Below are 53,686 nucleotides of genomic sequence, written 5' to 3'. Positions count from 1 at the left end.
CGTCCGGTAATTGATTGGAATGCTGTCCGGCTTCAGATCGGAACGCTGTCCGGATTTTGATCGGAATCCCGTCCGGTTAATTCCTGGAATCCGCAGGTTGCCGCGTTCGCCCAGTTTTTCGGCCATTGGATCCACTCGATTCTGACTGAATGAAACACCCTTCACGCAGACATCTACGCTTTAGGGAGAGCACGAAAAACGGGCGGCGAACGCTGCAACAGCCTTTGCTCGCGTCCCAGGTTTGAAAGGTCCGTCGGCGCTTTGCTTGTCGCCGACGACGTCGGCAACAAGGTGTGGCGTGTTTCACCTATGAAGTGAGGCGGTCCGGCCGCGCGCTGGTTCAGGCGAGCTGGCGGATCGTCGGCTCGCGCTCGAAATAGCGCTTCGCAGCCGCCGTCGGAAAACTGCCGTCGAGAGGGACCACGCCTGCATCGACGCCGATGCCGGCTCTTTCCAGCAACAGCAGCCCTTCCTCGCTGTATCCGATGGCTTTGAGATGACCGAAGGCGTCCATCACCCACTGAATTGCTGCGGTCTCCCGGCTAAGGCTTTGGGCCCCTTCGTTTGAAACCAGCACGGCCACGGCGTCGAATATTTGCGAGGGCGATCCCGCAAGCTGTCCGTCAGCCCGGATGGTCTTGCCGTCGGAAAGTTGGACCTTTCCGACCTTTAGTGCAACCACGAACGCTGTAGCGCCCGCTTTGGCGATCGCATCCTTCAGTTTCTTCAGCGCGCCCGCGTCCGAACCATCAGCAATCAGGATCCCGACCTTCCGGCCATCGATCGTGTCCAGCATGTTGTCGTGGATCGACAAGGCGGGCGAAGGGGGCAGGTCAACCGGCTCGCGCGCCGTCGGATTGATCTTCGGGAGCTCGATCCCAAGGCCATCGGCGACACGCTTCGCCAGAGTTTCGTCGACGTTCAAGAGGTTGCCGATCATCCTAGGCGGGACATGCGCGAGACCGACCTTTGACAGCTCGAACACGAAGGATGACGCGATGTGGGCCTGCTCGGACTGCGTCTGCGACCTCCAGAATAGCCGCGCCTGGCTATAGTGATCTGCGAAGAGTTCGGCACGCACGCGAAGTTTGTCACCTTGCTCCTGCTTCCCCGTTGCTCCTTGCACCGTCTTGAAGCCGGTGACGGGGCATTCGCGTGGGCCGCCATCCTCGCCCGCAACGGAAAGGCTGTTTGGCTCGTAGTTCGCCCGTCCTTTGGGGACCGTCATTTGCATCATGCCGTCGCGCTGAAAATTCATCATCGGACATTTTGGCGCGTTGATCGGCAACTGATGGAAGTTCGCCGTTCCAAGCCGAGATTTCTGCGTGTCGAGATAGGAGAACAAGCGACCCTGAAGCAACGGGTCGTTGGTGAAATCGATGCCCGGAACGATATTGGCCGGACAGTAGGCGACCTGCTCGGTCTCGGCGAAGAAATTGTCCGGGTTTCGGTCAAGGACGAGCCGCCCGACGATTTCGACCGGCAGGATCTCCTCGGGAATGAGCTTGGTCGCATCAAGCACATCGTACGGAAGCTTGCTGGCGAATTCCTCGTCAAACAGCTGCACGCCCAATTCCCATTCCGGGAAGTTGCCGCTCTCGATCGCCTCCCAAAGATCACGCCGGTGATAGTCGTTGTCAGCCGCCTGCAACTTCAGCGCTTCATCCCAAAGCGTCGATTGAACGCCCAGCTTGGGCTTCCAGTGGAATTTGACGAAGGTTGACTCACCCGCATCGTTGACGAAACGGAACGAATGGATGCCGAACCCCTGCATCATCCGATAGGACCGTGGGATCGCTCGATCGGACATCGCCCACATCAACATGTGCGTGCTCTCGGGCATCAGCGAAGCGAAATCCCAGAAGGTGTCGTGGGCACTGCCGGCTTGGGGAAAAGCGCGGTCTGCTTCCATCTTCACCGAATGAATGAGGTCCGGAAACTTGATCGCGTCCTGGATGAAGAACACCGGAATGTTGTTGCCGACCAGGTCCCAGTTGCCTTCCTTGGTATAGAATTTCACCGCGAAGCCGCGGACATCGCGTGGCGTGTCGACGGATCCAGCACCTCCGGCAACTGTGGAGAAGCGCACGAATACAGGCACCTTCTCGCCGACCCGCTGAAACAGGTCGGCCGTCGTCACGTCGCTCAAGCTCGCCGTCAACTCGAAGTAGCCGTGCGCTCCCGAGCCGCGGGCATGCACAATTCGTTCTGGGATGCGCTCGTGATCGAAATGAAAGATCTTCTCGCGCAGAACGAAGTCTTCGAGAAGCGCCGGTCCCCGGTTTCCGGATTTCAGGCTGTTTTGATTGTCAGAAATGTGGGCGCCCTGATTTGTCGTCAGGTGGGCCTCGGCAGCGTGACGCCCCTTTTCAGGCACGCGTTGGTGGGTTTCACCGCCAAGTCCCCGATCGGTGTCGAATGCCTTCTTGTCGGCCATACTGTAAACCTCCTCGTAATGACGCAACCACCTGCCAGGCACCGTTGCGATGCCGCTCAAGATCGATGAGGGTCCGGTAAGGTGGGCGAGCTCAAGCTGGTAGAACCGTTTTGGCGTGCGCTGGGTTCCGTGATCGAGACCTGTTTGTGCACCTCGACGGGTTTTGGGCTCTCGGCTTCGGTGCGGGAAAGGGGGCAGATCGCTTGGAGGGGCAGCGGAAGGCGAAGAGCTCACCGTCCGGGTCCTGGTGGCCGAGAATTTCCGCAGACAGGATCTCTGCGGCAATCTGGCTGAAGGTGATGCCGTTTCCGCCATAGCCCATAGCCGCATAGACCTGGTTGAAGCCCGGAACGGCTCCGATCATCGGCAGTCCGTCCGCAGTCGTGCCGAAGGCTGCGGCCCATTGGTAGTCTGGCTCCTCGATCGGAATATTCAGGAGCGCCGACAGTTTTTTCCTAAGCGTCCGGGATTTCGCGCCGAGCTTGACCGGATCCTGAAAAGACGTGGCATTGTCTTCGTCCTCGCCCCCGACAATGATGCGGCCATCCGGCGTCGATCGAAAATAGAGATAGGGATCCGAGCCTTCCCACACGAGATAGTCGGTCAGCCATTTCGGCCGGGGATGATGGGGGCGCGTTGCGAACGCCCAGGTGGAGACGTTCCGATGACCCGGATTGGCCACGGCATCGAGGAACTCATAGCCGGTGCAAAAGACCACATGCGTCGCCTGAATGATCCCGCCCTTGGGCTCTGATGCATCGCAACGGCGGGGGCCGGAAGTGATGCCTGGTTCGACCACCACGGCTTCGGCGCCGCTGGCTCCGCTGGAAATGCGCGGCAACGTTCACAGGCATATCTCCCGTCGAAGTCCCGCTACGCACGTTCTGTGGTGGCGGAGCCCGCGCCAGAGAGTTCCTCCCGATCGACGCTCCGGGGGAGACGCCGCCCGCTTGATGATCACGAGATTGGCGGTGTATTGATGTCGCAAAAAGGACACTGCGACACCACAATCCCTGGAATCGGCTAGGAAAGCGTCACCAGATGCTTCACTATGGTGCTAATTTAGGCGGGACTGCGAATAGCAGTCGTCTGCCGAGCGAAATCGCTTGGGAAAGAGAGGCATGAGGCTAAACAGAAGGAGAAGTTGTTGAACTGGCAGAAACGGTTCAGTGAAGAACGGTCTGAATTGACCCCTGTGTCGTCAATGCGCGGTTTTTGGGGGCTCATGGGTGCGTACTGGCTTTCCGAGCGGTGGAAGGAGGCCTGGGCGCTGGCAGCCATAATTGTCGTACTCACCGCGCTATCGGCCATGGCGAGCGTTTGGTTCGCCGAAGCGTCAGGCGATCTCATCAGCGGGATCGCGTTCCTTCATCACCCGCAAAACCCGTCTACCCTTCGAGCGCTCCTAAACAGCGCCGCAACTCTTGTTGCCATTGTCGTCCTCAAGGAGATTGGCTTTATTGCTGTGCGGCACTACTTCTCGACGACACTGCATCGCAAGTGGCGAGCCTGGCTCGACGAGCGCTTCAACAGCGCGATCCTCGACAGCAATCATACCCATTTCCACCTCCAAAACGGTGCCGCGGAAGCGTCACCTTCGGCAGCGGCGGTGCCCGACAATCTGGACCAGCGTATTCAGGAGTCGATCAAGGGCCTGACCGGAGGCGCCATCGGCCTTGCGATGGGGATCGCCGGCGTAACCCTCTCGCTTTACTTTGTCGGCGGGAAAATCATCGCGAACTCGACGGAAATTACCGGTCTGGAGTTTTTGGGGACCTACGCCAGCGCCTGCCTGACATTTGCGGCGGTTCTGGCCTACGTTCCGCTCAACACCTTTCTTGCAGTCAAACTCGGAGCGATCCTGCAGCGGCTGGATGTCAGGATGCAGTGGGCAGAAGGAAGCTACCGGCGTGAGCTTGCAACGCTCCTGAATAGGAGCTTCCACGTGGCTGCCTCTCAAGGGGAGGGCGTGCAAAAGCGCATCAACAGGCAGCGCTATGATGAAATCGACCAGACCTGGGGCAGCCTGAACGTCGTGACCGCGGGCTATATGGGATTTGAGCTCGTCTACAATTTCTTTTCCTCGCGCATCATCGCCTATGCGCCGGGGCTCCTTCCCTATGCCGAAAGCAGGATCAGTCTCCAGGGATACGTCACGGGAGCCGAACTTGCGAATGCGGTCATCAACGACTGTTCCTGGTTCATTCACGTCATGCCCGACATAGCGCGGCTGCGAGCGAACGCGAAGCGCGTGACAGACCTTGCCGAGGCAATCGAGCAAGCCCAACTTCCAAAGGAGTTCTACGCGCGTTCGGGATGCTCGCAGTTGCGTTACCGACACCAGGAGGCGCGGTTCGGCCTGACCATACAGGACGTCGAGCTCATGCATCCCGGCGCCGCCGAACCTTTTGTTTCGACTGAGCGGCTGCGTGTGGCCCGGGGCGAGTGGGCATTGCTCCTGGGAGAATCGGGAAGCGGCAAGTCGTCGTTGCTGAAAGCGATCAGTGGCCTTTGGCCTCATGGACGAGGAACCATCATTCTGCCCAGGGACGTGCGCACGCTCTATGCTGCACAGGACGTCTATTTACCGTCGACGTCGCTCAAGGAGTTGACCTGTCTGCCTGACCCCACGCAGTCGTACCATGATGTGGACGTCGCGCGGATCATGGAGGAAGTCGGGCTTGCCGATTTTGCAGACGACCTCGCCAAGTTGGGCCGGGCGGGTCAGACTTGGGATCAGCTGTTGTCCGGGGGGCAAAAGCAGAAGCTCATACTCGCGCGCATCCTCCTGCTGCGACCGGAACTTCTCCTCCTCGACGAACCGACGAGCGCGCTGGATCTGCAGGCCAAAAGCTCGTTTCATGCCACCATTCGAACCCGGTGTCCTGGAACGTCGGTGATCAGTGTGATGCACACGTCCTCGACGCCGAAAACGTCGCAAGGCGACGAATTGTTCGACAGCGTGCTTTCGATCACGCAACGAACGGTCATAAAGGGGCCGGTGACCGAACAGACACTGTGGCCGAGGGGCTTGAGCCGCCGGGAGAGGTTGCCGGAAGACTTTCCCGCCGAATAATGGTCCTCGTCCGTGGCGCCCGGGACCGGACAAGCCGGTTGACGGGTTGGCGCTCACCTAAAGGTCCCGGCTCGCAACATTGCCCTTGGCCTTATCGTTCTTGCGATCGCCTGGTGAGGGTGGCGGATGGTGTTTCGCCGAAGTGCCGGCGGTAACTTTGGGCGAACCTGCCGAGTTCGAAGAAGCCCAGCTGGGTCGCGGCGCTCGTCACAGTTTGCGAGCCGGAGGCGGACAACAGCAGTTGCCGGACAGATTCGAGGCGGCGTCGCGTCGCATAGGCGTGCGGCGAGCAGCCGTAAAACCGCTTGAAAGTCTTCTGGAGCGAGCGGACCCCGATGCCCGCGGCAGCGGCAATCTCTTCGACGCCGAATATCTCGGTCAGGTTTGCGTCGATCCAGTCACGTGCCCGTTCGGCCTGAATCTGGCTGCTCTCGCAAACGGGATGACTTTCCATCGGTGCCGTTTCCGCCAGGCACTCGACAAAGAGGCTTAGCAACAGACGCTCAGCATGCAGTCGCGGTTTTCCGGTCCCCGATAGCGGGGAGCCTTCGTTTTCCATTTCCCTTGCGATCCAGGCGGTCAGCGACCTCAGCGTCGCGAGATTATGGGAGGGCTTCAGGCTGCCAAGCCAATCCACGTAATCGGGCAGCTTGCGAAAGCGCTGTGTCATCGCACTCCTGACGCAGTGTCCGTCGAGGCTCAGCAACAGAAGCTGAAACGGACTGATTTGCATGGAGAGGTCCATGCCGGGGCAATGGACCGCAGCCGTTGTCCTGTCCGACACGAAGGTGCGCCCTTTCACAACGTGTTCGATGCGTCCATCTTCGTGAAAGAACATGCGGAAGTGATCGGATAGCGGGCCTTGCGCCTTGAGGTCGACGGCGCAGTCGAGCTCGACATATGAAAGCTTGATCTTATCGCCGGCAGCCTCATTCCAGCGCAACCCATAGCGACCATTGCTGATCGTGCTGTGGTTTTCCTCCCAGATCTGGCTTGCGAACTCTTCGCCTTCGTCCAGATCCGTCGTCGCAAACAGCCGATGTTGATGCAAGGGTTCCAGGTCCAGCCCTCCCTCAGCTTGAATTGCTTTTCGTATCCCTTGAAAGGGCCTAAGCCTCGAACCTTCCCTGTGCAGACAGAGATAGCAGCACAAGCATCGCCCGAAATTCGAAGGATTGGTCAGGAAGCGCTCTGTCCACTATTCTCGCTGACTCCTCGGTTATGGTTCGAAGTTCTTCCTCTCCAGCAACTTGGACCAGCACTTTGACTGCCTCAACTGTAGCGCTGTTCACTTTTTTGTCAGCGAAGTCGGCAAGGACGGCAAGCGTGGCGTCCTGTTCGAGGGCTTTTTCAGACATAAGCAGACACGCCTCGGCGCCAACGTGCGACAGCGCGGCGGCAAGCTCCGCCCAGCTAAGCGATGATCCGGGGCCGACGGCGTCGCGGCAAACGAGCACAACGTTCCGGCGGAGCCGGTCCCAGTCGGCTTCTCCGAAATGGTTCCGAAAATCCGGATGGACCACGTTTTCCTCCATCGGCAATGACGCATTGTCGGCCCCTTAGCTGTCGGGCGCTGTGCAAAATACGAACGCTGCCGCATTCGCAAATCGCATAGCGATGGCTGTGTTCGTTCCCCTACGCTCCGCTCGGACGTTTGCCGGGTTTTGCCTGAAGCGTCCGGTCCAGGAGATCAATCAAGTACAGAGGCAGGGACTAGATATGAAGAAGCACCTTTTCAGAACAGCATCCGTTGTGACGCTCCTGGCGGTAGCGCTGGCGCAGCCGGTCTTCGCACAAGAGGATGTCCGCAAGGACGCAACCGAAGCGACCAAGTCCGCGAACGACCAACTGCTCAAGCAGCTCCCGTTCAGCGACACCAGCGATTTCGACGACGCCAAGCGTGGCCTGATCGCGCCCCTCCCCAACGAACTGATCAAGGGCGAGAGCGGCAACCCGATCTGGAACCCGGAGCAATACGGTTTCATCAAGGAGGGCATGGAGGCCCCCGCCACGGTCAACCCCAGCCTGTGGCGACAATCCCAGCTCATAAACCTCAGCGGCCTGTTTGAGGTGACCGACGGGATCTATCAGGTGCGCAATCTCGACCTCTCGAACATGACGATCATCGAAGGCAAGGAAGGTATCACCGTCGTCGATCCGCTGGTTTCGGCCGAGACAGCGAAAGTGGCAATCGACCTCTATCGCAAGCACCGCGGCGACAAGCCGGTGAAGGCGGTGATCTACACCCATAGCCATGTCGACCACTATGGCGGCGTGCGCGGGGTGGTCTCCGAAGAAGACGTCGCTGCCGGCAAGGTGAAGATCTATGCGCCGGAAGGTTTCCTCGAAGCGGCGGTCGCCGAAAACGTGATGGCCGGTACGGCGATGAGCCGGCGCGCCAGCTACATGTACGGCAATCTGCTCAGCCCCGATCCGAAGGGGCAGGTGGGTGCGGGTCTCGGCACCACGACCTCGGCCGGCACCGTAACCCTGATTGCGCCGACCGACATCATCACCAAGACCGGCCAGAAGGAGACGATCGACGGGCTCACCTACGAGTTCATGATGGCGCCGGGCTCGGAAGCGCCTTCGGAAATGCTCTGGTTCATCGAGGAGAAGAAGGCGATTTCGGCCGCCGAGGACGCCACCCACACGCTGCACAACACATATTCGCTGCGCGGCGCCAAGATCCGCGAGCCGCTGCCCTGGTCGAAATACCTCAACCAGGCGCTCATCATGTGGGGCGACAAGGCGGAGGTGATGTTTGCCCAGCACCACTGGCCGACTTGGACCAATGCCAAGGTGGTCAACCTGCTCGAAAAGCAGCGTGATCTCTATCGCTACATCAACGACGAGACGCTTCGCATGGTCAACCACGGCATGACCATGCGGGAAATCGCCGAGACCTTCAAGCTGCCCCCGAGCCTCGATAATTTCTGGGCGAACCGCGGCTATTACGGCTCGATCTACCACGACGTCGCTGCCACCTATGTGCTCTATCTCGGCTGGTTCGACGGCAACCCCTCGACGCTGCATGAGCTGCCGCCGGTCGAGGCGAGCAAGAAATACGTCGAGTACATGGGCGGCGCCGACGCCGTGCTCGAAAAGGCCAGGAAATCCTTCGCCGACGGCGACTATCGCTGGGTGGCGCAGGTCGCAAATCACGTGGTCTTTGCCGATCCGAACAACCAGCCGGCCAAGGACCTTGTCGCCGATGCACTGGAACAGCTCGGCTATCAGGCCGAATCCGGTCCCTGGCGCAACTTCTATCTCACGGGTGCGAAGGAACTGCGCGAAGGCGTGAAGAAGTTGCCGACGCCGAACACGGCAAGCCCGGATACGGTGAAGGCGATGTCGCTCGACCTGTTCTTCGACTATCTCGGCGTGCGGCTCAATGCGGAAAAGGCGGCTGGTGCGAGCGCCACGTTGAACTTCGATTTCGGCGATACCGGTGGCAAGTATCTCGTGCAGCTTGAAAATGGGGTCTTGAACAACACCAAGGGCGCGCAGGCAGAGAAAGCCGACGCCACGGTAACTTTGAAGCGCGAGGTCCTGGATAATCTGGTGCTCGGGTCGACGACCCTCGACAAGGCAGTCGCTGCCGGCGAGATCAAGGTGGATGGCGACGGCACCAAGCTAACTCAGCTCGTATCAATGCTCGACAACTTCGACTTCTGGTTCAACATCGTCACGCCGTAACCGCAAAGTCGCCGCATGCTCCATGGGCGCGCCATTTGCGAAGTGGCGCGCCTCTTCTGATCAAGAGTACGGATTGGACGCTTGAAGTGATCGGGATCGACCCAAAGCGGGCGTCCGCCGCTGCTGGGCGACACGAAATCGGCCGCGCGTTTCGACCATATCGACAATCTCGCCGACGGGCTTTGCGTTTTCCTGACGGCTGGGACAGCCCCGCAGGAATGGCAGAAACGGCGATCGCAGGGCATCTGTGGGCTTTGCCACCCTATCGGTCCCGGCACATTTTTGCGAGTTTTCCCCGGAGATAGGTCGTGGCTTCGAGGACCACGGTTCCTTCGCAGTCGACCATGGCTTCCCAGACCCTGTTGCCGAGACGGCATTGCACCCGGTTGAGGTCGCGGTGCTCACCACAAGCGTGCTCGACCGCGACGCTGATCAGACCGAGATTGCGATATCGCTCGAAATCGTCGCTGCTAAGACCGAGCTGATCGGCGACATAGCCCGGTTGGACGAAGAGATCCGCCGAAGGAGGCGGGGTGAGGCCTCGCCATATCTTGCGCGTCATGAGGCGCGCTCTCTCAGCGGCACTTTGGCCGGAGGAAGCGTGACGCTGTTGCGTGCCCGAACGGGCCATACCATTGCAGATCGAAAATCCCTGTTGTGGCAACGTCTTTCAACATGCGCCCTCGCTATGACACGATTGAAAAATAACAATCGCGAGCGCGGCCAGTTGTGGCTTCCATCGAAGTCGGTATTTTGGCCGCGCTCGCGAAGCTCCCCCACGGAGTTGGATCGATTATATATCATGTCATGATATAAATAAAGGATGCGTTCGATGCCTTCCAACGTTCGTGCAAAGCCCGCGGTTTCAGTGTCCGGGGCCACTCCAGGTGAGCCGCTCGACCCCGGAGTGTTCAGCGGCCTTGCGGGGGTGAGGTTGGCAATGCGGCGGTTCCTGGCCAGCAGCGAGATCGAATTGTCTCGGGCAGGCATTACCTCTCAGCAATACCAGGCGCTTTTGGTGATCAAGGCCGCGCAAGAGAACAGGATCCGCATGCGAGAGCTTGCCGACGAGATGCTGATGCAGCACAACAGTGCTGTTCAGCTGGTCGACCGGCTTGAGACCGCCGGCCTCGTGGACCGTGCACCATCGCCCACCGACAAGCGAAGCGTGCTTGTCGGTTTGACCGCATTGGGCGAGGTGGTTATTGACGCCTTGGCCAGAAGGCATCTGCTCGCCATGCTCGCCAACGAACCCCTCTTGGCCGAATCGTTGACCCGCCTTCGCGAGCTTGCGCAAAAGCGCTAGGCGCGCGCGACCGCACTTTTTTAAGGTTCACCGGGCGTGTGTTGCTATCCTTGCACCCGGCCCACCAGTCATTTTTCTTCCGGCGTCTGGCTGGCCTTCTGGGAGGCACGCCGCGCCCGGATGGCCGCTGCCAAGAAGACGCGCGACAAGCCGTGATAGAGCGGATCGCGCGACAGCGTTCGCGACGTGATATACCCAATCATCGAAACCGCCATGATCGACATGACCGCCTGGTGAGCGCCCGTCATTTCAAGGATGATGACGAAAGCTGTCATTGGGGCCTGCACGACCCCTGCAAAGTAGCCGGCCATGCCGAGAATCGCTCCAAGACCGATGCTCGTGCCGAGGATCAGGCCGATCGTGCTTCCAAAACCGGCTCCGACCGAGAGCGACGGTGCAAAAATGCCGCCGGGTATCGTCGAGATCATCGAGAGGAAGCTCGCGACGAGTTTCTGAATGAAAAAGAGCGGCGGCGCCGGATTGCCCTCGATCGCATGCGGCGCGTGATCGTACCCCGTCCCGTATGTCGCTCCGCCCGAAGATATGCCGATCACCGCGACGCCCAATCCGCAAAGGCCGGCCAGAACCATCGTCCGCCTCAACTGGTCAGGCTGGGTCCAGCGCCGGATGCGCTGGCCCAGATGGAGAGCAAGACCACTGAAGCCCGCCCCGAGCGCTCCTCCGCCAATGCCGCAAACGATGATCAAAGCCCAATCGCGCACATGCGCTGGAGCAACGCTTGAAACCCCAAAGTAGGTGTAGCTCCCCGAAAGACCGAGTGCGGCCAGCCCTGACAGGATGACGGCACTCAGCACCACTCCATTCGACCGGGATTCGTAAGCGCGGCTCATTTCCTCGATTGCAAACAGGATTCCGGCCAAGGGCGTGTTGAACGCCGCCGCTATTCCAGCCGCCGAGCCCGCAAGTATGAGACCGCGTGCGTGCGGGAGTTCGCCGAAGCGAGCGGCGGCAAGCATGATCGACGCCCCGACCTGAACCGTTGGGCCTTCGCGCCCGATCGAGGCGCCGCAGGAAAGTCCCAGTATGGTGAGAACGATCTTCCCGAATGCGATCCGCAGCGACAGGAGAAAAGGCCGCTCCGTTTCGTCCAGATGGCGCGCGGCGATCGCCTGCGGGATCCCGCTTCCTTGCGCGTTGGGAAAGAACTTTATCGCGAGATAGGCTGACAGGATGAACCCGAAAGGCGTTATTGCGAGCGGCGCCAAGTGCGTCCATCGGCTCGCTGATGTAACACTCGCGAACGCCGCTTTTGCAAGGTCTGCAAGTTTGGCGAAGCCGACACTGACAACGCCGATCGCCACGGCTCCCGACCAAAAGACAAGCCTTGTCCGCCACTGGCCGCGCGAACCCAGTACGACCTTGGAACGGCGCAGGATTTTCGGTTGACGCTTGGGATCGGGCATGGGGCGTTTCCGGCTCGGTTTGCGCGGCAAGCTGTTGAGCTTTGTCGGCAGGGTTTGATGATTGAAAGGGAGAATGGAGGATTGGCCGCGTCACACGCAATCGCTCTCGTTTGCGCGGCTGCGACTCGGTTGCGCTTTGCTCTGCAGCCGTTCAGGACGAACCGCTTCTAGCAAAGCTTCTCAAAGCCTCGTAAAGGATTGTTCCTCGAGCGTTGGTTGTCGCTTCAAACAGCCGGCTTCCCAGGCTGACCTTTATGTGGCGCAGGCCGGGACGCAGGTGCCGGTCCTTGTTCACGCGCACCGAAACCAGACCCAGATGGTGATACCGCTCGAAATCCTCCAGCGATATCCCGAGTTGATCGGCAATGTACGCCCGCGTCACGTTGACATCGTCCGGCAGCGGGGGGGGCAGAGCCTGCAACGCCTCCTGCCTGTCATGGGCGAGCCTTTGAACGTCGGACAGTGCACGAGCCCCGATGGCCAATGGCATCCAATCCACTAAGGGCGAGAAAACGCCTGACCGGTAAGGGCGGGCTCCACTCTATCTGGTTGAAACACGGCAAGCCTCTTCTCACGCCTCGGTTTTCGCCTTCGCGACCGTGATGACCTGCTTGTAAAGGCTGGGCCATCGCGCCGGCGGATCTCTCCTCCCTGTGGTGTGTATGCTCATATGTCATGCCGTGATACAAAGGTCGAGCTGGCGATTCGACCGATTGCGGCCAATCTTGCGGGTGACCGGGACCAAAGGCATGTCGATCGATCGTGAACGGAGTTGATCGAACCCCCCAACACCCCAAGCTCATTGTTGAGATAAGGTCTTGAAGATCGACCGATATGTGGGGTGCGACGGACATCATGAGGCGGTCCTTTTGGGAGGAGCTCACACAAGGGAACCGGTAGGGAGGGGCAATGCAGATCGATGAATTTCACTGGTAGCGAGACCTGATCATCAAGGCACCGTGTCGCGACGGACGATCGGCACTTTTGACAATCGCCGAAGATCTTTCTGAGCGGACCGGCCTCCAGCCCAAGGACTTGCTTCTACCTCTGGAGGCGCGCGAAGCCCTCTGCTCCACCGGTTTTGGGGGAGGATTTGCCCTGCCACATGCGTTGGTGCCGGGTCTGCGCTCGCCAGCGAAGGTGCTCATGACGCTTCGCCATGGCATCGAGTTCGGATCGCCTGATGACGCACTCGTCGACATATTCCTGGCCGTGCTTTGGCCCAAGGGCGAGCACCAGAGTTTCCTGCCCGCACTCGCCAAACTATGCCGGCCGTTCAGGTCGGTGCGCGTTCTGGAAGGGTTGCGAGGCGCTCAATCCAAGACAGAGGCGATGATGGTCCTGCAGGTGTTCGCCAGCTCAGACCGCTTGCCCTCGGCGTCGCGAAGCGTCGTCGGCGAAAAGGCGATGTAGGCAGTGGCATCGCGCCATACGGCACTGCGCTGCGAACGGGTAACCAGTGCCGCCTTAAATGTCGGATTAACCGCATTTCCCGGTTCACAATCCCGTGAGATTTTGGCGATTTGGGGTGGGATTCGTGGTTTTTTTGTGGCTAAAATACGCCTGTGCACGAAATGATATACTGCAGAAGGCGTGTTTTTGAGATGAAAATTTAGAGATTTCCGGATCTTTGGCCCGCCGCGTTCTGCGGCGGGTCATTCTTTCGCCGGCCAGTCTGGGATCAGAGTTGCGGCGATTTGGGCGGCCTGTTCAATTCGGAACAATCAGGGTCGGATCGGGCCCATGGTCATCGTGCAGCCCTGCCGCCGATGACAAGCGCTCGCTACGGCGACCCGTTTGCCCGCCTCTTGTTTCCTCCAACGCGATGGCTCGCTTACCTCATGATCTTTTCCCTCGTACGCGTTTTAGCGCTTTTCATCTCTCTTTTTGCCGCAGGGATGACGCCCGCGCTTGCTCAGCAAACTCAATTGCCCGGGGAAGCGGCGCAGTCGTCAGATCCTTCCAGGCTGCAGGAACTGATCGACGTGCTGCGAGACGATCGCGAGCGAGAGGCTTTCCTCGATGAATTGCAGAAGATTTCCCGCGGGCGTAGCGGCGAAAACGTGGAAGATGTAGCGCCCGATGTCACCGGCAACTCGCTCGGAGCACGGGCAGCGGACGTTACCCGGCGGTTTGCCGAGCACGCTGTCAAAACGGCAGCGGTATTCGCGGCACAGCTGGCTTCGGCCCCCGCGACACTTTCAAACCTGAGTGGCGGCGAAGGAGAGGTGCTCTTGCGCACCTTGCGTGATCTCGCCCTCGTCATCGTCGTGACCTACGGGCTCTTCGCGATCTTGCGCCTTTGCACACGTCGTGTCGATCGATCGTTCGGGCGACGGGCTGCAACAGCCGGTGTTATTGAAAAGTCGATGCTGATCGCAGCGTCCGCCGCCCTCGATGTCGGAATCGTCGTTGCCGCCTGGGGTGGAGGATATCTGGCTGCGCTGACGGTCTTTGGCGAAATCGGGCGGATGGATGTTCAGCAGACCCTCTATCTGAACGCGTTCATGATGGTTCAGCTGGCAAAGGTCGCAGTCAGAACCGTGTTGTCGCCATCGGCCGGCGAGCTGCGGCTCCTTCGTGTGTCCGATGAGGCCGCCCGCCGAGCCAGCCGAATCCTTGCCTGGATCATCAGCATTCTCGGCTACGGCCAGTTGCTTCTCCAGCCTATCCTGTCGCAAACCGTTTCTGCTGCTTCCGGCCAGGCAGCATCGGCGCTGGTGGCTCTCGTCGCCCTCATCACGGCGATTTCGGCAACGGTCGCCAACCGCAGGTCCGTCACGCAATGGCTGTTGTCGACGCCTGACCATTCCGCACGACGTCGTCAGGTCCGTTTTATCGCAGCACGGTGGCATTGGCCCGTTCTTGCCTATCTGACATTCCTGTTTTTCGTCGTTCTGATCGGGCCCGCAGAGCGGCTGTTTCTGGTGCTTTCCGCAAGCGCCCAGGCGATCGTCGCAATCCTTCTCGGCCTCGTCGTTGCCGATTGGCTGGCCCGCGCCGTGACCAAGGGCGTGCGTCTGCCAGAAAATGTCAATGAGCGGCTTCCTCTGCTCGAGCGGCGCGTGAACGGTCTCGTGCCGCGCTTCTTGACGCTTCTTCGCCTGATGATATTGGCCGCGGTCCTGGCGATGGTCGTCAGTGCCGTTGGCTTGTTCGATGTGGTCGGCGCGCTGCAATCGCGCGTTGGCCTGGCGTTCACCGGTTCGCTTGCCTCGGTTCTTGCCATACTGCTCTTTGCCTATTCTGCCTGGCTCGCTCTCACATCATGGGTCGACTATCGTTTGAACCCGGCTTTCGGCTCGATTGCAACCTCGCGGGAAACTACGCTTCTGACGCTCCTTAGAAACGCCGCCACGATCGCGATCGTCGTGGTGGCTCTCATGTTCTCGCTGTCACAGCTTGGGCTCGACATCGCGCCGCTCTTGGCGTCCGCGGGCGTTCTCGGACTTGCGATCGGGTTCGGCGCGCAAAAGCTCGTGCAAGATGTCATAAACGGCGTCTTCATCCAGCTGGAGAACGCAATCAATGTTGGCGACGTGATTGCGATTGGCGGTACGACCGGTACGGTCGAACGCCTGACGATCCGGTCGGTCAGCCTGCGCGACGTGCACGGCGCCTACCACATCATCTCGTTCTCGTCGGTCGATATGGTCACCAACCACATGCGCGACTTCTCGTTCCATGTCGGCGATATCGGCATTGCATACCGTGAGGATGTCGAGGACGCCCGCGCAGCGCTCGTCGATGCATTCCAGGAGCTGCGATCAGATCCGGACTTGAGCGCTTTCATTCTCGCAGACATGGAGTGGTTCGGGGTCCAGAGCCTGGGCGACAGCGCCGTCATCCTTCGTGTGCGCATCAAGACGACGCCGGGCAAGCAGTGGGCGGTTGGACGGGCGCTCAACGGCGCGGTCAAGCGGGTTTTCGACGCCCGTGGCATCGAGTTGCCGTTCCCGCACCAGACGATCTATTTCGGCGCGGATAAGAACGGAGAGGCGCCACCGGCGTTCGTCGCCATGGCAGCCTCGAAGCTGTAACCGGGTGCGTTGACGAGCGATAGACGCTATGTAAGGTCCGCCTCGATCTCGCCGCCGGCTCCAAGTGGCATAACCACGTCTTGAATTCAGGCGCGAGCGTTGCGCTCGCGTTCGACAAGCAGTTTCATGTACCGCCGTCGGACGTGGTCGATCGACAGATCGCCCGCAATCCAGAGCCTCATGAGAGCCTTGAACTCAGCGTCTTCGTCGATCATGAACCCGTCGGCTCGCCATTTGGCGATGACGCGATCAGCGATTTCTTTGCGGGTGGGCAAGCCATCTTTCCTTCGTTGGGTACTCGTGTGCCACAGCTATATTGGTCGATCTCGCTCCCCAGAAAGCCTCAAACGCGGCAGTTCGGAAGCTGTCCGACGGGGCTTCTTCATCCCGCCAGTGTATCAGCAAAACTCAAAATTCTTTCCGCGGGCGGCAGCTTGTTCAAGCCTCCCCATTGAGTGTCATCTCGACCATCGTCGGGCGAAAGCCGGCAGCCGCAAACAACCGTTGTGCCGCTTCGTTCCTGTGCGCCGTGGAAAGCACGATCAGGTTTGCGCCTTGCCCCTGCAGCTCTGCGATAGCAGCATCAAGCAGCATCCGGCCGATGCCCTGACTTCGACTGTCGGGCTCTACGAAGAGATCGTGAATGACGCCCGCTGGACCTCGAAGCGCCATGTAGTCGTGTCCCTCGAGAGATCCATATGCGTAGCCAACAATCCTCGTTTCCTGTTCGGCGGCAAGGAGCACCACATCGGGCGCCTCAAGCTGACTGCGCAGCCATCGAGCATAGGAAGCTTCCGTACCGGCTCCCGTCGCCATGAAGCGGTTTGGATCCCATTGTGATGCAACGCCATCACAAGGTCCCGTACCTGCCGAGCACAGGCACGTCGTCATCGCGGGCGCCTCTGATCGTGATCGTAGGTGGCATTTTGCGGCGTGATCCATCGATTGTGTTGACGAGACAGCGTCGTATCTTAAACGGCGGCGCGGCGGCTCAACAACTCGATCTCTTCCGTCAGGCTTCCTTCGTCAACGGCATGTCGTGCAAACGGGCGTTATCAAGCCAATGGCTTGTTGCCGTGATGTCCTGGACGCGCATGATAGTGGGCAGGAACCCCTGTCGTCGCCATCCCAGCCTCCAGGCATGCGCCGATGAACGCCTCGCGCGCGACTGCTGGCGGGAGGGAATGGTTGAGCGCAGCCCGGCACGTCACGATGGCTCGTTCATAGTTCTGTCCGTGCCGTATCGGCCATTCATGTTCCAGAAAATCCAGCGCGTCGTAGACCGATGCAAAAATGCGGTTCGCGCCTGACTGCAGACGAACAGATATCGGAACAGTCCAAGGCAATTCAGGAAGGCGCATAATGTCCTCCTTCCGCGGGCTAATGGTTTGAAAAATTGATATAAATTATGAGTGAAACTATACAGCCGTAAGGCCCGTCCTTCAACGTCGATACAGTAGTCATCTCGGGCGGTGCGCCTAGTACATTCGAACTGAAAAGCAGAGGTCAGAAATGGTTTGCGCTCTGGTGATGTGCGCGGATCATGAGGATGTCCGTCGGCGTGGCGCAGCTTGATATATTAGCAAAGCCGTACCGGAATTGCCGAAAACGACCTTCCTTGGGGGGAGCATCATTCGTATCTGGATGCATGGGCTTGGCCCACGGAGTTCTTCTTCCCCGCGTTCAGAGAGCCATCTGGGTGCGAGCCTTGCCCCGCCTTCCCCGGCGGGGCTTTCTTTTCAATCTTTACGGCTGGCCATTGTCGGGACGCGAAGGCCTTCGCCCCCTCGGCAGGGCCAAGATGCGTCGAACCCTGATCAAACGCGAGGTGTGTGAAAGCATGAGAAAGCTGGTCGCAGGAAAGCTTCACGGCATCCACGTCACTGAAGCAAACCTCAACTATCATGGGTCGATCACGCTTGACCCTGATCATTGCGAGGAAGCGGGCATCCTGCCGATGGAGTTCGTCGAGATCTGGAACAAGAACTCAGGCGCCCGCATCTCAACCTATGTCATCCTCGGTGAGCGCGGTTCCAGATGCTGCATCCTCAATGGTGCGGCCGCACGGACCTGCCAGCCCGGCGACCAGATCATCATCTGTAACTCGGTCTATCTCGACGAAAGCCGGCTCACCACGTTGAAGCCGAAAATCCTGACCTTTGACGAGAACAACCATGTTCGCGATCGCCTAAGCTACTCGGTCAGGGTCGATGCATCAGGCAAATACACTTTCGAAATCCTCGACGAAGATAAGACGGCATTGCCGATACCGCTCATGGTTTCCGGCAGCTGATTACGCAGAGGCCGCAGCGTCTGCTGCCGTTGCGCGACCGACCTTTCGTTTTCCTCAAAGCGCGAAGGCGAACTGCGGCGCGATTTCGGGTTTGGCGCTCTCAAGCGACGAAAGGGTCACGCCCAGCAGCCGGATGCCTTTTTGAGCAGGAAAGAGCGGCGACAGCAGCATCGTTACGATCGCAGCAAGCTCGGCGGCGCCCGCGATCGGGGCCGCGGTTGTTTTGCTCCGGGTGATCTGCGTGAAATCCGCCCACTTCACCTTGAGGGTCGCGGTCTTGGCACCAATGCCGTTCGCCTCGCAGTAGCGCCAGACCTTTTCGATCAAGGGTTCGAGGCCAGTCCTGGCAGTTTCGAAATCATGCACGTCCACGGAGAAAGTGTCCTCCGCACCGATGGATTTGCGCACCCGATCAGCTTTGACCTGGCGCTCGTCGACGCCGCGGGCGATCCAGTAGAAGTAGGGCCCCGATTTTCCAAAGTGCTGGCGAAGGAAGGCGACATCGTGGCCTTTCAGGTCGGCGCCTGTTTCGATGCCGAGTTTGTGCATGCGCTCGGCGGTCGCAGGGCCCACACCATGAAACTTCTTGACGGGCAGAGCCTCGACAAAGGCAGGACCATTCTTCGGGGTGATGACGAAAAGGCCGTCCGGTTTTCTCTGGTCAGACGCCATCTTGGCGAGGAACTTGTTGTAGGAAACGCCGGCCGAAGCCGTCAGCCGGGTCTGCGCCTTGATCTTTGCGCGGATCTCCTCGGCAATCTCGGTCGCAAGCTCCATTCCCTTAAGGTTTTCCGTGACGTCGAGATAGGCTTCGTCGAGCGAAAGGGGCTCAATCAGAGGCGTATACTCGGCAAAGATCGCATGGATCTGCTGAGACACCACGCGATAGGCATCGAAGCGCGGTTTCACGAAGATCAGGTCCGGGCATTTTCGCTTGGCGGTAACTGAAGGCATGGCCGAATGAACGCCGTACTTTCGCGCCTCATAGCTTGCCGCCGCGACCACGCCGCGCGCCTCGCCGAAGCCGACCGCAATGGGAAGCCCGCGAAGCTCCGGATTATCCCGCTGCTCCACCGATGCGTAGAAGGCATCCATGTCGACGTGGATGATCTTTCTCGGGCGCTCGAAGCGTTCCATCAGCGATCACTCGCCCTTAGGCTGGTCATAGCAGCAGGTCTTCTTCGGGCAGGGCGGCAGGTGGCTCGACGACAACCAGCATGTTGCCCGGAAGCGGTCGCTGCAGGTGTTTTACTTCGTCCCAGGCGCCGGTGAGCCAGAGGTCCACCTCATCCGGTGTCGTCAGAATGACTGGCATGGCCTTCTCATGGATTGGTGCGACGATCTCGTTCGGCGACGTTGTGAGGAAGCCGAAGAGCTCATATTCGCGTTCACCATCGCGCACGCGCCTTACACCTTTCCACGGCGTCCAGAAACCCGCAAAGAACATCAGCGGCCGATCCTTGGTCCCGGCAAACCAGGCGTTCGGGATCTTCCCTCCGGGGACCTTGGCCGCCGGATCGGGCTCGGCAAAGGAAGTGAAGGGGACGACGCAGCGACTGGTCGGGCCGAGCCAGCGCCGCCAGTGTGCAGACTTCAGATTGCGAATGTTGGTAACGCCAGGATCGTAGTTCTTCACGACCTCTGGCGGAGACGGCATACCCCAAGTGACGCGCGCGATCTCGCGCTCTCCGCCTTCACCTACGCGAACGACCGGCGCCTGATAACCTGGATAGACGTCGTAGGAAGGCTGGTTCCAGCCGGCCTTGTCGCGGAAGGCCTTGGTGAAGGCAATCACGGCATCGCGTGTCGTCGTGATATTGTAGAGATTGCACAAAGTTCCAGTCTCCCGTTTCACCCTTGCACCATATCGGCGACTGCTCGTCTCTGCCGCTGTTCATAAAGCGCCCGGTCCATCCGATCCGCGCGAAGTCGCATGCTTCCACGCGTCAAGATCGCAATCAACAGGTCCGCTCCTGAACTCCGTTGACTCGGAACTCAAATGGGAACAAATAGGGAACATATCAACAGGAAGCACTAATGCAAAGCCCCCAAGGAGTGGTTCTTTCCAAAATGCCACGTCCGGTCCTCGACAATACCCTCGTCTCAGAACTTCGCGATCGCATCCAGCGCATCGAAGGTACAAGTGGCCGTGGGCGAAAGGTCTTGCCGTTTGACGTTTCCGAGATCGATCGGCGCTTGCCGGGTGGGGGGCTTGCACTCGGCGCCCTGCATGAAGTCGCCGGCGGCGGCAACGGTGCCATTGACGGCGCTGCGGCGGCGCTCTTTTCGGCGGGTATCGCAGGTCGCACGAAGGGCAAGGTGCTCTGGTGTATGACGCGACCAGATCTTTTCGCGCCAGCGCTGGCGCAGGCGGGATTGTCTCCAAGCCGCGTCATCTATGTGGAGGCCGGCGACGAAAAGGCGCTTCTCTCCTGCATGGAAGAGGGACTTCGCCATGGTGGGCTCGGTGCCGTCGTCGGCGAGCTTGCCCGCCTTCCGATGAACGCCTCGCGCCGCCTGCAGCTTGCGGCCGAAGGCTCAGGAACAATTGCGCTTGCGATCCGTCGTTGGCGACGCCAGGCGGAAGCTTCGGATTTTGGGCAGCCAACGGCATCGGTCACACGCTGGCGCGTGTCCGTTCTGCCGTCCTCGCCCTTGCCGGTTCCAGGTGTTGGCCGCGCGCGTTGGCTGGTCGAACTCATCCGCTGCCGCGCCGGCGAAAGTGCAGATTTCGAAGTGGAGGCCCCCAGATGCCAAGGGTCGTATCGCTCTTCCTTCCGAGCTGGCCCACGGATCGCTTGAGGCGCAAGCTCGGCGACGCAGCGCCGCCGGCTGAGACGCCGCTTGTCCTCGTTGGCCGCACACAGCGTCGGCGCGTGGTGCTCTCGGTGAATGCCGCGGCGATCGCCGCCGGTTTGAGACCCGGCATGGCGGCCACAAAGGCCCAGGCGCTGGTGGCTGGCCTTGTTGTCATGGACGCCGATCCAATTGCGGACGTGCAGGCGCTTGAACGCTTGGCGCTCTGGGCGCTGCAGCGTTACGCGCCGATCGTTGCGGCCGATCCGCCCGATGGCCTCGTGATCGACACATCAGGTGCCGATCACCTGCATGGCGGCGAAGAGCTGATGCTATCGGGCATGGTCAACCGTTTCTTCGGATCCGGCATCGAGGCTCGAGCGGCGATTGCCGATACCTGGGGGGCGGCGCACGCCGGCGCCCGGTTTGTCGCGCGGCCGACGCACGTCACGGCGCCGGGAGGACAGCGGGAACTAATTGATAAACTACCGATCACAGCTCTTCGTCTCGATCCCGCAGTCGTGCATGGCCTTCGCGTGCTCGGCTTCAACACGATCGCTGAGGTGGCCGGCGTGCCGCGAGCGCCGCTTGCGCTTAGATTTGGGCCCGAGCTTGGCCGCCGTCTCGACCAGGCCCTGGGAAAAGTCGCCGAGCCGATCGATCCGGTCCGCACGCCTGAGCTTATTGAGGTCCGCCGATCGTTCGGTGAGCCGATTGCTGCTGCCGAGACGATCGCGCGCTATGCGGCCAAGCTTGTGGGTGCGCTCTGCCGGGGACTGGAAGAAAAGGGCCTTGGTGCCCGCCGCGCCGATCTTCTTTTCCACCGGGTCGACAACACCTATCAGGCGATCCGCGCAGGCACCGCGACGCCGGTTCGGGACGTCAAGCGCTTGACGCGGCTCATCACCGATCGCATCGAGACGATCGACCCCGGTTTCGGTATCGAAATCATGTCGCTGACGGCAACCCATACCGAGCCGCTTGTCGCAAGCCAGGTCATCTCCTCGCTGGTCGAGGAGCCGGAAGCCGATGTTTCCGGCCTGATCGATATCCTCGGAAACCGTATCGGCGCACGGCGGCTCTACCGCTTCGCGCCGGTTGCAAGTGACGTGCCCGAGCGCTCCATCGATCGCATCGCTCCGATGGCGCCAGACGATGGCCTCGCCTGGCCCGGCCATTGGCCAAGACCGGTTCGCTTGCTTCTCCATCCCGAACCGATCGAGACGATGGCGCTGCTTCCCGATCATCCGCCGGTCAGTTTCACCTGGCGCGGCGTGCGCCGGCGGGTGAAACGCGCCGACGGGCCTGAACGCGTCTTTGGCGAATGGTGGAAACGCGATGCCGAGCTCGTCGCCGTGCGCGACTATTTCCAGGTCGAAGATGACGCCGGCGAGCGCTACTGGATTTTTCGTGCGGGCGACGGCGAACACAGCGAGACCGGCAGCCACAAATGGTTCCTGCACGGGATCTTCGGATGACGAGCCCACACTATGCCGAGCTTCAAGTGACCTCGCATTTCTCCTTCCTGCGCGGCGCGTCTTCCTGCGAAGAGCTCTTTCAGCGTGCCGCGGAGCTCGGGCTCGACGCGCTGGCGATTGTCGACCGCAACAGCCTCGCCGGCATCGTGCGAGCGCACCAGGCGGCGAAGGACGTCGGGGTGCGGCTGGTCGTCGGCTGCCGCCTCGATCTCGATGACGATCTTTCCATCCTCGTCTATCCGACCGACCGGCCCTCGTATGCGCGTCTTTGCCGGCTGCTGTCGCTCGGCATGAAGCGCGGCGGCAAGGCGAAATGCCGTCTCGGCTGGTCCGATCTGGTTGCCTATGGCGAGGGCCTGATCGCGGTCCTTCTCCCGGATGCGGCGGATGAGGACTGCGCTCTCAATCTTCGGCGCCTGAGGCAATCCTTCGGCGATCGCGCCTACCTGGCGCTGACGCTCCGCCGGCGGCCGAACGACCAGCTGCGCCTTCATCAGCTCTGCAATCTGGCGGCATCGATCGGCGTGCCGACGGTCGTCACCAACGACGTGCTGTTTCATGTGTCGGAGCGGCGAATACTCCAAGACGTTGTCACCTGCATTCGCCACAACATCACGATCGACGAGGCAGGCTTCCGCCGCGAGCGGCACGCGGACCGCTACCTGAAGCCGCCTGAGGAAATGGCGCGTCTCTTTGCCCGCTACCCGGAAGCCCTTGCCCGCACCATCGAGATCATGGATCGGTGCCGTTTCTCGCTCGACGAGCTCGCTTACCAGTACCCCGAGGAGCGCTCTAATCCGGAGCTGACGGCGCAACAGACTCTGGCGCAGCTCACCTGGGAGGGCGCCAAATGGCGCTATCCCGAGGGCTTGCCAGTCAAGGTCAAAAAGAACCTCGAGCACGAGTTGCGACTGATCGAGAAGCTTCAATACGCGCCCTACTTCCTGACTGTGAACGCGATCGTGCGCTTTGCCCGCTCAAAGGACATTTTATGCCAGGGCAGGGGATCGGCTGCCAATTCGTCCGTCTGCTATGTGCTCGGCATCACTTCGATCGACCCGGATACAAACGATCTGCTTTTCGAACGCTTCGTCTCCGAGGAGCGCCGCGAACCGCCCGATATCGACGTCGACTTCGAGCACGAGCGCCGCGAGATCGTCATGCAATGGGTGTTCGACACCTATGGCCGCGACCATGCGGCCCTTTGCTCGACCGTGATCCGCTATCGCTCGAAAGGCGCCATCCGCGATGTCGGCAAGGCGCTGGGACTTCCGGAGGACATGACGAAGATGCTGTCGTCGCAGGTCTGGGGCTGGGGCGAGGATATCGGCGAAAAACATGCCGAGGAGCTCAATCTCAACCTGTCCGATCGGCGCCTGCGCCTCACGCTCGATCTCGCCCGCCAGCTGATGGGCGCGCCGCGTCACCTGTCGCAGCATCCGGGCGGCTTCGTTCTGACGAACGATCGCCTCGACGAGCTCGTCCCGATCGAGCCTGCGGCCATGGCCGACCGGCAGGTGATCGAATGGGACAAGGACGATATCGATATCCTGAAATTCATGAAGGTCGATTGCCTAGCGCTCGGCATGCTTTCGTGCATGAAGCGCGGCTTTGACCTGCTCGCCGAGCACAAGGGCATCAACCTCGATCTCGCGAGCATCCCGGCCGAAGATCCGCGTACCTACGCGATGATCCGGCGCGCCGACACGCTCGGCACCTTCCAGATCGAGAGCCGCGCGCAAATGTCGATGCTGCCGAGGATCAAGCCGCGCACCTTCTATGATCTCGTCATCGAGGTGGCGATCGTGCGACCCGGTCCCATCCAGGGCGACATGGTGCACCCGTACCTTCGTCGGCGCGAAGGCAAGGAGGCGGTCGTCTATCCGAAGCCCGAGCTGGAGCAGGTGCTTGGCAAGACGCTTGGCGTACCGCTCTTCCAGGAGCAGGCGATGCGCGTCGCCATCGAATGCGCCGGCTTCACGCCGGGCGAGGCCGATCAATTGCGCCGCGCCATGGCGACCTTCAAGCATACCGGCGGTGTGTCGAAGTTCGGCGAGAAGCTCGTCCGGGGCATGGTCGCAAACGGCTATGAGCCGGACTTTGCCATCAAGACCTTCAAGCAGCTCGAAGGTTTCGGCAGCTATGGCTTTCCGGAAAGCCATGCCGCGTCCTTCGCGCTCATCGCCTATGCCTCCTCCTGGCTGAAATGCTGGCATCCGGACGTTTTCTGCGCAGCGCTGTTGAACGCCCAGCCGATGGGCTTTTACGCCCCGGCCCAGATCGTGCGCGACGCGCGCGATCATGGGGTTCAGGTTCGCCCGGTCTGTGTGAATTCAAGCCGCTGGGATTGCACGCTTGAGGCAACGAGGGATGAAAGCCGCTTTGCCGTTCGCCTTGGTCTTCGCATGGTCAAGGGGCTGGCGAACGCTGACGCCGCGGCGATCGTTGCCGTGCGCGACGAAAGACCTTTCGAGACCGTCGACGATCTCTGGCGCCGGGCAGGCGTTCCGGCCGCCTCTTTGGTCCAGCTTGCAGAAGCCGATGCGTTTCATCTGTCGCTGAGCCTTGCGCGACGCGAGGCGCTCTGGGCAATCAAGGCGTTGCGCGACGAGCCACTGCCGCTCTTTGCCGCGGCCTCTGAGCGTGAAAGCCGGACCGTCGCGGAACTCGATGAGCCGTCGGTGGCGCTAAGGCCGATGACGTCGGGCGGCGAAGTGGTCGAGGACTATGGGCATGTCGGGCTGACGCTACGCAACCATCCGCTTTCGTTCTTGCGCGCGGATCTCACGAAGCGCCGCATCGTCTCCTGCCGCGAGGCGATGCAAACGCGGGACGGAAAATGGCTGGAAGCGGCAGGCCTGGTGCTCGTACGCCAGCGGCCGGGCTCCGCCAAGGGCGTCATGTTCATCACCATCGAGGACGAAACGGGCATTGCCAATCTGGTTGTCTGGGCAAAGACCTTCGAGACGTTTCGGCGCGTGGTCTTGGGTGCCGGCATGCTCGGCGTTTATGGCCGGATCCAGAAGGAGGGCGACGTAGTTCATCTCGTTGCCCATCGGCTGACCGACCTATCCGGCGAGCTTGCAAGCGTCGGCGATCGGGACGCCAGTTTTCCGCTTCCGCATGGAAGAGGGGATGAGTTTCATCGTGGGGCGCCGGCGCCCGATCCGCGCGGGCTGCCGAAGGGGCCGCGGCCGCGCGATATCGTCGATCCCTATATGCATCTCGATCAGATCAAGGTGAAGACGCGGGATTTTCGGTGAGGCGAGCGAGCGTTCACTTGCGAAGGCTTACTCGAAGGTCTCGTTCCTCGTGCTCTCTATTTCATCTTCGCGTTGTCCCATTTCGGCTACGACCCGCAGCATGCGGGCTCGGGCCTCGGAAAGCATTTGCTTTTGATCCGGATGTGCTTGGGCAAGCAGGTCATCCAGAATACCAAGCCTTCGTTGGAGCTTGGCGGCGCGCGAACCAGACCAGCTCATTGGCATTAGTCGCTGAAGATATATCTCAAGGATGTGCTCTTGGTCCGGTGCGCGCCTGAATACCTCTCCCGCAAGTTCAGACAAACGCTCTTGTGGCTGATCCTCGGAGGTCTTTGGAACAAACAGGGCGCAAGTTTCCGCAATGAAGGGATACCGGTCCGTAGGCGATTCCGCACACCATTCCATTGCTTCGCGTGCGGGGACTGCTTCCATCGGACGTCTCCCCCTTTCGTTGTCATAGTTTGAAGCTAGTGAACGAGCTGTGCGAAATCTTCCGTCCGCATCGGGTTGATACACTGCATTGAGGGCCAACTTTGGCCTGAGCCGGAAGAAGGGTTGCAGGAACCGCCCGCGCCTAAAGGCATACTTTCTGCCTTCTGAGCGCTCCCATGATAGCAGCTTGTTGATGATATCCTCATCCATGGCTGAAGGAGGTGCGTGAGTGAGCCCGAATGCAAGGATCTGGTCGAAGTGGTACTCAACCATCGTGTCCTGAGTGTCGATCTCCGTGAGATCTGTATCGATCAGAAAGTAACCAATCTGCAGAGCGACATCCTGTCGGAAGTCGTCGTTCTTGACCCTGCCTGAATGGATGACCATTCCCAACAAATCGATGGCAACTGTAGGTCCGCCGGAGAGGCCTGACAAAGCCTGCACGAGCTTGCCGATCGTTCGCACATCAAGAGCGTCCGTCAGCCCGCCCATCGCCAGGTAGCGATACTGCCAAATGGGGGCGAGTTTTGCGTTTAACGCTTCGAAGACGCGCTCGATGCCCCTGTTCTCTAGACCAACAACGCATTGGAGCTCCGGGAACGACTGTCCCCACACAGGATCTGATACTGCAGCGTCTAAGAATAAGTCTGCAGCCGCGGCGTCAGTCCCATGCCAACCTGCCAACAGCCCTCGCACAAAAAGAAAATTTGCGTCTGATCCGTCCAAAGTCGCGACAATACGACTTGCTTCGGCCAGGTACTGTGAATGGTCTTTGAGCGATGAGCCAACGCCGACGCCGAACGAGAAGATGGTTTCACTCCCTCGGGTCCGCAGTAGATCCGGCGTGATCAGGGACAGCACGGATAGGGATTCCGCGGCCATCCTGCCGAGCTCAGTTGCTCGCTCCTGAACCTTCTCGCGACGTTTACCGTAGTCTGCGCCATAACCCTCGCCGTCGAGCAAACCGAACAACGCAGCGTCCTGCGTTAGAATAGACGCCCGTATCTCACCAAGAAGATCTCTCGGTGCAAGGGCACGTTCTAAAGCAATTAGCCTCGATAGAATCTCGGGAGGTGCTGACGACCTATTCCAGTAGATCGTTTCGCGAACACCAACCCATCCGTCCGGCCAACCTCCCTTTTCGGCAAGGGCTCGCCCCACTGCTTCAATGGCGTCAAGCATCCCGGCCTCCTCACAGAGGTCTCGCACGGCTTGGCCAAGTATCTGGCGAACTTTGATTGCCTGCTTTTCCGTCCCGAGTGCTATTTGTGACGCAACTTCAATAAACCCTCCGTACCACCGGACGATCTCTAACCGGGTCTCGGGCTTCCAACCGTAGTCACGCGGGCGAGAGCCAAAGTCCGCTTCCAGGTGGCCGACAAAGTGGCTGGTCTGGAGGGCTTGCTTCAATGCAGCCCTTCCCAATGCCTGGTGCAACTCCTGCTTGCTTTGTAGGAGATCGAGAACGACGGCCGCTCTCTTTTCCGGCGAGGCGTTTGTACCAGAGAGATAGCAAGTGAAGAGTGATGCAATCGCATCAGGCGCGGAACTGCGGGCTGTCGTGTCCTCCCTCTCGGCAAAAGCCATGAGGACGTTGAGTGCATCGTCAAACATAGACTCATCGTAGGCAAGCGACCTTGCCATAGCGACGAGATCGGATGCAACATATGCATCCAACTCCTTAAGGTCCTTGCGCTCAACCATCCTCTTAAATGCCGACAAACTACCGATTGGGTCGGTGGGCATTACATTCTTGAGTGCCTGTCTCCCGACGTCCGTAAGATCTTCAATAAACTCAAAACTCCCACCCGGGTTTAAAAGCGAGGCGACGATTTGCCGTGCGTGGGTTGAATTATGCAAATAACCAAGTCTCCGAGAGAAGGATTTGGCAACCCTGTCGTCGGCCTTGACCAGCAGTGTGTCGACGACACTCGACGCGGGGTTGTTTTCGAGAGCGCGAGAGGCGAGCCTGTTGGCGATCGCGTGCGGTAATACTGCTCGCCACTTACCTCGCTGTTGAACTAATCCCCTTCGTTGCAGTTCAGCAATGCCGCGGTACAGAGTGGTAACCGACAAGCCAACGGTTTGAGCCAAAAGTGCGAGTTCCGACCCTTGGTCGGTCTCAATTCCCTCAAACGAGTACAAAAGCGTGGCGGCCTCGGCGCACCGCAACAGCTCTTCGTTCTCGCTTCGTTTTTGATGAAACAAGCGCCTGAAAAGCGCGTCATCGCCCAGCTGGGCCAGATCTCCGCTGCGTTCCGACGCACTCGCTAACGCGAACGCCACGCGCGCATTCCCGTCCGAAAAGGAGGCGACCCGACTTATGTCAGGTTCAGACAAGTGGCTGTAACGTCGGCTTAGTAACGCTTTTATAAGCTCGTCTGAAGAGCTCTCCAAGCGATAGAAGCGTGTACCCTCTGGAAGGTCGTCCTGAATGTCATACTCGACGGTAAGCAGTGCCACCTTTTGTGGCCCCCGGTCGACTATTTCGGCCAGCCGCTTGTGTAGGTCCTGGCCGCAGTTGTCGATAACGAAGAAGGAAGGAGCATCAGCATCGACTAGCGCCTCTGCCATGGACGTGGGTTGAGGCTCCAAATGATCTGACAAGTCGGCATAGATGACGCCATCTTGAGGCAACGGGAGCGACTTTGTGAGCACTCTTGGATCGAAGAGTGCTTGAACCAAACGTGTCTTTCCAACGCCCGACAGCCCCACTACGCGCACGCTTCGTCCCGCGAGCATGTCGCTTCGGATGGCATCAATCGCGTCAATTGCCCCCGAACCAACCTTTGCGTCGGGCGTGAAAACCTTCACTCTGTCGTCGAGCAGGTATTCAGCCTTGGAGTCGCTTTCACGATACGCCCATGGCCCGTAGGGTTTCCAACCTTTCAAAGGGCCGCCAGAGCTGTGCTTTACCCATGCAACGATTGAGGGAAAGCGCTCTGCCCAGTCTGCGATGCGCCGAGCATCTAGGAAGTCGAGGGTTCCCGTGCCTGGCTCCAATTGCCCGCAGCACTCAGCCATCTTCGCCCGCCGAGCCGCCAACGATGAATCTGAGACGCTGTCGCGCGTTGATACGATGATGTAGGAGCCATCGTGGCGAAGGATCTCCGCAATCGACGCACTAAGGCTACCCTTAGGTAGAAGTTCTTTCTGGATCTTGGATGGCGGAAAATTCTCTGCCTTAACTTGATAGCCGACGGTGCTGGCCGGCAGAAACACTGAAGTTGCGCCCAGAGCTTCCGCCGAAAACCTTACGTCGATACCGCCGTCTTTCGCCCTCTGGTCGCCACCCCATGTTACATCGGGACTCGTTGCACCAAGTCGGCTTGCTTCTGCACGAACGAGCCGTGCGACTAGTTCTCTGGCGCGTTCATCGTTGAGGGACTGGATTTCATTTGTACTGACTGTGAGTATCGGATGTGGCATTTCTCTGCCCATTGGCTGTGCCGTGAAAAGTGCGCAGGAAAGTACATCACAAGACAGTTGCGTGTCCTTCTTTCGCGCAACTTCTATTGATGCCATCCACCGATAAGGAGTGTTTGGAGTGATCGCCGGCCGATATTGGAACTTTCGGATAGTCCGGCCGGATGAATGCGCCGTATTCTAACCCGTCCTGCAGAGAGCGCTAAGAGTTATCGTTTGCGACCTCTCGGAAGATTCACCGGCGCTTCCTCGCCGCTTTGCGGTTCGATTAACAGCTCGAAGATTTTGCATTCGAGAACCGCAGCGATTTTTCCAAGCGAATCTATTCCGAGATTTACCTGCTTGCGCTCAAGCTGAGAAATGGACACCCGCTCCAATTGAGCCTCAAGCGCTAGCCGTTCTTGTGAGAGGCCGCGCTTGACCCTCAATTTTCTAACATTCCAAGCTAGTAGATCACGCGGTGTCATGGCATTCACATGACCATTGCGTGTCGAATTAAATAACTGGCTATTCTATACGAAAAGATGATAAAAGTTGTATTCAGGTGATTATGATTTCGCCCTCTGCGCGTAGGCGGAAACTGGACTGGAGTCGAAGCTTTCATGGAACTGCGCCAACTCTCATTCTTTGTTGCGGTCGCCGAGGAGCTGCATTTCAATCGGGCGGCGGCGCGGATGTGCATCGCCCAGCCGGCGTTGAGTTCTCACATCCAGGCGTTGGAGAAGGAGCTCGGTGTGCGGTTACTTGAGCGGTCGACGCGTCGGGTCGAGCTGACGCGGGCAGGGGAGGTGTTCTACGATCGGGCCGTGAGGATCATCGGCGATGTAGGGTTGTCGATGGATGTGGCGCGGTCGGCTGCCGGAAAGGCGGCGCGTACTATCAAGATCGGAACCGTCTATCCGGCGACCATAGGCGTGCTCCCGGCGTTTCTGGCGCGCATCGGCCGGAAGTTTCCCGATGTGGCGCTGCATGTGACGAGCGGTTCGACCAGCGACATCATCCGTTCCATTGAGAACGGACAGATCAATCTCGGCTTCATCCGACCGGTCGAAAACATCGGGTCCTTGCGCTTCTTCTCGATCGCGCATGAGCGCTATCTGCTGGCGGTCGAAAAAAGGAGCCCGCTTGCGCTTCGAAGCGAGATCGACATCGAGGATCTGAGGGGAGAGAAGATCATCGCCTTTTCCCGACAGAACCTCTCCTATTCGGAGCGCTATTTCTCCGAGATGTTCGAGACCCACGGTCTGACCGGCAACATCGCCTACAGCTGTGATGACACCTTCTCGCTGGTGTCGCTGGTTTCAGCGGGCCTGGGCGTCGGATTTGCGCCGGAATGGACGAAAGACTTGCCGAACCGAGGTTTCGAACTTCGGCCGGTGAGGGGAGTGGATCTCAAGATCGGGCTTGGTGTCGCCTGGAACAAAGAGGATCCGACGGCGTCACGGGACGACATCATCGACATTGCCCGGTCGCTGGCGCGGCCGGGCAGGTGAGGGCAGGGGCGTCAACATGGATGAATCTCGCCCGTTCCAAGCACTTGGCCATCGCCGTTGATTTGCTTCTCCTCCCGCAACCGCGGGGATGTGTCGTAATCGGGGCAACGACCGCCTAGGGTCAATCTACTGAAGCATGTTCCGGCGAACATAGTCTGAGGTTGCCCCCCTGGCTGACGGATGGCTGGCTCATGTTCAACCGCGCCGCGGCCCGTGTAAGGCTGCGCTCTTCGGCGATCAGGAAGAAGGAACGCAAGCGATTGAGATTGAGATCAGCCAACATCCGACAATGTTTAATCAGCGCGAGATGAAACTGCAATTCACAACAGCTCCGCCCATATGCAGGGGAGAGTTGCCACGATCGCGGCGCGATGTTCTGCACTGGATTGCCTTCGGGGCGTGAGCGCACGCGTCCACACGTCTTTGGAACCGCCAATCTGTCGGCCTGCAAAGTGCTTGCGATCGACGCTCGGCCACGGTTTGAAAAAGTTGGTCGCGATGCATCAGCGTGTCCTCGTGAACAAGGAAAGGTTTCACGCCTGCAAGTTGTTGCCGAACTCCTAAATAAGGATAGTTAGTATAGTTAGCTTGGCTCGCGGTGAGTCGTGCGACAGGAAATACGGCGGGACGTTCGACGGCGCCTCGACGTCCTGGTGGTCGGTAAGCCAATCTGGATAGATCTGTGCAGGCATTTGCTGACATCGAGGAATTCAGTGAGACGGATGTCCATACGTTGCTGGCGGCTCTTGCTGATAGATCAAGGCGCGTACAGAGAGTGGTCTTGTCGAAGCGGACTATCTGGATCAAGCAATATGGCACTGAACAAGCGTCGATCTGGATGAAGCTCCAAGGCGTCTTTGCCGCCGCTCTTCCCGTTGAAGTTCTCAAGCCGTCTCGACAGCTGGATCCTGCGGGTATGGTCAGCAGGGAGGTTCGCAAGATCGAGGCTTTCCGAGCGAAGGGTTTCCCGACGCCAACGATTGTCTATCGCTCGCCGACCTCTCTCATCCTGACGGACGTCGGCCGGACGGTTGACGCGTCGCTCTTGGACCTGCGCGCCGCAAGCGCTGAGAAACATGATGAGCTGCTCGTGACCTTGGCGAGCGAGCTTGGAAGACTGCACGCAGCCGGCCTTTGTCATGGACGTCCGCATCCGCGCGACTTCGCGTTAAACGGTGACCAGATAACCTTTCTGGATTTCGAAGAAGAACCGGACGCGGTCATGTCTTTGCCCTGCGCACAAGCCCGCGACATGTGGCTTCTTCTTCTGCAGATTGCCTCGCGGATGATGCTTGGAATGGATAGCCTCAATGCAGCGTATTCTGCCTGGGCCGCCAAGGCACCGGCCGAGGCCGATCGAGAACTCAAGCGGATCACCCGTTTTCTAACTCCTCTTGTTCCGATCGCAAGGGCACTCAATCAGCTTCGCCACGCAAAGGATGTCCATCGTTTCATCGTTCTTATGGCTTATCTCTCGCAATTCCAGTGATCGGATCGCGGTGGCTGGCGAGATAGGTCGCAACATCGGCTCCAGGTTCATCACCGTTCCTTGCGGGCGCAGCCGTAGGATCGACAAGTACAACGTTGACGCTGTCGGCGTTCTTCATCATCTCAAGCGCCTCGCGCGCAGCTCTTGTGGCTTCGATTGTGGAGTTCCATGCAAGCAGGACCCTTTTAGGAATCAGCGTCACTGACTGGCGGTTGCCCGATAGAAGGACGGGATGGGCTGATTGAAAGAGCGCGCCCTCAATGGCGTGCGAGCGAAGCCGCGAACTCGCCTTAAGGCTTGCCCCGATCAAGGTCACGTCGGCGTAACGCGCCCTTTCTCCGATCTCGTCTCCCCCGCAGAGAGCCGGACGAGGCTCAATTGATTTGGCGCAAGGAACGGGTTCGAATTTAGCGGTAGTCTGGTCTTGTTTAAATTTTCACGGGCGCGAGCCAGAGAATGGAGGCAATGTCTCTGGTCGCACTATCCTGTCCTTGAAACGGAGAACGCACATGAACACGACGATGTCCGCATATGTGGCGATTTTCGGCGCGTTTCTTTCCTGTGGTCCCACGCCGTCCTTTGCCCAAGATTCCCCGGCCCTGAAACAAGGTGAGCAACCTGACTACTCCGAGATGATGCCTGACGCGATGATGGGGGGGCGACAATACGGCATGTGGGGCGGATGCGGCAAAACATGATGCATGGCCCTATGTTGAAAATCATGTTTGCCGTTGCCGATAACGACGGGGATGGTGCCCTTTCGTTCGAGGAAGTCACCGCAATTCACAAGAGGATCTTCGACAGGGTCGATGCAAACAAGGACGGAAAAGTAACACCCGAGGAAGTTCAGGGCTTCATGCGCGACTAGCAGCAGCGCCATTCTTCGAGACGATGCCTTCCTGCTCGTGTCGGCCGGTCCAGCATCCGCATTGCCCCGCAATGGACGAAGGATCCCAACCGCGACCGCGAGTTCTGGTCGGCGAAGGCCCTTCGGCGTTGCTTGGCAAGCTCGCCCCCGAACCTATTCGGTCCTTCTGTTGAACTCGTAGGGATGCTTGTCGAAATGGGCCCGCGACACCGGCAGCTCCATCCCCAGCTACGTGTAGCCCGCCGGTTTCGTCATCTCTGGCGGAGCGCGCCGGTGGAAGGTGAATTTTCCAGGAATGTCTATGAGCCTTCCCGTCAGGAAAAGGGAGCGTAAGCACTTGCTTATCCGGACCGAAATCAGCAGATTGCCAATCGACGTAAACCACACTGATCGGTCCTTCTGGTTTCGCCTCGGCGCTTGGCCCTGGTGATCCATGAAAGGAAGTCATGATGATGAAACCGATCGCACTCGCTCTTGCTATTTCGACTTTGCCCTACACTGTGTTCGCAATGCCGGCGGTGGGGGATCTTGTGGGGACCAATCCCACCGACGCCAAGGCCGCGCTGGAGAAATCCGGATGCAAGGTCTCGGACTTCGAGCCCGAAGGCGGCCAGATCGAAGCGAAATGCTCGGGTGCAGGCGGGAAAGCTTGGGAAGTTTACATCGACCCGAAGTCCGGCAAGGTCAGTCAGATAAAGGACGGTGACTGATCGTGGGCGCCTCGGACAAGAAGGCAACTGAGGGGGCGGTACAGCCCCCCAATCCCTGGGATCCGCTCGTGCGCATAAGCCACTGGGCGATTGCGGCTGCTGTCCTCGCAAACGGGTTCATCACCAAGCCCGGCGGCATAGCGCATGTTTGGGTTGGATGGGCGGTGATCGGCGTGTTCGCCAGCCGGTTGATTTGGGCTGTCGTGGGGCCACAGGAGGCGCGCTTTAGTGCCTTTCCCCCATCGCCATCTGCGGCGTTGCACCATATCGGTAATCTGTTGCGGGGCAGGGCGCGTGAATATCCTTCCCACAATCCCGCGGCTGCGATCATGGTCTACACTCTATGGGCTTGCCTCATGCTGGTTACGGCGACAGGCCTCCTCATGACCGATGGCAAGAGCCCGACTGCCATTGCCGAAGAACGCGCTGCGATCGCTGCGGGCAACTGGTCGGTTCTTGTCAAGTCAGGTTCCGAAGGCAATGATAACAAGGGCGAGTTCTCCATGCGCGTCGCCGGGGAGGTTCATGAGTTGGCCGCAAATCTCTTGCTGATCCTTGCTGCTGTTCATGTGGGAGGTGTGCTTATCGAGAGTCGAGTGCTTGGCCGAAATCTCATCCGGCCGATGATCGTCGGCAAGCGCCGGCAGAGCTAGCAGAGATGCTGAGATCCTCAAAGGGGCGGCGCCAATCCGCCGCCCTCGCAGTTCTTGTCCTGATCCAGACGATCGCTGCGGCCTTCTTCGTGGGCGATGCCTTTGCGGACCTGCTCGCATTTCCCGGGACCGCCCATGCCTTGGTCGAGGCAATGGTGGCCGTGGCACTCGTCCTTGGCATCCTGATTGGAGGATGGCAGCTCCGCACGACGCTGGAATCGATGCGCGAGCAGGAGCGCGCTTTGGAAACAGCGCGCGGCGAGCTTGCCCGAATTGTCGACGCGCAGTTTGTAGCTTGGGGACTAACCTCCGCGGAAAGCGATGTTGCACGGCTTGCCCTGAAAGGGCTCGACGCGCCCGCGATCTCTCGCATCCGCAATGCAGCGCCGGGGACGGTTCGCGCTCAACTGACACGCATCTATGCCAAGGCGGGTGTTTCCGGGCGCGAGCAGTTCATGGCATGGTTCTTTGAAGACCTCATGCACGAAAGGCTGCTTCCACCGGAGAGAGAGTGCGTGCATTCATCGGAAAAGTGACCACAAAAAGCCTGTCACAATTGTCACCTTGCTTCAAAGGTAATGAGGCTCGGAGGAGGTGTTGGCAGAGCCTCCCCTGACAATATGGCCTGAACATAGGAAAGCGCGTTTTGTAGGCCGTTCGACGAGTAGGGCTTCTCGATAGCTCCGAGGGCACCTTCGAAGTCGGCCGGAATACGTTTGACATTGCCAGAGACAAAGACAAACGGAATGCCTTTTGAAGCCAAGTGTCGACCTATGGCGATGCCAGTCGGACCATCGCGCAGATGGATATCGACGAAAGCAAACTCTGGCTGTTCTTGCTCGATGAGGGCCATCGCTTCGCTTAGGTCACTTGCCAGACCGATCACTCGATGACCACCGGCCTCGACCTCGTGTTCAAGTTCCAGAGCCAAGAGCATCTCGTCTTCGACAATCAAAGTTCGCAAAATCGGCCCTTCCTAATCGCCGACCGGCAACATGACACAAACCTCCGTGCGGTGGCCGTCAACTTCTCGCTCCATCGTTGCCTTCAGCTGCCGGATCGAGGCATCAAGCATGGCGCGGCTGAACGCCTTCTGTTCTCCATCCACCTCAACCGGCGTAACGAAGTCCACGACGCGAATGAGGAAGTCGCCGTTGAGCCTTCGGATTTCGAGATGAATTTTGCCGCCGCCATCGCTGAGGCCGCGTCGAACGGCATCTCCAACGAGCTCGTTAACAACGAGGGCGAGCGCTGATGCCTTTGATCCCGAGACTATTACAGAATGCAGGTCCGTCGATAAGTCGATGTCCGGCCTTTTGAGAGAACCGACAATGTCAGTAACCAGGTCTCGACCAAAATCGGCCACGTCGAACTGGCCGACTTGGTCGTGATTGAGCACCTTCCGCTGCACAGTGCTCAAAGCCTCGACGCGGTTCAAAATCGATCTAAGCGTATTGGCGACAATGGTATTTCTCGTGGTCCGCATTTGTAATTTGATGATTGAGGCAATGGTCAGAAGGTTGTTTTTAACCCTGTGATCAACCTCGTGAACAAGTTCGGTTTGCACGCGTAAAGCCTCAATTAGCTCCGCATTTCGCATTGAGGCTTCTTCTTCTGCAGCACGGCGCGCCTTCGCCAGTTCAGTTTCTTTGCTCTTGACGTCCGTAACGTCGAGTTGTGACGCAAAGAAGTAGATTACCTCTCCCTCCCGATTGCGCACGGGGCTGACATACAGTGAATTCCAGAACGTGCTACCGTCTTGGCGATAATTGAGAACATCGACCGAGACATCGTGCGCGGCCGAAACGGCATGCCTGATCTTTGCGATCGCTTTGCGGTCGGTGTCGGGTCCTTGCAGAAGGCGGCAGTTTCGGCCGACCAGCTCGTGCTGGCTATAGCCCGTCAGCTCGGTGAAGGCTCGGTTCGAGAAGATTATTGGATTGTCGTGCTGCCGAGGATCGGTAATCAGCATTGGCATGCGCGTAGCCTTGAACGCAGCTGCGAAGGGGTCTTCGGACGGGTGCGATGCTAGGAGGCGTTCGCCCGCGTTGTGCGCGTCGAGACGCTGGTTTTCGTTTTCCATCGCGTTCATCCAGGTCGGCAAACGCCCACCAAACTGGTTTGCAAAGATGGAAATCTATCCGCGCGCTTCGTGTTTTCAAGGTTTGGTGCCACAAGGACGGGCGACAGACCCTGGCCGGTCAAGAAGAAGAGTTAGCCCAACTGCCCTTTAGTTTCTGCGCCAAGGTCGAGGTGCGCGCTGAATTGCGTGCCGTTCTTCGACCTGTATTCGCATGAACCGCCCAGCTGACTGACGACACCGCGGATAATGCGGCTGCCCATGCCTTTGCGAGCGGTCGACGGATCGAAGCCCGAGCCATTGTCCGCGATCCTTAACAGGCTAGGACCTCGGTCGTCCTTGCGGAATTCGACCTCGAGATTTCCTCGGCCGCCTCCGGAAAAAGCGTATTTGAGGCTGTTTGTCACCACTTCATTGACAAGGAGTGCGATCGACGTGGCCTGATCGGGTGTCAGGTCAAAGTCGTCGATGTCGTATTTTACAGATACGTTGTCAGAATAGGCGCAGATGAGCCTGTCCACGATCGACGGGATGAGATGACGCGCTGACACTGCACTGAACTGATCGCGGTCATAAATTTGCTCATGTACCGCGATCATGGCTCCGATCCTGTCGAAGAGGGCCTTTTGCGCATCCGGCGGCAGTTGCTGCATGCGGATGACGCCCTGCACCGCTTGAAAGTTGTTTTTGACCCGGTGATGTATTTCCCTCAGAAGAAGGCGGTTATCCTCCAGGGCAGCCTCAAGTTCAGCGGACTTCATCACGTCGCGTCTAATGAGATGTCGGATCCATCCACCTGCGGCAAGCGACGTAGCCGCAGCAAGCACCAGAACGGTGAGCGCGATGGAAACGTCGCCTCGAAAGGCGGCGAGGCCGATACGGTAGTCTGAGGACGCGAGCGCAACGAAATCCGTTCCCTCAACCACCCGATATGCGACCACCCGGTGCGCCCCGTCTGCCGGCGATATTGCCTCGTATGTCCCGTTCGGCGAGGAGGGAAGGTATTCTGTGAAGAGAACATACTTGCTCATGTTCAAGGGACCGTCGGGAGCGGGGTATCGCGCAACGAGTTCACCGTCCGTGCGGATCACACTGACGGTCGAATTCTCGCCGAGTGAGACGGCTTCCCAGACGTCCTTCAGCAGATCGTTTCCTTGGAACGACACCATCGCCGCGCCCACAAACACACCGTTCCGCTCCAGGCGCCGGCTGAATACGAAGATCTGCTGACTATTGAGCCTGCTGACCAGGAGGCCCGATACAAATGTTTTCGTTCCCTTTTCGACGGCGGCAAAGTATTCGCGATCCCTTATGTCGATAGGCTTTATATCGGGATCGGTGGACAGTAGGGTCCGGCCGTTGCGGTCTACGACGTAGGCTTGAACTTGCCCGGGGAGATTAGATACCGCGTCGTCTATGCTCTTGACCTCATCCGTAGCGATGCCGAGCGTAGGCCCGAGCGCGTCATCGATCCGTTGAAGTGTCTGCGCCGCTAGGGCGTTGATCCAAGAGGCGTTCGTAGATACGATTTTCGAGGCCGCAATGGCACGCTCCTCGGTTCGCCGCATCGCGGTGTTGTAACTTTCGTACAGCCACAGACCCAGAAGCAGGACTAGCACCGCAAACATAGCGCCGATGACAAAAGTTGCCGCTCTTGACACGGTGAACGTCGGCCTTGTCATCATCCCCTGCTCTCCAGATCAGAACCCCATATTAGAACGCGTCCAATCCATCCTTTCGAGGACCTTGGCTTGCTTAGCAATTAACGGAGTGGACGCTATGTCGCAATCCTGCGTACGCGCCGGTAGATGAGGCAATCCGTAGAGCCTGCGGGTCCCATTGCTCGCGACGCGTCGGGAAATCGCAGAGCGGGCTGTGAATGGAGGCGTGCATCTGCAGGGCGCAGTGCGTCAGTTCCGGATCGCGGTAATCGAAGCAGGCGCAGCGAACCCGGCGTGGGGAGATTGCAGAAAGTCGGCCATCTCTTTGGTTTTGCAGTAGGTTGCGTGCCAGAGGCCGCGAGCTCGATGAGATTTCTGGACTTACGGCCGATCTAACGTGAGATGCCGTCTAATTTAAAGTCGTGCCAACGCGACTGCCTACATGTCGGCCCGACCAACGTAAAGCGATACGGGACGCTCAAGGCGGGGGCAGTCGGTCCCGCTTCCCCTTCGGGCCAGTAGTCGGTGATGGCTGCCAACAACTACACACGCGCCGATCTCGTGACAGTGATCGGCTCCAAAGCGCGGGCGGCTGATCTTTTGAACGGCAGGCGGGAAATTAATTTGGATCAGATTCGGAAGCTCAGCAAGGAACGGAACATTCCGGTTGCCTCACTGATCGGCGACGTCGCTGCGTAAGAGAACTCATGGAATTGGATCCTGCCATCTTTGATAGTTCCATAATAACTCTTGTGCCGCAAAAGGCTGTATTGTGGTGGGCTCAAGGATGAAGTGCGACTTTCGATAGATGCCAATGGGTTGTCACTCGCAAGGAATGTCTCATGAGACGCACCTACTCCCAAATCGATATGGATGAGCGTCGTAGGATCGCCAAGTGGCGAACGGCCGGCCTGAGCGCCACGGTTATCGCCGAGAAGCTTGGACGGCATCGCTCGACGATTTTCCGTGAACTCAGCCGCAATGCTTTTGAAGACGCGCAGATGCCGGAGCTCAGCGGCTACTACTGCGTCACGGCCAACGAGATGGCGCGCGACCGCAGAGCCAAGCTGCGCAAGCTTGCTCGGTTTGCGCATGTGCGTCGGTCGGTGATCGAGCGGATCATGCATGGCTGGTCGCCACAACAGATCGCCGGTCGCATGCGGCTGGAGCGTCATCCGATTTCCGTCAGTTACGAGACGATCTACAAATTCGCCTATTCAGCAGACGGCCTTGCCATCAGACTGTGGCGGCATCTGCCGGAACGTGGAGTGCGGGACAGTCAATCGTCGGACAACGCCATGACCTCTGCATGCGAGGCGACGTAGAAATCGCCGTTTTCGGTCACCCAGCCACGGAACATGCCGTCGGTATTGTAGGGAGCGGCGACGGTGCCGTCAGCGCCGACGGCGACCAGGCCAGCGCCGATTTGATGGGGCTTCATGTCCTCGATGATGACTTTTTCGCTGGCCGTACGGACATCCTCGCCGAGATAGGCGACGCGCGCGGCGACCTCATGGCCAACGACATGGCGGATGAAGAACTCGCCCTTGCCGGTGCCGGAGACGGCGCAGACGCCGTCACGCGCATAAGTGCCCGCGCCAATGACGGGGCTGTCGCCGATCCGCCCGTCGGGCTTGTTGTTGTACCCGCCGGTCGAGGTTGCGGCGGCCAGGTGGCCATGCTGATCAAGTGCTACCGCGCCAACAGTCCCGTGCTTTTCCGACTCACTGGCGGCAATCTGGGTGCCGGCGGCAACATGCGCCTTCATCGCCGCCAGCGCCTGTTTGCGCCGCTCGGTGGTGAAATAGGCCTGCTCTTCCACTGCCAATCCCTTGGCCTCGGCAAAACGATCCGCTGCGGGGCCGGCGAGCATGACCATGTCGCCGTTTTCGAGGACGGCGCGTGCTGCAAGCACCGGATTGCGGATACGGCGTGAAGCGCAGATCGCACCGGCAGCCAGCGTCTTTCCGTCCATGATAGACGCATCCAGCTCATGGATGGCGTTCTCGTTGAGTGCCGCACCATGTCCGGCGTTAAAATGCGGGCTGTCTTCCATGATGACGACGGCCGCCTGCACCGCATCGATGGCATTTCCGCCGCTTTCCAGGACAGCGTACCCGGCCTTCAGCGCGCGCCCGAGGTCGCGGCGGGCCGCAATCCATTCAGCCTCGCTGAGGTCAAGCTTGGCCATCACGCCGCAGCCTCCATGGATGGCGAGGGCGAATTTCGTCATGGGACTCTCCGATTTCTACGAGAAAGGGCACCGGCCTTTGACCGGTGCCCCAAGAGCAAGTTGGCTAATCACTGCTTGGGATGGACATCCATGGCCAGTGTGTCCTCGTCCGAGCGCGGTTCGTAGGTCACCGTGTCAGCCTTGGCGCCCCAGGCCGAGAGGTTTGTGGCGAGCGGCAGGTCGGGCCGGTCGCTTGCCACCAGCAGGTTCGCATCCTCAAGCATGGTGCGGCGCTTACCCTCATCCATCTCGACAGCAGCGCCCTCGATCAGCTTGTCCATTTGCGGGTTGGAGTAGCCGCGCACGTTGAAAGCGCCAAGCGACTTGGCCGCGTCGTTGGTGTGCATGAGGGATGACAGCATGTAGTTGGCTTCACCCGTGAGCGTGCCCCAGGAGGCCATGTAGAGCGAATATTCGCCACGCGTCTTGGCAGGATTGAACACTGCGGCCGGCACGCCCTGTACATCGACAGTCACATTGATCGCCGCCAGCATCTGGGCGACGGTCGGGCCAAGCTCCGTCGGCATCCGGTCGTTTGCATAGCTGAGCGCAACCTTGAAGCCATCCGGGTATCCGGCCTCCGCCATCAGCTTGCGCGCCTTCTCGACGTCGAAGGCCGGTGCGGCGATCGTCTTGTTGTAGCCAAAGATGTTGGGGCTGACGAGCTGTGTGGAGACAACGCCCATACCCTCGAGCGCAAATTCCACGATGGTTTCACGGTCGAGCGCCAGGTCGAAGGCTTCACGCACCTTCGCATCGAGGAAGGGGTTCTTGTCGAGCTTCTTGCCACCATTGTCCCATACCTGTGGGGAGTCCGTGCGGAAGTCGAACTCCAGATAGGGGATGTAGATCGATTCCGTCTTGATCACCTGCAGGGCGGTATCGGACTCGATGCTGGCGAGATCGGTCGCCGGCACCTTGGAAATAAGGTCGACCTGGCCGGCTTTCAGCTGGGCGACGCGGGCAGCGTCGTTCGGGATTTCCTTGCGCACCACCTTGTCCCAGGGCTGGGGGCCGTCCCAGTAGCCGTCGAATTTCTCGAGCACCAGGTCCTGAGTCGGCGCCCAGCTGACGAACTTGTAGGGGCCGGTGCCAATCGTGGCCTTGCCGGTGTTGAAGCCTTCGGCGGAACTGTCCTTGGTCGAGTAGTCGGCGGCGGCCTTGTGGGAAACGACAAACAGGCGAATGAAATCGTTGGGGAGCGTGGGCGCGGGGCCGTTGGTCTTCACGCGCACCGTGTAGTCGTCTACGATGTCGACGCTGGCCACGCGCCGCACGTAGATCGTCGAGGGGTTCGGTCCGGTGACGTTGGGGATGCGCTCGATGGAGAACTTGACGTCCTTGGCGGTGAAGTCGGAGCCATCATGGAACTTCACGCCCTGACGCAGCTTGAACTCCCAGGTCGTGTCGTCCAGCGCCTGCCAGCTGGTGGCCAGCGACGGCTGGATCTCAAGGTTGTTGCCGGAGCGCAGGAGCGTGTCAAAGATATGCTTGGTCGCCTCGGCATTGGCGGACGTCGCGGTGAAGTGCGGATCCATTGAGGCTGGGCCGTTCTTCGTCGCGATCACCAGGTCGGCGGCAAGTGCTGCGGCGGGTGAGGACAGGATGGTGGCCACCAGGGCCGCGCGGAGTATGGATTTTATTGGCATTGAGTTCCTCTCTCATTGTAATTTGGTTGGCGCGGACGTGGCCGTTCGACCTCGAGCCGATCTTCTCGCTGATCACAGGTCTCCGTCCGGTTGGTCGCCATCGATCATTTGCGGCCATTGTCCCGATGCGGTGACGAGCTTGGTCAGGATTTCGGACAGGTTCAGCCGCTCGGCGGGGCTGAGGCACTCCAGCATGCGCCGCTCGTGCTCAATCATCATGCCCTTGGTGGCATCCACTGCTTCCCGGCCCTTTTCGGTCAGATCGAGCGTGATGCGGCGCTGATCGTCAGGGTCGGTCTGGCGATCGATCATGCCCAATCGTGTCAACTTGTTCGCCGCGCGGCTCAGCGTGTTCTTCGGGAAGCCGGAAGAGCGCACGACATCGGTCATCGTCGAGCTTCCGCCCAGATGGAGCGACCACAGCACCACGAAGTCGGGCCGCAGCAGGCCCAAGTGCTGCTGAATGTAGCCGTAGACCGGGTTGTTGAAATGAAGAGCCAGAAAGTTCAGCCGGTACGAGAACCAGCAGGGATTGTCCCAAAGCTTCGCATGCATGAGGGCGTCGATCTTTGTATCGGGCGTGACCAGGGGGTCCTCCCGGCCGGCCCGTCCCTCAAACAGTGCCTGACGCATCGCCTCGTCCATGCCGCCATCCCGTGCAAAACAGATATTGATCTCAAATGGAACTTTATTTGGCGCAAAACCCTTGCGTCAACCGCAATTTTTGATCCATAAAGAACTAATTCAGGAAGAGGCTTCCCAATTGATGACCAGGACGGGCGACGTCTTGAGGGTGTGGCCGAGCTGCGAGAAGGACGGACTATGCGCATTCAGGACATGCATTGGAGCCAGGTGGAGGAGCGGGTGAAGGAGGATGATCGTTGCGTTCTGCCGGTTGGCTCCATCGAGCAGCACGCTTACCTCAGTCTCGCCACCGACATGATCCTGGCCGAGCGTGTCTCCGTAGAAGCTGCCGCGCCGCTCGGGGTGCCGGTCTTCCCCTGCCTGCCCTATGGCATGGCTTCAGGGTTTGCCGATTTCCCTGGTACGGTGACCCTGTCGCTGCGCACCTATATCGGCGTGTTCGAGGACATGCTCGACAGCCTTTATCGGTCCGGCTTCCGACGCATCCTCATCGTCAACGGGCATGGCGGCAACACGCCGGTCAGTCCGGTGATCAGCGAATGGCTGAACCGCAACCGTGACTGCTCGGTAAAGCTGCATGATTGGTGGCGTGCGCCGAAGACCATGGCCAAGGTACTGGAGATCGATCCCGCTGCCTCGCATGCGAGCTGGATGGAGAATTTCCCCTGGACCCGTCTGGAGGGTGCGCCGATCCCGAATTTCCAGAAGGAACGGATCGACTTTGCCGCCGCCGCGCGCGTTGATGCCGGCCGCAAGCGCGAGCGTATTGCCGAAGGCAACTACCACGGCGTCTTCCAACGGCCCGACGCGGAGATGCTGGCGATCTGGCAGGTGGGCGTCGAGGAGACGCGCCACGAGATCGAGCACGGCTGGCACTGAAACCTCGGGGGCGTCCAGCTCCCTTATGCATCCACCCAGAGGCAGACATGGCATCCTTTATTTTTCGCAGGTTGGGACAGGCGTTCTTCGTGCTGTTGATCATGTCCATGCTCGTCTTTATGGGCGTCTACGTCATCGGAAATCCGGTTGACGTTCTGATCTCGCCCGACGTGACGCAGGAAATGCGCCAGCAGGTCATCGCGCAGTATGGGCTCGACCTGCCCCTGTGGGAGCAGTATTTCCAGTTCCTGCAGCGCTTGTTGACGGGCGACCTCGGGCGATCCTTCGTCTTCAACATGCCGGTCGTCACGCTGATCGCGCAGCGCCTGCCGGCGACGCTGGAGTTGACACTGATCGCGGTGCTGTTTGCTTCCCTGATCGGCATTCCGCTCGGAGTCTATGCTGGCTACAAGCCCGACAGTCTGCTCTCCAAGGCCATCATGGCAGTGTCGATCCTGGGCTTTTCGGTGCCGACCTTCTGGATCGGATTGATGCTGATCATGGTTTTCGCCGTGCAGTTCGGCATTCTTCCAGCCGGGGGGCGCGGGCAGACGGCGGATCTGTTCGGTATTCCGTTTTCCTTCCTTACCTTGGACGGCTGGTCGCATCTCATCTTGCCGGCCCTCAACCTGTCGCTGTTCAAGCTGTCGATGATGTGCCGGCTGGCTGCCTCCGGCACGCGCGAGGTGATGCTGACCGACACGATCAAATTCGCGCGCGCCGCCGGCATTTCCGAAGGAACCATCTTGCGGCGACATGTGCTCAAGCTGATCGCGATCCCTCTGGTCACCGTGTTCGGACTGGAGCTCGGCTCGACGCTTGCCTTTGCGCTCGTCACCGAAACGATCTTCAGCTGGCCCGGGCTTGGCAAGCTGATCGTCGATTCCATCACCTCGCTCGACAGGCCCGTGATGGTCGCCTACCTGATGCTGGTCTCGGCCCTGTTCGTGGTGATCAATCTATGCGTGGATCTCGCCTATGCGTTGCTTGATCCACGCCTGCGGCAGGGGAGGCGCTGATATGTCGATGGAAGCCAGTGCGGTAAGATCCGTCTCGCCGCTCGCCGAGTTCTGGCACATGTTTCGCCGCAACAAGGTTGCGGTCGCCGCCCTTGCGGTGGTGGTCGCCATCATCCTTGTGGCGATCTTCGCGGCGTTCCTCGTGCCGCAGGATCCCTACGACCTCAAGGCGCTGGTGCTGCGCGATGCCCGCCGCCCGCCGGGCTATGTCGGGTCCACCGGCATCACGCATTTGCTGGGCACGGACAGTCAGGGGCGTGACCTGCTTTCGGCCATCGTCTACGGCCTGCGCATTTCCCTGCAGATGGGTCTGGTGGCCGGTGCCATCGCCTTCTCGATCGGGGCAGTGGTGGGGTGTTTTGCCGCCTATGTTGGCGGGCGCACGGAGTCCGTCATCATGCGCATCGTTGACATCCAGCTCTCCTTCCCGGCGATCCTGCTGGCCTTTGTCGTCGCAGCGATCCTCGGTCAGGGTAAGTCGCAGTTGATCCTCGCCCTCGTCTTTGCGCAATATGCCTATTTCGTGCGAACGGCCCACGGCGCTGCGGCGGCCGAGCGTCAGAAGGACTATGTCCAGGCCGCCCTTTCCGTGCCGATGAGCGGCTGGTTCGTCATCACCCGTCACATTCTGCCGAACTCGTTGCCGCCGCTTATCGTGGTCGCCACGGTGCAGATCGCCTCCGCCATATCCCTGGAAGCAACCCTTTCCTTCCTGGGTGTCGGCCTGCCGCCGACGGAACCGTCGCTCGGCATGCTGATCGCCAACGGCTTCCAGTACCTTATGTCCGGCCGTTACTGGATCGCGATCTATCCAGGCGTCGCACTGATCGTCCTGATCATGGCGATCAACCTAGTCGGCGACCAGATCCGGGACCAGCTCAATCCGAGGCTGCGCAAATGAATGATCTTCTGGATGTCCGCAATCTGCGGACCTACTTCGAGACCGACAAAGGCACCGTCAAGTCGGTGGACGACATCTCCTTCACGCTGAAGCGTGGCGAAGTCATGGGGCTCGTCGGGGAAAGCGGCTCGGGCAAGTCGATTACCGGCTTCTCCCTGATCGGCCTGCTGGACGAGACCGGTCGCATCCAGCAGGGCAGTTCCATCCGCTTCAACGGACGCGAGCTGGTCGGCCTCCATGAAAGGGCGCTGCGCAAGATCCGGGGCAAGGACATCTCCATGGTGTTCCAGGACCCGATGATGACGCTGAACCCGGTGGTCAGGATCATCGATCAGATAGGCATGGCACTTCGTGCACACGAGAAGGTATCGGACGCCGACATACGCCGCCGTGCGGTCGAGGCGCTGGCAAGGGTCAAGATCGTCGATCCGGAAAGCAAGGTGGACCAGTATCCGCACGAGTTCTCCGGTGGCATGCGGCAGCGGGTCGCCATTGCCATCGCGCTTCTCCATCGTCCGCAGCTCGTGATCGCCGACGAGCCGACCACTGCGCTCGATGTCTCGGTGCAGGCCGAGATCTTGCACATGGTGAAAGCGCTGGTCGCCGAGATCGGAATATCCCTGATCTGGGTCAGCCACGACCTGGCCACCGTCTCCTCGATCGCCGACACGATTGCAGTTATGCGGCGCGGCAAGATCGTCGAGCAGGGGTCTGCGCGGCAGGTCCTGTACAGTCCGCAGCATCCTTATACGCAAGGCTTGCTGGACGCGTTGCCGTCACGTTCGAAGCCAGGCGAGCCGCTGGCGTCCGCTGCGACCGAGGCAGCTGGCTCGACGGATCTGAGCGGGCTTGGCGGCGCTGCCATCGGGGCTGCAGCCGATACCGCCTTCTTGCGGGCGGAGGCGGTCGGAAAGATCTTTGCCCCACGCATCAGTTACCTGCGGGCACTCGCCACGCGCTGGGGGCTGGCGCGAGACGTCCGTCCGGTCCAGGCGGTGATATCCGCAGACCTCACCATCGCCCGCGGCGAGATCCTCGGCCTGGTCGGGGAATCCGGCTCCGGCAAGTCTACGCTCGGACGCATATTGTGCGGCATCTATGCGCCGACGTCAGGCACGATCAGCATCGGTGGCAAACCCGTGCGCTCGGCGACGGGCAAGCTCGGCACCCAAGTGCAGATGATCTTCCAGGATCCATTCGCGTCGCTGGATCCACGTCGTACGATCTTCCAGTCGGTGGCCGAAGGGCCGATCGCGCATGGTTTCTGCACACGTGCCGGTGCCCGCGATTACGTCAACAGGTGGCTCCGTGCCGTCGCCTTCGATCCGGCGATGGCGGATCGCTATCCGCACCAGTTCTCGGGCGGTCAACGTCAGCGCATCGCAATCGCCCGGGCGCTTGCAATGCAGCCCGAGGTCATCGTCTGCGACGAGCCCGTCGCCTCCCTCGATGTATCGATCCAGGCGCAGGTCATCAATCTGTTGATGGAGCTGCGCCACAAACTCAACATCACACTTCTGTTCATCAGCCACGATCTGTCCGTCGTCCACCATCTGTGTGACCGCGTCGTGGTGATGCGTCACGGGCAGATCGTGGAACAGGGGACTGCGGCCCAAATCTTCAGCGCGCCCCAGCATTCCTATACACAGATGCTCCTCGACGCCGTTCCGATGCTAGAGGCCGGGCCGCACGGAGTTCGCTGAGGGGACGATCCGTATGCCCTATCACATTTTGTGCTTCTCGAATCGCATACTCTATCGTCAGGAACGTCCTGATCCTCACTGGATTCCGTCATGCAATTGCATTACAATGATTTTCAGTGAAGGAGATTGGTGATGGTTTCGAATGCACTCGTTCAAACGCGAATTGATCCCGACATTCGAGATCGCGCTACGGCAGTCCTCCAAAACATGGGTCTAACAGTTTCGGATGCCGTGCGAATCCTCTTAACTCGGACGGCGAACGAAGGCTCGCTTCCACTGGAATTGGTCGGTAGCACTGAGGCTCACGATGCCTGGTTTCGCGCCAAGGTATTGCAGGCTCTTGAGGACACGCGACCCGATACTGAGGATTCCGACGCTGAAGCTCGCTTCCGCGAGCGCCGAAAGGCGGCCGCGCGTAAAGCAGGAGCGGGCGACCGATGAGGCTTGTCTGGGCGCAGTATGCGCTTGACGATCGCGACGCAATCTTCACCTACATCGAAAGTGAAAACCCAAATGCGGCGGTTCACGTCGACGAGGAAATCGCGCGCCGTTCGGCGCCTCCTAGATTTCCCCGAAAGCGGCAGGCCTGGCGCGTTGAGGGAACGCGCGAGTTGGTGATTACACGCACGCCATACATCGTGGCTTACATGCTGATGGCGGACCGGATCCGCATTCTTGGTATCTTGCACGGAGCTCAGATTTGGCCCTCCCAGTTTGGCGACCAGTAATCGCCCACCTTCTGCGGTTCGAATCTCTTCAAGGCGGCCAAGCTGTTCTTCATCCTCGGTGTGCAAAACGTCCGCTCTCGTCTTGAGGCCGTCGCCGGGATTCGCCTTTTTTAGCTCTTTAAGCAACCGGAAAAGGTAGACCGTAGCGTTCCCTGACGGTTCGCTCTTCATAGCGGGTGCGATAGACACCGCGGTCCTGTAAAATGGGCACGACCTTCTTCACGAACTCTTCGATATCGTCAGGAGCCCGGGGCGGCTGAAGCGTGTAGCCGTCGACGGTGCCGTCCGCCCAAAGGTCGATAAGCGCATCGGTGACCTGTTCTGGCGTCCCGAGCAGCAGGCGGTGGTGCCCTTCCGAGCGGCGCACAGCCTGCCTGGCCGTCAACGTCTCATGTGTCAGCAGATCGGAGAGACCAAGGCCCATGCCGACCGCCTGAATACGGTTGGGATCGGGAACGAAACGCTCGGCATCCAGAATGGCATCCGGATCGAAACCGGCGGGATCGATGCCGTTCTCCTTGACGAAGCGTGCGATGAGGCCGTCCTCCGAGCCGGTGCCGCTGAAGAGTTCGTGTTTTCTGAGCGCCTCCTCTTTAGTCTCGCCGAGGATCACCACCAGCCCGGGCACGATCTTGATGCCTTTCGCAGCGCGATCCCTGACCTTCTTGCCGAAGGCCTGGCCGGCCGGGCGGGAGAGAATGTTGCAGTAGATGATCTCGCCATGGCGGGCGGCGAGTTCTATACCGCCGTCGGAAGCCCCCGCCTGTGCAATGACCGGATGGCCCTGCGGCCGATCGATTTTGCTTTTTTGGCTTGCTGACCGGCACAACGCCTCTCCCGCCCGTTGAACCACGTGCGCTGGTACATTGCCCGGTCGCTGGCGCGGCCGGGCACGTGAGATGCGATGAAGCGTGTTTATCGATCTGAAACATCGCTATGTGGCCTATTCAGCAGGCGTGGGTGCCAGTTCTGCGCCTCTATCTGCATCGAGAATAGTGTCGATCGCAATTAGCTCCGGCATTTTCAAACCTCTCGCGCCGCCGCGGGAGACCAGGAGATAGCCGAGATAGACCGCACCGATTGCAAACATGATGGCGACATAGGACCAGGGCCTTGCGAAGGACGCGTCGCGGAAAATTGCGAGTTCGAAGGCAAGCCAGGCGATCGCAAGAACCAGCACTGGCACCTCCCAGATACCGAGCGAGAAACCCTGGCTCGGTGGCAGCTGATGGCGCTTTGCGGCGTACATCAGCACCGTCACCGCATAGATGATCGCGGGAAGCAGCGTGGCGGCCGAGAAGAGGGAAAACAGTGCGCCCGTCTGCTGCGAAAACAGGGCAAGAATGACCTGACCGATCGCAGCAACGAAGATCGTGGCGTTGACCGGCGTGTGAAGCGTCGGGCTGATCTTGTGCCACAGTTGCCAGCCGGGGAAACGCTCGTCACGCGACATGGCCCAGACAAGCCGCGTACCGCTTAACAGGATGACAAGACCGCACGAGAAGATCGATATGACGACCAGCACCAGCAGGAAATTGCCGACGATGGGGCCGAGGATGCGCGAAATGACGTCGGCGATGGGCGTTGCGGACGCTGCAACGGTGGCGGGATCACCGAGGAGGGCGGTGACAGCAATCAGGAACAGCATGCCGATGACGCCAAGGCTCAGCACCGCCTGCCACATGGCCCGCGGCACCACCCGCGCGGGCTCGTGTGTTTCCTCGGCAAGGTTGGCGGCGGACTCAAAGCCGACGATCGTGAATGCTCCGAGGAGCGTTCCCATGATCCATGGGCCGGCCTTCGTCAGTTCGCCGAAGGCATAGTAGTCGTCGCCGGTGACGCTGCCCGTACTGAAGAGATTGGCGAAATCGAGTGCGTTGTTGATGTAGCCGACAGTGAAGAGCAGAACGACGAGCCCGATCATGCCGACGAGCTGGATGGTGACCGCGATCGCATTGAAGCGCTGGGTGAACTTGGTCGAAAACGCAATCATGACGGCCTGGGCGATGATGACGAGGCTGGTAATCCACCAGGCATTGGTGGGCGTACCCTCATAGCCGAACAGTACCGGCAGCACGGTCGAGGCAATGGTGTAATCCACCGCGCAAAGGACGACGGCGAGGAAGGTGAAGCTGATCCAGCCCATGATCCAGCCGAACACCGGGTTGGTGATACGCGAAGCCCATTGGTAGACGTAGCCAGTCACGGGAATGCGGGCTGCGAGCGAACCGAGAATGAAGGCGACCATCAACTGGCCGACGACGACGACGGGCCAGGTCCAGATGCCCATCGGCCCGGACGTCGACAGCATCGCGCCATAGGCGGTGAAGATGCCGGTCGCGATCGACACGAAACCGAATGCGACGGCAAAGGACTGGAAGGCCGTGACGTCGCGCTTCAACCGGTCGTGCTGGCTCTGATGATTGGACGATGGCCCTGATGCGGGCCGCGCCTGGGTATTGCTGCTCATGATTCCCCTCCTGTTTCGAATTTAGATTTCAGGTCACGCCGGAAATTCGCTCTTCGCGTCGCTCCAGAGGCTGACGCGGCGATCTCGCTGCCGGAAGAATTCGATCTCGCGCGAGACACCGGCGCTTTCCTTCCAGCCGGGCTCGTCGATGACGATCAATTCCTCCATCGCGTCCATGAACACGGCGTCGACGGGCGCCCAGAGCGTGCCAATCGCGGCCTTGTCGAGATGGGCAAGATGTCCGTTGATCGGATGGGACATCGACACCTGGCTGAAGACGACGGCGCCGTTACGAACGATGCGAGCGGCCACCTCGTTCGAGATGTCGAAGCGTTGTTCCACGACGGCTTTGTCCGCATGCCCGTAGGGGCAAGCGAGAAAGATCTTTCGCATGTAAAACTCCGTGTGCTGTGTGGTGGGGCGGCTGTGTTTACTGCCGCCAGGCCCGGGCCCGTTCGATTGCTCGGGCAAAGCGCAGATGATCATCGGCGTCGACCGTATCATCCGGATGGAAGGTGATCGCCCGACTGCGTGCGCCGTTGACATCGACCCCGCAAAGCTCCGCAAGCCCGAGCGCCGTCAGTTCGTGCATGGGGGCGACAGTGATTGAACGCTTGCTAGCCGAGGCAAGAAACTGCGCGAAGTAGGCACTTTGGGAAAGGCCGCCGTCGATCGAGATGCTTGATCCGAGCTCGCCTACTTTTGCCGCCGCCTCGATGAGTCCGACCGTCAGCATGGCGATGCCTTCCAGCACCGCACGCACGAGATCGCGCCGATCGGTGGCATGATCCATGCCGATGAATAGCGGTGCGGCTTGTCTGTCCCAGTAGGGCGCCGCAAGGCCGGAAAGCGCGGGCACGAAGACGATCCCGCGCGCAAGCGCCGAAGGTCCTTCGAAACTGCCGAGCTCCTCCATGGCCGAGAACAGGCCGATGTTTCGTGCCCATTCGAGCGCCGAACCGGCGTCATAGACGCCGCCTTCGAGCGCGAATGTCGGCGTTTCGCCCTGGCGCTGCCAGGCGATGGTCGGCAGCAGATCGGATTCTGGTGGCCGCCCGGTGCCGGCAATCGCCAGCAGGAAGGCTCCGGTTCCGAAGGTGATTTTGCAGTCGCCGGGCTCGCGGCAGTTGTGGCCGAATAGGGCCGCTTGCTGGTCGACGATCGACACCTTGACGGGCGTACCGTCGATCGTCCCGAAGCCGGCATCGACGGGCTCGATCTCCGGCAAGCACTGGCGCGGGACACTGTGCAACGAACACATCTCCTCGCTCCAAGTACCCGTGGAAAGATCGAGCAAGCCGGTGCGCGAAGCGGTCGCAAGGTCGGTGCGGAAGGTGCCGCACAGACGATCGAGGAAGAAGGCATCCGTCGTGCCAAGCCGCAGGCGGCCGGCTTCAAGTGCAGCGTTGACGGCCGGAACGTGCTTGACGAGCCAGGCGAGCTTGCTTGCGGAAAAATAGGGATCGAGCGGCAAGCCGCAAACCGCCTTTGATCGCGCCTCGGCTGCAGGCGGCAATGCGGAAAGGTCGGTGGCCGTGCGCGCATCCTGCCAAACGATGACAGGCGAAAGTGGCTTGCCGGTCTCGCCATCCCAGGCCAGGCAGCTTTCGCCCTGGTTCGAAATCCCGATGGCATCAACGACGCCCGCGCTCGCCAGCACGGACTGGATGTTGCGCAGCAACTCTTCGGGATCGTGCTCGACCCAGCCGGGGGCGGGATGATGCTGTGCGTGGCGGCGGGTCCCGGCCACCTCCCATCCGCCTCCGTCCTCGATGACGAGACAACGGGTGGACGTCGTTCCCTGATCTATGGCGGCGACCCGCATCTATTCTTCCTCCCTGAAACGAAAATGAACTTGCCGGGCATCGGGCGCCTTCGGCGGAATAGGCACAAGTATCCGTCGTTCGGGCGACCAGGTTCCGCTCGCCTGCCAGATTTGCTGGCCATCGATCTCCAGAGAGAGCCGGCCGCGAACGCGCCTCAAGACGCGCAACTGAAATTCTCGAAAGGCCGTCGAAATGCTCGACGTCCGGCGCAGAATGTTCGGTACGACAAGTTTGATCGGCGCATCGAAGCTGACGGGAACCGGCGCGCCGGCGTCGGGCTCGCGTTGCAGATCGTCCGCGACGGCCCTGCCGATGGAGCGACCCTCGCGATAGGCCCAGCCGCCGGTTTCGACCGCGCGCAAGACGTTGCCGGCGGCGAAGTAGAGTGGATTGTGAGAGCGTCCATGCTGATCCACGGCCGGACCGGCACTGGCCCGGTCGACACCCATCGACGATTGCAGAAATAGGGCCGACTCTGGTGTGAACTGGCCGGTTAGGAGCACGCCGTCACAAGCAATCGTCTCGACCGCTCCGCCGCGGCGGATCTTCACGGCCTCGACGCGGTCACGCCCGACGATATCGACGAGGTCGGTGCCGCGATGAAAGGGGATGCCCATCATCGTCGGGAACCAGGTAAGTGGCGCACGGGCGAGCGCATGGGTACGAGGCTCGATCATCGCAACCGGCCTTGCGCCATGGGTCAGGCAGGTCAGCACTGCGGAGAGAGAGACAAGTTCGGAACCAACGATCAACGGTCGCCGGAACGGCAGCAGACCATGAAAGGCGAGATAGGATTGGAGCGTGCCCGTGGTGACGACGCCGAGCGGGCGGTCACCCGAGATCAGCCGGGCTGAACGTGGTTTTTCTCGCGCGCCGGTGGTGACGATCACGCGCTGGGCAGCAATACGTTCAGCACCATGGGCGGATGCGACAAGGACGGAGCCGTTGTCTGCCAGCTCCACCACGGAGTGACCGATCCGGATGTCGATACCAGCCTTTTCGGCCTCCA

Annotated in this window: 47 protein-coding genes and 4 pseudogenes (1 of these 51 only partly in view); 24 read left to right on the top strand and 27 right to left on the bottom strand. The window is 59.9% G+C overall.

The window, feature by feature from the left end:
• Window positions 1-340 precede the first annotated feature (340 nt).
• Both M2267_RS28520 and M2267_RS28515 read right to left on the bottom strand, forming a co-directional pair.
• Complete coding sequence (locus M2267_RS28520; protein ID WP_429119286.1) at window positions 341-2,437, bottom strand: catalase; 2,097 nt, start codon at window positions 2,435-2,437, stop codon at window positions 341-343.
• Window positions 2,438-2,528: 91 nt separating this feature from the next.
• The gene (locus M2267_RS28515; protein ID WP_429119285.1) at window positions 2,529-3,278 is read right to left on the bottom strand and encodes an NAD(P)/FAD-dependent oxidoreductase; all 750 of its coding nucleotides are present in this window, start codon (window positions 3,276-3,278) and stop codon (window positions 2,529-2,531) included.
• A 306-nt stretch (window positions 3,279-3,584) separates the two neighbouring features.
• Between M2267_RS28515 and M2267_RS28510 the strand changes: the two genes are divergently transcribed.
• A complete protein-coding gene (locus M2267_RS28510) occupies window positions 3,585-5,513 on the top strand; it encodes an ABC transporter ATP-binding protein/permease (protein ID WP_429119284.1) in 1,929 nt (642 codons plus the stop codon).
• Window positions 5,514-5,604: 91 nt separating this feature from the next.
• On the opposite strand, the gene M2267_RS28505 is transcribed toward M2267_RS28510, so the two are convergent.
• Both M2267_RS28505 and M2267_RS28500 read right to left on the bottom strand, forming a co-directional pair.
• Window positions 5,605-6,564, bottom strand: a complete 960-nt coding sequence (locus M2267_RS28505) for a helix-turn-helix domain-containing protein (protein ID WP_429119283.1) — start codon at window positions 6,562-6,564, stop codon at window positions 5,605-5,607.
• 58 nt (window positions 6,565-6,622) lie between these two features.
• The gene (locus M2267_RS28500; protein WP_429119281.1) at window positions 6,623-7,036 is read right to left on the bottom strand and encodes a hypothetical protein; all 414 of its coding nucleotides are present in this window, start codon (window positions 7,034-7,036) and stop codon (window positions 6,623-6,625) included.
• A 196-nt stretch (window positions 7,037-7,232) separates the two neighbouring features.
• On the opposite strand from M2267_RS28500, the gene M2267_RS28495 reads away from it, so the two are divergent.
• On the top strand, window positions 7,233-9,212 hold the full coding sequence (locus M2267_RS28495; protein WP_429119279.1) for an alkyl/aryl-sulfatase: 1,980 nt from the start codon (window positions 7,233-7,235) through the stop codon (window positions 9,210-9,212).
• Window positions 9,213-9,474: 262 nt separating this feature from the next.
• Here the strand turns inward: M2267_RS28495 and M2267_RS28490 are convergent, their stop codons facing one another.
• Window positions 9,475-9,774 (bottom strand): hypothetical protein, encoded by a 300-nt coding sequence (locus M2267_RS28490; protein ID WP_429119277.1) that lies wholly within the window; start codon window positions 9,772-9,774, stop codon window positions 9,475-9,477.
• Window positions 9,775-10,044: 270 nt separating this feature from the next.
• Here M2267_RS28490 and M2267_RS28485 point away from each other — a divergent pair, with 270 nt between their 5' ends.
• Entirely contained in the window at window positions 10,045-10,518 is a 474-nt protein-coding gene (locus M2267_RS28485; RefSeq protein WP_429119275.1) for a MarR family winged helix-turn-helix transcriptional regulator, read from the top strand.
• A gap of 68 nt (window positions 10,519-10,586) precedes the next feature.
• Here the strand turns inward: M2267_RS28485 and M2267_RS28480 are convergent, their stop codons facing one another.
• Window positions 10,587-11,942 carry a chloride channel protein gene (locus M2267_RS28480; RefSeq protein ID WP_429119273.1) on the bottom strand — a complete coding sequence of 452 codons (1,356 nt, stop codon included), beginning with the start codon at window positions 11,940-11,942 and terminating at the stop codon, window positions 10,587-10,589.
• A 151-nt stretch (window positions 11,943-12,093) separates the two neighbouring features.
• A complete protein-coding gene (locus M2267_RS28475; RefSeq protein ID WP_429119271.1) occupies window positions 12,094-12,432 on the bottom strand; it encodes a hypothetical protein in 339 nt (112 codons plus the stop codon).
• Window positions 12,433-12,884: 452 nt separating this feature from the next.
• Between M2267_RS28475 and M2267_RS28470 the strand changes: the two genes are divergently transcribed.
• Window positions 12,885-13,355: a PTS sugar transporter subunit IIA gene (locus M2267_RS28470; RefSeq protein ID WP_429119290.1), complete on the top strand. Its 471-nt coding sequence runs from the start codon at window positions 12,885-12,887 to the stop codon at window positions 13,353-13,355.
• A gap of 515 nt (window positions 13,356-13,870) precedes the next feature.
• A complete protein-coding gene (locus M2267_RS28465) occupies window positions 13,871-15,982 on the top strand; it encodes a mechanosensitive ion channel domain-containing protein (RefSeq protein WP_429119269.1) in 2,112 nt (703 codons plus the stop codon).
• A gap of 86 nt (window positions 15,983-16,068) precedes the next feature.
• On the opposite strand, the gene M2267_RS28460 is transcribed toward M2267_RS28465, so the two are convergent.
• The 3 genes from M2267_RS28460 to M2267_RS28450 form a co-directional block, all read right to left on the bottom strand.
• Window positions 16,069-16,257, bottom strand: coding sequence for a hypothetical protein (locus tag M2267_RS28460; RefSeq protein ID WP_429119267.1), 189 nt, complete (start codon window positions 16,255-16,257; stop codon window positions 16,069-16,071).
• A 163-nt stretch (window positions 16,258-16,420) separates the two neighbouring features.
• Window positions 16,421-16,798, bottom strand: a complete 378-nt coding sequence (locus tag M2267_RS28455; RefSeq protein ID WP_429119266.1) for an N-acetyltransferase family protein — start codon at window positions 16,796-16,798, stop codon at window positions 16,421-16,423.
• 239 nt (window positions 16,799-17,037) lie between these two features.
• A complete protein-coding gene (locus tag M2267_RS28450) occupies window positions 17,038-17,343 on the bottom strand; it encodes a DUF982 domain-containing protein (RefSeq protein ID WP_429119264.1) in 306 nt (101 codons plus the stop codon).
• A gap of 479 nt (window positions 17,344-17,822) precedes the next feature.
• On the opposite strand from M2267_RS28450, the gene panD reads away from it, so the two are divergent.
• Window positions 17,823-18,275, top strand: a complete 453-nt coding sequence (gene panD, locus M2267_RS28445; RefSeq protein ID WP_429119263.1) for an aspartate 1-decarboxylase — start codon at window positions 17,823-17,825, stop codon at window positions 18,273-18,275.
• Window positions 18,276-18,329: 54 nt separating this feature from the next.
• On the opposite strand, the gene dinB is transcribed toward panD, so the two are convergent.
• Window positions 18,330-19,412, bottom strand: a complete 1,083-nt coding sequence (gene dinB, locus M2267_RS28440; RefSeq protein WP_429119261.1) for a DNA polymerase IV — start codon at window positions 19,410-19,412, stop codon at window positions 18,330-18,332.
• Window positions 19,413-19,437: 25 nt separating this feature from the next.
• The gene (locus tag M2267_RS28435) at window positions 19,438-20,109 is read right to left on the bottom strand and encodes an SOS response-associated peptidase (protein WP_429119259.1); all 672 of its coding nucleotides are present in this window, start codon (window positions 20,107-20,109) and stop codon (window positions 19,438-19,440) included.
• Between the two features lie 236 nt (window positions 20,110-20,345).
• Between M2267_RS28435 and M2267_RS28430 the strand changes: the two are divergent.
• The 3 genes and pseudogenes from M2267_RS28430 (at window position 20,346) to M2267_RS28420 (ending at window position 25,812) form a co-directional block, all read left to right on the top strand.
• A pseudogene (locus tag M2267_RS28430) lies at window positions 20,346-21,111 on the top strand (ImuA family protein).
• A complete protein-coding gene (locus tag M2267_RS28425) occupies window positions 21,026-22,549 on the top strand; it encodes a Y-family DNA polymerase (protein ID WP_429119257.1) in 1,524 nt (507 codons plus the stop codon). The pseudogene M2267_RS28430 and the gene M2267_RS28425 overlap by 86 nt, the downstream one beginning before the upstream one ends.
• Complete coding sequence (locus tag M2267_RS28420) at window positions 22,546-25,812, top strand: error-prone DNA polymerase (protein WP_429119255.1); 3,267 nt, start codon at window positions 22,546-22,548, stop codon at window positions 25,810-25,812. Before M2267_RS28425 ends, M2267_RS28420 begins: the two co-directional genes overlap by 4 nt.
• 27 nt (window positions 25,813-25,839) lie before the next feature.
• On the opposite strand, the gene M2267_RS28415 is transcribed toward M2267_RS28420, so the two are convergent.
• A complete protein-coding gene (locus M2267_RS28415; RefSeq protein WP_429119253.1) occupies window positions 25,840-29,685 on the bottom strand; it encodes a hypothetical protein in 3,846 nt (1,281 codons plus the stop codon).
• 194 nt (window positions 29,686-29,879) lie between these two features.
• A complete protein-coding gene (locus M2267_RS28410; protein ID WP_218685873.1) occupies window positions 29,880-30,137 on the bottom strand; it encodes a helix-turn-helix domain-containing protein in 258 nt (85 codons plus the stop codon).
• A 135-nt stretch (window positions 30,138-30,272) separates the two neighbouring features.
• Between M2267_RS28410 and M2267_RS28405 the strand changes: the two genes are divergently transcribed.
• Window positions 30,273-31,163: a LysR family transcriptional regulator gene (locus tag M2267_RS28405; protein ID WP_429119251.1), complete on the top strand. Its 891-nt coding sequence runs from the start codon at window positions 30,273-30,275 to the stop codon at window positions 31,161-31,163.
• 121 nt (window positions 31,164-31,284) lie between these two features.
• On the opposite strand, the gene M2267_RS28400 is transcribed toward M2267_RS28405, so the two are convergent.
• Window positions 31,285-31,446: a helix-turn-helix domain-containing protein gene (locus M2267_RS28400; protein ID WP_429119289.1), complete on the bottom strand. Its 162-nt coding sequence runs from the start codon at window positions 31,444-31,446 to the stop codon at window positions 31,285-31,287.
• 399 nt (window positions 31,447-31,845) lie between these two features.
• On the opposite strand from M2267_RS28400, the gene M2267_RS28395 reads away from it, so the two are divergent.
• A complete protein-coding gene (locus M2267_RS28395; RefSeq protein WP_429119250.1) occupies window positions 31,846-32,652 on the top strand; it encodes a serine/threonine protein phosphatase in 807 nt (268 codons plus the stop codon).
• On the opposite strand, the pseudogene M2267_RS28390 reads toward M2267_RS28395, so the two are convergent.
• A pseudogene (locus tag M2267_RS28390) lies at window positions 32,648-33,001 on the bottom strand (universal stress protein); the annotation flags it as partial. The gene M2267_RS28395 and the pseudogene M2267_RS28390 overlap by 5 nt on opposite strands.
• 160 nt (window positions 33,002-33,161) lie before the next feature.
• Here M2267_RS28390 and M2267_RS28385 point away from each other — a divergent pair.
• From M2267_RS28385 to M2267_RS28365, 5 genes are all read left to right on the top strand, one after another.
• A complete protein-coding gene (locus tag M2267_RS28385) occupies window positions 33,162-33,350 on the top strand; it encodes a hypothetical protein (protein WP_429119249.1) in 189 nt (62 codons plus the stop codon).
• A gap of 11 nt (window positions 33,351-33,361) precedes the next feature.
• Window positions 33,362-33,520, top strand: coding sequence for a hypothetical protein (locus M2267_RS28380; protein ID WP_429119248.1), 159 nt, complete (start codon window positions 33,362-33,364; stop codon window positions 33,518-33,520).
• 449 nt (window positions 33,521-33,969) lie between these two features.
• Window positions 33,970-34,230 (top strand): PepSY domain-containing protein, encoded by a 261-nt coding sequence (locus M2267_RS28375; RefSeq protein ID WP_429119246.1) that lies wholly within the window; start codon window positions 33,970-33,972, stop codon window positions 34,228-34,230.
• Between the two features lie 2 nt (window positions 34,231-34,232).
• A complete protein-coding gene (locus M2267_RS28370; protein ID WP_429119244.1) occupies window positions 34,233-34,883 on the top strand; it encodes a cytochrome b/b6 domain-containing protein in 651 nt (216 codons plus the stop codon).
• A 5-nt stretch (window positions 34,884-34,888) separates the two neighbouring features.
• The gene (locus M2267_RS28365) at window positions 34,889-35,419 is read left to right on the top strand and encodes a helix-turn-helix transcriptional regulator (protein ID WP_429119242.1); all 531 of its coding nucleotides are present in this window, start codon (window positions 34,889-34,891) and stop codon (window positions 35,417-35,419) included.
• 23 nt (window positions 35,420-35,442) lie between these two features.
• Here the strand turns inward: M2267_RS28365 and M2267_RS28360 are convergent, their stop codons facing one another.
• The 3 genes from M2267_RS28360 to M2267_RS28350 all read right to left on the bottom strand — a co-directional run bounded on the left by M2267_RS28360 (window position 35,443) and on the right by M2267_RS28350 (window position 38,648).
• Window positions 35,443-35,847, bottom strand: coding sequence for a response regulator (locus M2267_RS28360; protein WP_429119239.1), 405 nt, complete (start codon window positions 35,845-35,847; stop codon window positions 35,443-35,445).
• A 12-nt stretch (window positions 35,848-35,859) separates the two neighbouring features.
• A complete protein-coding gene (locus M2267_RS28355) occupies window positions 35,860-36,966 on the bottom strand; it encodes a PAS domain-containing protein (protein ID WP_429119238.1) in 1,107 nt (368 codons plus the stop codon).
• A gap of 131 nt (window positions 36,967-37,097) precedes the next feature.
• Complete coding sequence (locus tag M2267_RS28350; RefSeq protein ID WP_429119236.1) at window positions 37,098-38,648, bottom strand: sensor histidine kinase; 1,551 nt, start codon at window positions 38,646-38,648, stop codon at window positions 37,098-37,100.
• A 498-nt stretch (window positions 38,649-39,146) separates the two neighbouring features.
• Between M2267_RS28350 and M2267_RS28345 the strand changes: the two are divergent.
• Window positions 39,147-39,323, top strand: a pseudogene (locus M2267_RS28345) (helix-turn-helix domain-containing protein); the annotation flags it as partial.
• A 143-nt stretch (window positions 39,324-39,466) separates the two neighbouring features.
• Window positions 39,467-39,898 (top strand): annotated as a pseudogene (locus M2267_RS28340) (transposase); the annotation flags it as partial.
• Between the two features lie 5 nt (window positions 39,899-39,903).
• Here the strand turns inward: M2267_RS28340 and M2267_RS28335 are convergent.
• From M2267_RS28335 to M2267_RS28325, 3 genes are all read right to left on the bottom strand, one after another.
• Window positions 39,904-40,857, bottom strand: a complete 954-nt coding sequence (locus M2267_RS28335) for an isoaspartyl peptidase/L-asparaginase family protein (RefSeq protein WP_429119234.1) — start codon at window positions 40,855-40,857, stop codon at window positions 39,904-39,906.
• Window positions 40,858-40,925: 68 nt separating this feature from the next.
• A complete protein-coding gene (locus M2267_RS28330; protein ID WP_429119232.1) occupies window positions 40,926-42,506 on the bottom strand; it encodes an ABC transporter substrate-binding protein in 1,581 nt (526 codons plus the stop codon).
• 72 nt (window positions 42,507-42,578) lie between these two features.
• Window positions 42,579-43,151, bottom strand: a complete 573-nt coding sequence (locus tag M2267_RS28325; RefSeq protein WP_429119230.1) for a MarR family winged helix-turn-helix transcriptional regulator — start codon at window positions 43,149-43,151, stop codon at window positions 42,579-42,581.
• A 177-nt stretch (window positions 43,152-43,328) separates the two neighbouring features.
• Between M2267_RS28325 and M2267_RS28320 the strand changes: the two genes are divergently transcribed.
• The 6 genes from M2267_RS28320 to M2267_RS28295 all read left to right on the top strand — a co-directional run bounded on the left by M2267_RS28320 (window position 43,329) and on the right by M2267_RS28295 (window position 48,381).
• A complete protein-coding gene (locus M2267_RS28320; RefSeq protein WP_429119228.1) occupies window positions 43,329-44,030 on the top strand; it encodes a creatininase family protein in 702 nt (233 codons plus the stop codon).
• A 47-nt stretch (window positions 44,031-44,077) separates the two neighbouring features.
• Entirely contained in the window at window positions 44,078-45,049 is a 972-nt protein-coding gene (locus tag M2267_RS28315) for an ABC transporter permease (RefSeq protein ID WP_429119226.1), read from the top strand.
• Window position 45,050: 1 nt separating this feature from the next.
• Window positions 45,051-45,950 carry an ABC transporter permease gene (locus M2267_RS28310; RefSeq protein ID WP_104663893.1) on the top strand — a complete coding sequence of 300 codons (900 nt, stop codon included), beginning with the start codon at window positions 45,051-45,053 and terminating at the stop codon, window positions 45,948-45,950.
• On the top strand, window positions 45,947-47,653 hold the full coding sequence (locus M2267_RS28305) for a dipeptide ABC transporter ATP-binding protein (protein WP_429119224.1): 1,707 nt from the start codon (window positions 45,947-45,949) through the stop codon (window positions 47,651-47,653). Before M2267_RS28310 ends, M2267_RS28305 begins: the two co-directional genes overlap by 4 nt.
• A gap of 132 nt (window positions 47,654-47,785) precedes the next feature.
• A complete protein-coding gene (locus M2267_RS28300) occupies window positions 47,786-48,094 on the top strand; it encodes a type II toxin-antitoxin system RelB/DinJ family antitoxin (protein ID WP_429119219.1) in 309 nt (102 codons plus the stop codon).
• Window positions 48,091-48,381: a type II toxin-antitoxin system RelE/ParE family toxin gene (locus M2267_RS28295; protein WP_429119217.1), complete on the top strand. Its 291-nt coding sequence runs from the start codon at window positions 48,091-48,093 to the stop codon at window positions 48,379-48,381. The genes M2267_RS28300 and M2267_RS28295 overlap by 4 nt, the downstream gene beginning before the upstream one ends.
• Window positions 48,382-48,499: 118 nt before the next feature.
• On the opposite strand, the gene M2267_RS28290 is transcribed toward M2267_RS28295, so the two are convergent.
• The 5 genes from M2267_RS28290 to M2267_RS28270 form a co-directional block, all read right to left on the bottom strand.
• Window positions 48,500-49,210, bottom strand: coding sequence for an LLM class flavin-dependent oxidoreductase (locus tag M2267_RS28290; RefSeq protein ID WP_429119288.1), 711 nt, complete (start codon window positions 49,208-49,210; stop codon window positions 48,500-48,502).
• Window positions 49,211-49,324: 114 nt separating this feature from the next.
• Entirely contained in the window at window positions 49,325-50,851 is a 1,527-nt protein-coding gene (locus M2267_RS28285; RefSeq protein WP_429119215.1) for an amino acid permease, read from the bottom strand.
• 33 nt (window positions 50,852-50,884) lie between these two features.
• On the bottom strand, window positions 50,885-51,244 hold the full coding sequence (locus M2267_RS28280; RefSeq protein WP_429119213.1) for a DUF1937 family protein: 360 nt from the start codon (window positions 51,242-51,244) through the stop codon (window positions 50,885-50,887).
• Between the two features lie 37 nt (window positions 51,245-51,281).
• Complete coding sequence (locus tag M2267_RS28275; RefSeq protein WP_429119212.1) at window positions 51,282-52,676, bottom strand: FGGY family carbohydrate kinase; 1,395 nt, start codon at window positions 52,674-52,676, stop codon at window positions 51,282-51,284.
• A protein-coding gene (locus M2267_RS28270) for an NAD(P)/FAD-dependent oxidoreductase (protein ID WP_429119210.1) crosses the window boundary here: on the bottom strand, window positions 52,677-53,686 show its 3' portion. The gene runs 217 nt beyond the window's last position; 1,010 of the gene's 1,227 nt are visible here — the last part of the coding sequence; its start codon lies beyond the right edge, outside the window; it ends in the stop codon at window positions 52,677-52,679.

Origin of the sequence: Ensifer sp. KUDG1, assembly GCF_050434285.1 — a bacterium.
Classification (GTDB): Bacteria; Pseudomonadota; Alphaproteobacteria; order Rhizobiales; family Rhizobiaceae; genus Ensifer.
Note: the sequence above shows the minus strand (reverse complement) of the source record. Positions and strands in the feature narration are given on the sequence as shown.

Coding starts and splice junctions, on each gene's coding strand:
- M2267_RS28330 (WP_429119232.1), bottom strand. CDS start 42,506: ATGCCAATAAAATCCATACTCCGCGCGGCCCTGGTGGCCACCATCCTG.
- M2267_RS28455 (WP_429119266.1), bottom strand. CDS start 16,798: ATGGCGACGGGAGCCGGTACGGAAGCTTCCTATGCTCGATGGCTGCGC.
- M2267_RS28420 (WP_429119255.1), top strand. CDS start 22,546: ATGACGAGCCCACACTATGCCGAGCTTCAAGTGACCTCGCATTTCTCC.
- M2267_RS28355 (WP_429119238.1), bottom strand. CDS start 36,966: ATGGAAAACGAAAACCAGCGTCTCGACGCGCACAACGCGGGCGAACGC.
- M2267_RS28295 (WP_429119217.1), top strand. CDS start 48,091: ATGAGGCTTGTCTGGGCGCAGTATGCGCTTGACGATCGCGACGCAATC.
- M2267_RS28320 (WP_429119228.1), top strand. CDS start 43,329: ATGCGCATTCAGGACATGCATTGGAGCCAGGTGGAGGAGCGGGTGAAG.
- M2267_RS28310 (WP_104663893.1), top strand. CDS start 45,051: ATGTCGATGGAAGCCAGTGCGGTAAGATCCGTCTCGCCGCTCGCCGAG.
- M2267_RS28315 (WP_429119226.1), top strand. CDS start 44,078: ATGGCATCCTTTATTTTTCGCAGGTTGGGACAGGCGTTCTTCGTGCTG.
- M2267_RS28300 (WP_429119219.1), top strand. CDS start 47,786: ATGGTTTCGAATGCACTCGTTCAAACGCGAATTGATCCCGACATTCGA.
- M2267_RS28480 (WP_429119273.1), bottom strand. CDS start 11,942: ATGCCCGATCCCAAGCGTCAACCGAAAATCCTGCGCCGTTCCAAGGTC.
- M2267_RS28285 (WP_429119215.1), bottom strand. CDS start 50,851: ATGAGCAGCAATACCCAGGCGCGGCCCGCATCAGGGCCATCGTCCAAT.
- M2267_RS28495 (WP_429119279.1), top strand. CDS start 7,233: ATGAAGAAGCACCTTTTCAGAACAGCATCCGTTGTGACGCTCCTGGCG.
- M2267_RS28375 (WP_429119246.1), top strand. CDS start 33,970: ATGATGAAACCGATCGCACTCGCTCTTGCTATTTCGACTTTGCCCTAC.
- M2267_RS28400 (WP_429119289.1), bottom strand. CDS start 31,446: ATGTTGGCTGATCTCAATCTCAATCGCTTGCGTTCCTTCTTCCTGATC.
- M2267_RS28475 (WP_429119271.1), bottom strand. CDS start 12,432: ATGCCATTGGCCATCGGGGCTCGTGCACTGTCCGACGTTCAAAGGCTC.
- M2267_RS28350 (WP_429119236.1), bottom strand. CDS start 38,648: ATGATGACAAGGCCGACGTTCACCGTGTCAAGAGCGGCAACTTTTGTC.
- M2267_RS28405 (WP_429119251.1), top strand. CDS start 30,273: ATGGAACTGCGCCAACTCTCATTCTTTGTTGCGGTCGCCGAGGAGCTG.
- M2267_RS28410 (WP_218685873.1), bottom strand. CDS start 30,137: ATGACACCGCGTGATCTACTAGCTTGGAATGTTAGAAAATTGAGGGTC.
- M2267_RS28365 (WP_429119242.1), top strand. CDS start 34,889: ATGCTGAGATCCTCAAAGGGGCGGCGCCAATCCGCCGCCCTCGCAGTT.
- M2267_RS28425 (WP_429119257.1), top strand. CDS start 21,026: ATGCCAAGGGTCGTATCGCTCTTCCTTCCGAGCTGGCCCACGGATCGC.
- M2267_RS28380 (WP_429119248.1), top strand. CDS start 33,362: ATGTTGAAAATCATGTTTGCCGTTGCCGATAACGACGGGGATGGTGCC.
- M2267_RS28280 (WP_429119213.1), bottom strand. CDS start 51,244: ATGCGAAAGATCTTTCTCGCTTGCCCCTACGGGCATGCGGACAAAGCC.
- M2267_RS28520 (WP_429119286.1), bottom strand. CDS start 2,437: ATGGCCGACAAGAAGGCATTCGACACCGATCGGGGACTTGGCGGTGAA.
- panD (WP_429119263.1), top strand. CDS start 17,823: ATGAGAAAGCTGGTCGCAGGAAAGCTTCACGGCATCCACGTCACTGAA.
- M2267_RS28305 (WP_429119224.1), top strand. CDS start 45,947: ATGAATGATCTTCTGGATGTCCGCAATCTGCGGACCTACTTCGAGACC.
- M2267_RS28490 (WP_429119277.1), bottom strand. CDS start 9,774: ATGACGCGCAAGATATGGCGAGGCCTCACCCCGCCTCCTTCGGCGGAT.
- M2267_RS28450 (WP_429119264.1), bottom strand. CDS start 17,343: ATGCGCCTTCCTGAATTGCCTTGGACTGTTCCGATATCTGTTCGTCTG.
- M2267_RS28325 (WP_429119230.1), bottom strand. CDS start 43,151: ATGGACGAGGCGATGCGTCAGGCACTGTTTGAGGGACGGGCCGGCCGG.
- M2267_RS28415 (WP_429119253.1), bottom strand. CDS start 29,685: ATGGGCAGAGAAATGCCACATCCGATACTCACAGTCAGTACAAATGAA.
- M2267_RS28485 (WP_429119275.1), top strand. CDS start 10,045: ATGCCTTCCAACGTTCGTGCAAAGCCCGCGGTTTCAGTGTCCGGGGCC.
- M2267_RS28385 (WP_429119249.1), top strand. CDS start 33,162: ATGAACACGACGATGTCCGCATATGTGGCGATTTTCGGCGCGTTTCTT.
- M2267_RS28335 (WP_429119234.1), bottom strand. CDS start 40,857: ATGACGAAATTCGCCCTCGCCATCCATGGAGGCTGCGGCGTGATGGCC.
- dinB (WP_429119261.1), bottom strand. CDS start 19,412: ATGGAACGCTTCGAGCGCCCGAGAAAGATCATCCACGTCGACATGGAT.
- M2267_RS28275 (WP_429119212.1), bottom strand. CDS start 52,676: ATGCGGGTCGCCGCCATAGATCAGGGAACGACGTCCACCCGTTGTCTC.